The sequence below is a fragment of the Actinosynnema sp. NPDC002837 genome, assembly GCF_040295345.1.
Classification (GTDB): Bacteria; Actinomycetota; Actinomycetes; order Mycobacteriales; family Pseudonocardiaceae; genus Actinosynnema.
In genome coordinates this window covers 1-55,969 of the sequence record NZ_JBEOVG010000028.1, presented here as the reverse complement: position 1 = coordinate 55,969, position 55,969 = coordinate 1, and the positions used below count along the sequence as shown (strand labels likewise).

Here is a 55,969-nt window from a genome sequence, read left to right as displayed (position 1 = left end):
GCGATGGGAGCAAGCGTGTCGAGGTCGGTTCTGGTCACCGGGGGCAACCGGGGCATCGGTCTGGCGATCGCGCGGGCGTTCGCGGCGCAGGGCGACAAGGTCGCGGTGACCCACCGCGGCTCCGGCGCGCCCGAGGGCCTGCTCGGCGTCAAGTGCGACGTGACCAGCTCCACCGAGGTGGACGCGGCGTTCGCCGAGGTCGAGGCCGCGCACGGGCCGGTCGAGGTGGTCGTGGCCAACGCGGGCATCACCGACGACACCCTCCTGCTGCGGATGACCGACGAGCAGTTCACCCGCGTCCTCGACGCCAACCTGACCGGCGCGTTCCGGGTCGCGCAGCGCGCGTCCAAGGGCATGCTGCGCAAGCGCTACGGCCGCATCGTGTTCATCTCGTCCGTGGTCGGCCTCGCGGGCGGCGCGGGCCAGGTCAACTACGCGGCCAGCAAGGCGGGCCTGGTGGGCGTCGCCCGGTCGATCGCCCGCGAGCTCGGCACGCGCAACATCACCGCGAACGTCGTCGCGCCCGGCTTCATCACCACGGACATGACCGACGCGCTGCCGGAGGACCGCAAGAAGCAGATCCTCGCCCAGGTGCCGTCGGGCCGCTACGGCACGACCGACGAGATCGCCGCCGCCGTCACCTTCCTGGCCTCCGACGCCGCCGCCTACATCACCGGCGCGGTGCTGCCGGTCGACGGCGGCCTCGGCATGGGCCACTGAACCGCCGACCCACTGTGCCGCCGAACCACTGGGCGGGCACCACTACCAAGCACAACACCTCGGAGGACGGGTTTCAGTGACGGGACTGCTCGAAGGCAAGCGGCTGCTGATCACCGGTGTGATCACGGACGCGTCGATCGCCTTCCACGTGGCCAAGGTCGCCCAGGAGCAGGGCGCCCAGGTCGTGCTCACCGGCTTCGGCCGGATGAGCCTCGTGGAGCGGATCGCCAAGCGCCTGCCGCAGGCCGCGCCGGTGGTCGAGCTCGACGTGCAGAACCAGGAGCACCTGGACACGTTGGCGGACCGGCTGCGCGAGCACGTGGACGGCCTGGACGGCGTGGTGCACGCGATCGGCTACGCCCCGCCGTCGTGCCTGGGCGCGCCCTTCATGGACGCGCCCTGGGAGGACGTGGCCACGGCCATGCACGTCTCGGCGTACTCCTACAAGTCGCTGGTGACCGCCACCCTGCCGCTGCTGGGCAGCGGCGCGTCGGTGGTCGGCCTCGACTTCGACGCCCGCCAGGTGTGGCCCGCCTACAACTGGATGGGCCCGACGAAGGCGGCGTTCGAGTCGATCAACCGCTACCTGGCCCGCGAGCTCGGCCCGAAGGGCATCCGGATCAACCTGGTCTCGGCGGGCCCCGTGCGCACCATGGCCGCCAAGTCGATCCCCGGCTTCCCGGCCCTGGAGGCCATGTGGGGCGAGAAGGCCCCGCTGGGCTGGAACGTGGACGACCCGGAGCCGGTCGCCAAGTCGGTGTGCGGGCTGCTGTCGGACTGGTTCCCGGCCACCACCGGCTCGATGGTGTTCGTCGACGGCGGCGTGCACTTCCTGGGGCTCTAGCGCACCACCGGGTCGGCGTGCGTTCGATCACGCCGACCCGGTTGTGCGGCCGCCGGGCGGCGGCGCGAGGATGTCGGGGTGAGTTACGACGCGCTGCTCTGGCTGTCCTTCGGCGGACCGGAAGGACCCGACGACGTCCGCCCCTTCCTCGAGAACGTGACCCGGGGCCGGGGCGTGCCGCCCGAGCGGTTGGACGAGGTCGAGCAGCACTACCAGCACTTCGGCGGCGTGTCGCCGATCAACGCGCTCAACCGCGCCGCGATCGAGGCCGTGCGCGGCCTGGTCGACCTGCCGATCTACTTCGGCAACCGCAACTGGCACCCGATGGTCGAGGACACGCTGGCCGAGATGAAGGCCGCCGGCGTCCGCCGCGCCCTCGTCTTCCCGACCAGCGCCTACGGCGGCTACTCGGCGTGCCGGCAGTACGACGAGGACATCCTGCGCGCGCGGGCGGCGGTCGAGGACGCGCCCGAGCTGGTCAAGCTGCGCCAGTTCTTCGACCACCCGCTGTTCGTGGCGTCGTTCGCGGACGCCGTGCGCGCCGCCGCGGCCCAGCTGCCCGGTGACGACTACCGGGTGGTGTTCACCGCGCACTCGGTGCCGGTGTCGGCCGACAAGGCCGCCGGACCGCCCGAGGACGGCGGCCACCTCTACTCCAGGCAGGTCGCCGAGGCGTCACGCCTGGTCGCCGAGGCCGTGGGGGCGGCCGACCACGACGTGGTGTGGCAGTCCCGGTCCGGCCCGCCGCAGGTCCCGTGGCTGGAACCGGACATCGTGGACCACCTGGACACCCTCTACGACAAGGGCGTGCGCAACGTGGTGGTGTGCCCGATCGGGTTCGTCAGCGATCACCTGGAAGTGGTGTGGGACCTCGACACCGAGGCCCGTGAGCGGGCGCAGGAGCTGGGCATGGGCTTCGCCCGCGCCGCCACGCCCAACGACGACCCCCGGTTCGCCGAACTGGTGGCGGAACTCGTCGCCGAGCACGTGGCGGACGCCCCGGCCCGCAAGCTCTCGGAGTTCCCGGCGCTGGGCTGCACGGTCGACGGCGCGTTCTGCGCCACGCGGTGCTGCGAGCCCGTGAAACGGCCGGGAGCGGGCCGGTGAGCGTGGACTTCAGCTGGTCGCCGCGGCCCGCCGACTGGCGTGACGCGCTGCGCACCTCCGTGCCGCTGTACCGGTGGGCGCCGTGGTTCGCCGCGGTGCTCGCCGTGCTGGGCGTCGTCGTGCTGGTGATGGGCATGACGTGGGCGGGCGTGTTCGGGCTCGTGCTCGCTGTGATCATCATCGCACTCGTCCCGGTGGGCACCGCGGTGAACTTTCACAACCACCCGCTGGCGGCCAAGGCGGTGACCGGCACGGCGGACGCGCACTCGTTGCGGATGTCCGTCGGCGAGGCCGCGCGCAGCGAGCTGAGCTGGGCCGAACTGCCCGGCTGGGTGGAGACGGCGCGGGGGTTCGTGCTGCGGACCGGCACGACCGCCGTGTACGCCGTGCCGCACCGCGCGTTCGCCGACGCCGAGGCGGTCGAGAAGTTCCGCTCCCTGCTGGTGGAACACGTCGGCCCGGCGGCCTGAGCCGGCGCAGGGCCCGCGTACCCTCGGTAGGCGTGTCTTGTGCGAGTGCGACGCTGGTCGTCTGGACGTCAGCCTGGCTGCATGGTGCGGCCGCGGCCGACGACGTCCTCGACGCCTTGGGGTTCTGGGCCGGTCTGCACGAAGTGGTGGCCGACGACGACGGCACCGCGACGGCGCTGGACCTGCCCGGCCCCGACGAGGCCCCGGTGGGCCCCGCGCTGCTGCTGGCGTCGTTGCGCCGCGCGTCCGCGACCACGGCCCGGCTGGTCATCCCCGTGCCCGGTGACGTGCGCGGGCTCGGCGCCAACGGTCCGCTCGGGAAGTCCGCGTTGCGCGCGGGCGAGGCCGCCGTGCTGCCCGAGGTCGGCGTGGGGCTGGTGCCGAAGCTGGTGGCCGACGGTGTCGTGCGGTGGACGGTGTTCGACCTGCCCGGCGCGCCGACCGGCGAGCACGTGCCGATCGGCGAGGCCGAGCACGGGCTGGCGTCGGCGATGCGCGAGGCGGCCACCGCGCTGGTGACGCTGGACGTGGCGCGGCACCGCCCGAACGTGCGGGCCGAGATCGCCGCGCTGTCCGCGGAGCACACGGCGCTGGAGTGGCCCGCCGGGATGCCGCCCCGCGCCCTGCGCGTGCTCCAGCGCGCCTCCGAGGTCGCCGCGATCCTCACCGTGGCGGCGTCGGACGCGCCGGGCGGAGCCGTGTCCGCGACCGCGACGAGGGCGCGGGACGAGGCGCTGCGGCCGTTGTCCGAGGCCGTGCGGCTGGCCCGGCTCGCCGCCGTGGACGAAGCCGTCCGGGTCCTTTCGGATCAGGGTGCCGGCCGCCATTAGGCGGCAGTCGTCGTCGAATATTCGACAGCTATTCGGTGACCATCGAAATGGATGAATGTCCGATCGTGGCACGGTGAATCGAATATTCGACGGCGAACGTACTCCCGAACCTCGCCGACTATCGGCCGAACAGGTGATCCGGGTGACGGCCATTCGCGCTCCGAATCGATTCCGGCCGAACGTGCGCGGCGAATCCTGACGGCGGTCGAAGCGCCATAAGGCCAGCTCAACAGGCCTGCGACAGGGTACGTGCCCGGGTATAGCGACGGATTATGTCCAGGTCAACCCCTCGTCAACACGAGGTGTCGTGCGTTACGGTACGTCTGGGAGCGCTCCCAGGAAGCTGTTTCGGTCTCGCGTCGAATCCCGATTCGGCGAATCGCTGGGAGCGCTCCCAGATGGCGGGTTGCTCGCAAGGAGGCGATGCATGAGTCTGCGCACATTCGTACGCTCCCGGAAACTGACCGGGGCATTGGCGGTGACCTCGGTGGCGGCACTGTCCGTTGCCGGGGTGGTGGCTTCGACCGCCACCGCCAACGCCGCACCCGGTTGTCGGGTGGCGTACCAGATCACGAACCAGTGGCAAGGCGGATTCGGCGCCAACGTCACGGTCACCAACCTGGGTGACGCCATTTCCGGCGGTTGGACGCTGGAGTGGGACTTCGCCGCCGGCCAGCGGGTCCAGCAGGGTTGGAACGGCACGTTCTCCCAGTCCGGGACGCGCGTGACGGTCCGCAACCCCTCTTGGGCCGGCAACCTCGGCACCGGCGCGTCGGTGACGCCCGGCTTCAACGGCTCGTGGACCGGGTCCAACCCGGTGCCCACGCAGTTCCGGCTGAACGGCACGGTGTGCACGGGGTCGATCGACACGACGACGACGACCACCACCACCACCAGCACGACCACGAGCACGACGACCAGCACCACGACCACGACCACCACCACGGGCAACAACCCGGGCGGTCCGAGGGTGGACAACCCGTACGTGGGCGCGGGCGTGTACGTCAACCCGCAGTGGTCGGCTCGCGCCGCCGCCGAGGCGGGTGGCTCGCGGATCGCGAACCAGCCCACCGCGGTGTGGCTGGACCGGACCAGCGCGATCGAGGGCAACGGCTCGCCCACGACCGGCAGCATGGGCCTGGCCGCCCACCTCGACGAGGCCGAGAAGCAGCGCGCCGCGCGTTCGGACGGCGAGCTGGTCTTCCAGTTCGTCGTCTACAACCTGCCCGGTCGCGACTGCGCCGCGCTGGCCTCCGCCGGTGAGCTGGGCCCGACAGAGATCGGTCGCTACAAGACCGAGTACATCGACAAGATCACGAGCATCGTCAGCAACCCGAAGTACTCGAAGCTGCGCATCGTCGCGGTCATCGAGATCGACTCGCTGCCGAACCTCGTCACCAACGTGTCCCCGCGTGCCACGGCCGTGCCGGCCTGCGACACGATGAAGGCGAACGGCAACTACGTCGAGGGCGTCTCGTACGCCGTCGGCAAGCTGGGTGACATCCCGAACGTCTACAACTACCTCGACTCCGGCCACCACGGCTGGATCGGGTGGGGCGACACGGTTCCCGAGTACGACAACTTCTACGCTTCGGCGAAGCAGTTCGCGGCGATCCTGGGCAAGAACGGCGCCACCAAGGAGAAGGTCCACGGCTTCGCCACCAACACGGCGAACTACTCCGCGCTGGAGGAGCCGTACTGGACGGTCGACGACCTGGTCGGCGGTCGCCCGGTGAAGGAGAACGCCAAGTGGGTCGACTGGAACGACTTCAACGGTGAGCTGGGCTTCGCCACGGCGATGCGCGCCGAGCTCGTCAAGCAGGGCTTCGACAGCAGCATCGGCATGCTGATCGACACCTCGCGCAACGGTTGGGGCGGCCCGAACCGGCCCACCGCGAAGTCGACCGCGACCACCGCGGACGCCTACGTGAACGAGTCGCGCATCGACCGCCGCTACCAGAAGGGCAACTGGTGCAACCAGGCCGGCGCCGGTCTGGGCGAGCGGCCCAAGGCCGCGCCGAAGCCGAGCATCGACGCCTACGTCTGGATCAAGCCGCCGGGCGAGTCCGACGGTGCGTCCAGCGAGATCCCGAACGACGAGGGCAAGCGCCTCGACCGGATGTGCGACCCGACCTACGGTGGCAACATCCGCAACGGCAACAACCCGTCGGGTGCTCTCGCCGACGCGCCGCTCTCGGGCCACTGGTTCTCGGCCCAGTTCCAGCAGCTCATGGCCAACGCCTACCCGGCGCTGTGACCACAGGCTGACCGGCACGACAACTGAACAGCTCTGCACACCGTAGGCGGCGCCCACCCCGGGCGTCGCCTACGGGCGTTGATCCGGTTGTGCCCGCCCCTACCGTGGCACGGGTGGACGTCGAGGAGATCACCGAGCGGTTGACCCTGAGGTTCGGCCCTTCGGTGGCCGAGTGGTGCGCGCGCGTGCCGGAGCAGGCGGCCGAGGCCGCCGCCCGCTGGGACCTCACCTTGGGCGAGGTGATGCCGCCGGGTGCTTCGTCGGTCGTGGTGGCGTGCGCGCGGGGGGACGCGCCGCTGGTGCTGAAGCTGAGCCCGGACCCGGTGTTCCTGGCCGAGCAGGCGTCGGTGCTGCGGCACTTCGCCCCGTCCGGCCGCGTGCCGGCGGTACTGGCCGAGGCGGACGGAACGGTGCTGATGGAGGAGGTCCGACCCGGGACCCCGGCCGACGAACTGCCGGCCCCGCCGGCACCGCGGGAGTGGGCCGACCTGGTGGCCGCGCTGCACACCGCGCCGACCGGGGGACGGCGGTGGCTGACCCTGCGCGCCCGCTGCGAGGAGGCCTACACCCGCATCGGCCGCCGCCTGGCCGACCCCGCGGTGGCCGCCCACATCCCGCAGCAGACGTGGACCCGGGCCCTGGACCGCTGCCGGGCACTGCTCGACACCCAGCCGCACGTGCTGCTGCACGGTGATCTCCACCTGGGCAACGTCCTGAGCGGCGGAGACCTCCTGATGGCCATCGACCCGCGGCCGTGCGTGGGCGACCCGTGCTTCGACGTCGTGGACTACGCCCTGGCCGGCGCGGGCCACGAGGGCGTGGCCGAACGCGCGACCGCCGTGGCCGAGGAGGCCGCCCTGGACCCCGACCGGCTGCACGAGTGGTGCCGAGCCCTGGCCCCGATGGCCGCCATCGCCTACCTGGACGACGAGGCGACCCGAACGGACCTGCTCACCCTGGCCCGCTGAACCGTCCGACTCGGCTGAACCCGCCGATGCTTCGCAGGAGTCCCCGCCCAGGGGACCCCTGTTCTCATTCTCCCAGAAGGGTCCGACAATTCGCGGGGCCGAAGCGTCCACCAGGGGCGAAACCCGAGGTGGAGTGGGTTCACGTCGACCGACGGCCCGCCAGTGCGTAACTTCGGTGGAGTGACCTCTGACCTTCCCACCACCGCAGGCGCCCTCCGCGCGGCCGGTCATCTGCCGCGCGGGGTCAAGGCCGAGATCCGGGAGAACCTCCTGGCCGCCCTCCGCGACGGCCGCGACCCGTGGCCCGGCATCGTCGGCTTCGACCGCACCGTCCTGCCGCAGCTGGAGCGCGCCCTCCTCGCGGGGCACGACGTGGTGCTCCTCGGCGAACGGGGACAGGGCAAGACGCGGCTCCTGCGCACCATCGTCGGCCTGCTCGACGAGTGGACCCCGGTGATCGAGGGCGCCGAGCTGAACGAGCACCCGCTCGACCCCATCACCCCCGAGTCGAAGCGCCGCGCGGAGGAACTCGGCGACGAGCTCCCCGTCACCTGGAAGCACCGGGACGAGAGGTTCGCCGAGAAGCTCGCCACCCCGGACACGAGCGTCGGCGACCTGGTCGGCGACGTCGACCCGGTCAAGGTCGCCCAGGGCCGCAGCCTCGGCGACCCGGAGACCATCCACTACGGCCTGCTGCCCCGCTCCCACCGCGGCGTCATCGCCGTCAACGAGCTGCCCGACCTGGCCGAACGCATCCAGGTCGCGCTGCTGAACGTGATGGAGGAACGCGACATCCAGATCCGCGGCTACACGCTGCGGCTCCCGCTGGACGTCCTGCTCGTCGCCACCGCCAACCCCGAGGACTACACCAACCGCGGCCGGATCATCACGCCGCTCAAGGACCGCTTCGGCGCGGAGATCCGCACCCACTACCCGCTGGAGATCGGCGCCGAGGTCGAGCTGGTCCGCCAGGAGGCCCACCTGGTCGCCGAGGTCGGCGACCACCTGCTGGAGGTCATCGCCCGGTTCGTGCGGCACCTGCGCGAGTCGTCCGCGATCGACCAGCGCTCCGGCGTGTCGGCCAGGTTCGCGGTCGCGGCGGCGGAGACGGTGGCCGCCAGCGCCCTGCGCCGCAGCGCGCTGATCGGCGAGAACCCGCCCATCGCCCGCCCGGTCGACCTGGAGTCGGTCACGGAGGTGCTGCGCGGCAAGCTGGAGTTCGAGGCCGGCGAGGAGGGCCGCGAGCAGGAGGTGCTGGTCCACCTGCTGCGCCGGGCGACCGCGGACGCGGCGCGGTCCACGTTCGCGGGGATCGACCTGCGGCCGCTGGCCGAGCTGGTGTCCGACGGCCACCCCGTGGCCACCGGTGAACGCGTGCACCCCGGCGACATGCTGGCCGCGCTGCCCGAACTGCCCTTGCTGCACGACGTGGCGCAGCGGGTCGGCGCCGGGCCCAAGGACCCGGCGGGACGCATCGCGTCGGCCGTCGAGCTGGCGTTGGAATCGCTCTACCTCACCCGTCAGCTGTCCAAGGACAGCGACGACGACCGGACGGTGTACGGATGAGCGCCTACCGGTACGGCCGGTACGTCGACGGGCCCGACCCGCTCGCCCCGCCGACCGACCTGCGCGCGGCCATGGACGAGCTCGGCCGCGAGGTCATGGAGGGCTCCTCACCCGCCTCGGCGCTGCGCGAGCTGCTGCGCCGGGGCCTGCCCGGCACCCGCGGCCTGGACGACCTGACCGCCCGGCTGTGGCAGAAGCGCGCCGCGCTGACCCGGCGTCACCGGCTCGACGGCACGTTGCAGGAGATCCAGCGGCTGCTGGAGGAGGCGTTGGCCGCCGAACGGGCCGCGCTGTTCCCCGACCCGGACGACGAGGCGCGGTTCCGCGAGGCCCGGCTGGACGCGTTGCCGCAGTCGACCGCGGCGGCCGTGAGCGAGCTGGCCGAGTACGACTGGCGCTCCCCACAGGCCCGTGAGTCCTACGAGCAGATCCGCAACCTGCTCGGCCGCGAGCTGATGGACCAGCGTTTCCAGGGCATGAAGCAGGCCATGGAGAACGTCCGGCCCGAGGACGTGCAGCGCATCCAGTCCATGCTGGACGACCTCAACGGCCTGCTCGCCGCGCACGCCGCCGGCGAGGACACGGGCGAGCGGTTCGAGCGGTTCATGCGCGAGCACGGCGAGTTCTTCCCGGAGAACCCGGAGTCGGTCGACGAGCTGATCGACGCGCTGGCCGCCCGGTCCGCCGCCGCCCAGCGCATGATGAACTCGATGTCCGAGGAGCAGCGCCAGGAGCTGTCGTCGTTGTCGCAGCAGGCGTTCGGCAACTCGGGCGTCGGCTCGCAACTGTCCCGGTTGGACGCCCTGCTGCAAGGGCTGCGGCCGGGGGAGGACTGGGACGGCTCGGCGCGGTTCCGCGGCAACAACCCGCTGGGCCTGGGCGAGGGCGCGCAGGCGATGGCGGACCTGGCCGAGCTGGACGCGTTGGCCGAGCAGCTCTCGCAGGGCTACCCCGGCGCGCGGCTGGAGGACATCGACTTGGAGGCGCTGGTCCGGCAGCTCGGCGCGGAGGCGGGCGTCGACGCGCGGCGGCTGGCCGAGCTGGAACGCGAGCTGCGGTCGCAGAACCTGCTGGAACGCGCGCCGGACGGCTCGCTGCGGCTGACGCCGAAGGCGTTGCGGCGGTTGGGCGAGACGGCGTTGCGCGGCGTGCTCGACAGCGCCCGCGAGCAGGGTCAGCGGGACAACTCGTCCGCCGGCGCGGCCGGTGAGCTGATCGGGTCGACCCGGCCGTGGCGGTTCGGGGACACCGAGCCGTGGAACGTGCCGCGGACCGTCACCAACGCCGTGCTGCGGTCTGCGGGCGGCCCGGTCGAGCTCGACGTGGTCGACGTCGAGGTGAGCGAGACCGAGCAGCGGTCACGAGCGGCGGTCGCGCTGTGCGTGGACACGTCCTGGTCGATGGTGCAGGACGGCCGGTGGGTGCCGATGAAGCGCACCGCGCTGGCGTTGCACCACCTGGTGCGGACCAGGTTCCGCACCGACGCGCTGGAGCTGATCACGTTCGGCCGGCACGCCGAGACCGTCGACATCGGCCGGCTCACCGCCCTGGAAGGGGTGTGGGAGCAGGGCACGAACCTGCACCACGCGCTGCTGCTGGCGGGGCGGCACGTCCGCAAGCACCCCGACGCGCAGCCGGTGGTCCTGGTGGTCACCGACGGCGAGCCGACCGCGCACCTGGAGGCGACCGGCGACGCCGAGTTCCAGTACCCGCCGCTGCCGCGGACCATCGGCAAGACCCTGGTCGAGGTCGACAACCTGGCCCGGCTCGGCGCGTCGATCACGGTGTTCCGGCTCGGCGACGACCCGAGGCTGACCAGGTTCGTCGACACGGTGGCCCGGCGGTCCGGCGGCCGGGTCGTCGCACCCGGCGAGGACGGCCTGGGCGCGGCCGTGGTCAGCGACTACCTGCGGTCCCGCAAGCGCCGCTGACGGGAGGGTGGCGCGTCCCCGGCCGGGTCCGCGCCACCCCCGGAGGTCACATCACGTGCGGGAACGCGCCCCAACCGTGTCCGAGCTGCTTCGGTGACGAGAGCGCCAGGCCGTTGTTCGGGTAGTAGTGCAGGTCGCCTGCGGCGTCGACGCCGAGCACGTCGGCGTGCCCGTCACCGCTGAAGTCGGACGCGAAGACCTGCTTGAACGCGCCCCAGCCGTGGCCGATCTGCTTGGGCGTGGAGAGGGCCAGGCCGTTGTTCGGGTAGTAGAGGAGGTCGCCGGCGGCGTTGACGCCGAGCACGTCGGCGTGTCCGTCGCCGCTGAAGTCGGCTGCCATGACGTGGCTGAACGAGCCCCAGCCGTGGCCGATCTGCTTGGGCGTGGAGAGTGCGAGGCCGTTGTTGGGGTAGTAGAGCAGGTCGCCGGCGGCGTTGACGCCGAGCACGTCGGCGTGGCCATCGCCGCTGAAGTCGGCTGCCATGACGTGGGAGAACGAGCCCCAGCCGTGCCCGATCTGCTTCGGTGACGAGAGCGCCAGGCCGTTGTTCGGGTAGTAGAGGAGGTCGCCCGCGGCGCTGACGCCGAGCACGTCCGCGTTCCCGTCGCCGCTGAAGTCCGCGGCCGTGACCTGGGAGAACGAGCCCCAGCCGTGGCCGATCTGCTTGGGCGTGGAGAGTGCGAGGCCGTTGTTGGGGTAGTAGAGCAGGTCGCCTGCGGCGTTGACGCCCAGCACGTCGGAGTGGCCGTCGCCGCTGAAGTCCGACACCCGTTCGAGGTCGGGCTCCTCCTGGCAGTTGCGGCTCGTGACGTCACGCCAGGTCCGCGAGGCCCCGGTGTAGGTGACCCCGTCGAACGTCGCCGCCACGCGCTCCGCGCCGGCGAAGCCCCAGGTGGCGCTGCCGTCGCCGTTCGCGTCGAAGCCCTGCTCGTAGTGCAGGTGCGGGTGGCCGTTGGAGGTGGGGCCGCTCTTGCCGACCCGCCCGATCAGCTGACCCCGGGCGACTCGCGCGCCGACCCCGACCGCGCGCGAGTCGAGGTGGATGTAGGTGGTGAAGTGGCCGCCGCCGTGGTTGATCTGGATCAGGTGGCCGGCGTTGTCGTGGTAGGTGGACTTGTTCACCGTGCCGGCCGCCGGCGCCAGCAGCGCCGCGCCCAGCGTGCCGACCTGGTCCGGCTCGCGCACCATGTCGAGCGCGGGGCTGTGCGCCCAGGTGTCCAGCCGCCACTCCTGCCCGCACGCGAACGGCAACTGGAACGACGGCGCGGCCTGCGCCGGTGACGCGAACACCACCAGCCCGGCCGCGGCGGCCAGGCAAGCGCTCACGGCGGCACGCAGCCGTGCCGTTCTGCCTCGTGACATCCGAGGTCCTCCCCAACGGTCGTCCGGAAACCCCGTCCCGACTGGGACACATCACCGTAGGGAAGCAACCAGGTGCCCGACTATCAGGCGAACGCCCGACAATGCGGCCGGCTCAGTCCTGCCGGTCCTCCTTGACCTCGTCCTTCGTCCCGCGCTCCCGCTCGGTCGAGGCGAGGGCCTTCTCGGTCGTGGCGTCGGGTTCGACCCGGTGCTTGCCGGGCCGCAGCGAGAAGTGGGACTCGTCGCGCATCCGCTCCACCATGTGCGGGTAGTGCAGCTCGAACGCGGGCCGCTCGGACCGGATCCGCGGCAGCTCGGTGAAGTTGTGCCGCGGCGGCGGGCACGTCGTCGCCCATTCGAGGGAGTTGCCGAAGCCCCACGGGTCGTCGCGCTCGGCCGGGTCGCCGAACCGGTAGCTGCGCAGCACGTTCCACACGAACGGCAGCACGGACGCGCCCAGCAGGAATGCCCCGATCGTGGAGATCGTGTTCATCAGGGTGAAGCCGTCGCCGGGCAGGTAGTCGGCGTACCGGCGGGGCATGCCGATGTTGCCGAGCCAGTGCTGGATCAGGAACGTGCCGTGGAAGCCCAGGAACGTGGTCCAGAAGTGCAGCTTGCCCAGCGGCTCGTTGAGCATCCGCCCGGTCATCTTGGGGAACCAGAAGTACAGGCCCGCGTAGGTGGCGAACACGATCGTGCCGAACAGCACGTAGTGGAAGTGGGCCACCACGAAGTACGTGTCGGTGACGTGGAAGTCCAGCGGCGGCGACGCCAGGATGATGCCGGTCAGCCCGCCGAGCAGGAACGTGATGAGGAACCCGATGCTGAACAGCATCGGCGTCTCCAGGGTGATCGACCCCTTCCACATGGTGCCGATCCAGTTGAAGAACTTGATGCCGGTGGGCACCGCGATTAGGAACGTCATCAGCGAGAAGAACGGCAGCAGCACCGCTCCGGTGGCGAACATGTGGTGCGCCCACACCGCCACCGACAGCGCGGCGATGGCGAACGTGGCGAAGACCAGTCCTTTGTAGCCGAACAGCGGTTTGCGGCTGAACACCGGGAAGATCTCCGACACGATGCCGAAGAACGGCAGCGCGACGATGTAGACCTCGGGGTGGCCGAAGAACCAGAACAGGTGCTGCCACAGGATCACGCCGCCGTTGGCGGGGTCGAACACGTGCGCGCCGAGGTGCCGGTCGGCGGCCAGGCCCATCAGCGCGGCGGTGAGGATCGGGAACGCCAGCAGGATCAGGATGCTGGTGACGAAGATGTTCCAGGTGAAGATCGGCATCCGGAACATGGTCATGCCGGGCGCGCGCAGGCAGCACACCGTCGTGACCATGTTGACCCCGCCGAGGATCGTGCCGAGGCCGGACACCGCCAGCCCCATGATCCACAGGTCCGGCCCGATGCCCGGGCTGTGGATGGCGCTGGTCAACGGCGTGTAGGCGGTCCAGCCGAAGTCCGCCGCCCCGCCGGGGGTGAGGAAACCGGCCATCACGGTCAGCCCGCCGAACAGGAACAACCAGTAGGAGAACGCGTTGAGCCGGGGGAACGCCACGTCCGGCGCGCCGATCTGCAGCGGCAGGATGTAGTTGGCGAAGCCGAACAGGATGGGCGTCGCGTACAGCAGCAGCATGATCGTGCCGTGCATCGTGAACAGCTGGTTGTACTGCTCGTTGGACAGGAACTGGAGCCCCGGCCGGGCCAGCTCGCCGCGGATGAGCAGGGCCATCACGCCACCGACCATGAAGAACATGAACGACGTGACCAGGTAGAGGATCCCGATCTGCTTCGGGTCGGTCGTGCGGAGCAGCCCCAGCAGCACCGAGCCCTTGGACCGTCGTCGGGCCGCACCCGGGTGGGTGATCACCGGTTCCGGCTTGAGCGCGGTCATGCCGCCTCCCTCGTCCTGACGACGTGAGCCAGACCACATCGTCCCCCCGTCCGTCGCACGGGGCAAACGCTCAGCCCTGCTTGGGCACCGTGACCTGCTGTTCTATCGCGCCCGACGCCCGTTCGAGGAAGCGGAGCAACTCGACCGGGAACGGCAGCACCAGGGTCGAGTTCTTCTCCGCCGCCACCTCGACGATGGTCTGCAGCAGCCTGAGCTGCAGCGCGGCTGGCGTGGCGGACATGGCCGCGGCGGCCTCGGACAGCTTCTTCGACGCCTGCAGCTCGCCGTCGGCGGTGATGATGCGCGCCCGCCGCTCCCGCTCCGCCTCGGCCTGCCGCGACATGGACCGCTTCATGCTCTCCGGCAGCGCCACGTCCTTGATCTCGACCCGGTCGATCTCGATGCCCCAGGACACCGCCGGGTTGTCGATCATCAGCTCCAGGCCCTGGTTGAGGCGTTCCCGGTTGGACAGCAGGTCGTCCAGCTCGCTCTTGCCGATGATCGAGCGCAACGACGTCTGCGCGACCTGGAGCATGGCGAACCGGTAGTCCTCGACCGTGACGACGGCGCGCACCGCGTCGACCACCTTGAAGTACACGACGGCGTCCACGCGCACGGTGACGTTGTCGCGGGTGATGCCGTCCTGAGCCGGGATGGGCTGGGTGACGATCTGGAGGTTCACCTTCCGCAGCCGGTCGATGCCCGGCACGACCATGGTCAGCCCCGGCCCGCGCAGCGCCGGTCGCACCCTGCCGAAGCGGAACACCAGGCCCTGCTCGTACTGCTTGACGATGCGCGCGCTGCTCGCGAGGCCGACGGCGAACAGGCCCAGCGCGCCGATGACGATGTCCAGGATCATCGCGACCATCTCCCAGGTCCCCTGGTCAGAGGGTACGCCCGCGTCCCGCGGTGCGGACGCTTCGTGGCCCGTCCGACCGGCGAGTTAGGGTCGTTCACATGCAGACCTGGTCATCCACTCCTGTCCCGCGGGTAGCGGGGGAGCCGCGCCCGTTGCGGCTGTTCGACACCGCCACCGGTGAGGTGCGCCCGACCGCCCCCGGCGCCACCGCCAGGCTGTACGTCTGCGGCATCACCCCGTACGACGCCACGCACCTCGGGCACGCGGCCACCTACCTGGCGTTCGACCTGGTCCACCGGGTGTGGCTGGACAACGGCCACGACGTGCACTACGTGCAGAACGTGACCGACATCGACGACCCGCTGCTGGAGCGGGCCGAGCGCGACCAGGACGACTGGGTGGTCCTGGGCATGCGGGAGACCGCGCTGTTCCGCGAGGACATGGTGAGCCTGCGGGTGCTGCCGCCGCGCGACTACGTGGGCGCGGTCGACGCGATCCCCGAGGTGGTCGAGGTCATCGGGAAGCTGCTGGCCGGCGGCGCGGCGTACCGGGTCGACGACCCCGAGCACCCGGACGTCTACTTCGACCACACGGCGACCGGGCGGTTCGGCTACGAGTCGAACTACGACCTGGAGACGATGGCCAAGTACTTCGCCGAGCGCGGCGGCGACCCGGACCGGCCCGGCAAGCGCCACCCGCTGGACGCGCTGCTGTGGCGCGCCGCCCGGGCGGGCGAGCCGTCGTGGCCGTCGGAGCTGGGCCCCGGCCGCCCCGGCTGGCACATCGAGTGCAGCGCCATCGCGCTCAACCGGCTCGGCACGTCGTTCGACGTGCAGGGCGGCGGGTCGGACCTGATCTTCCCGCACCACGAGTTCTCCGCCGCGCACGCCGAGGCGGCGACCGGCGAGCACCCGTTCGCCCGGCACTACGTGCACGCGGGCATGATCGGGCTGGACGGCGAGAAGATGTCCAAGTCGCGCGGCAACCTGGTCTTCGTGTCCAAGCTGCGGGCGCAGAAGGTCGACCCGAACGCGGTGCGGCTGGCGTTGTTCGCGGGCCACTACCGCACCGACCGGACGTGGAGCGACCGCCTGCTGGCCGAGGCCGAGGCGAGGCTCGCGAAGTGGCGGCTCGCGGCGGCCCTGTCGACGGGGCCGAGCGCGGTCGCCACCGTCGCCCGCCTGCGCGACCACCTCGGCGACGACCTCGACACGCCCAAGGCGCTGGCCGCGCTGGACGCGTGGGCGGCCGAGGCCCTCTCGACCGGCGGCTCGGACCACGCGGGCCCGACCCTGTTCCGCGCCGCGGCCGACTCGCTGCTCGGCGTGGAGCTCTAAAGCCCCGCGGAAGGGGCTTGACCGGACCCGCCCGCACCTCCTGCCGCGCGTAGTGGCGACACGCGAACGGGGCCGTCCCGAAGTGGGGCGGCCCCGCCGGTCACGTCACGCTCAGACGTCGAGCGTCCAGCTGTTGATGTAGCCCGTGTCCAGGTACGCCTGGTCGCGGACGCGCAGCTTCCAGGTGCCCGCGGCGGCCTCGGAGGAGGCGTTCACGGTGAAGGTGCGGTTGATGTTGTCGGTGCCGCCGCCGCTGCGGTTGTGCAGGTTGTACACCGTGCCGTCCGGCGCGACCAGGTCGACGACGAGGTCACCGATGTAGGTGTGCACGATGTCGACCTGCACGCTCGTGGTCGCCGAGGCGTTCGTGGCGCAGGTCAGCGCGATCGGGCTGCTCACGTCGGAGTTGTCGCCGATCGTCACGTCGGTGCCGTTGGTGACCGCGTCGCAGGACCCGCCGGTGGACGTGACCGTCCACGTGAACGTGGTGCTGCCGGTGCGCGACGCCGAGTCGGTCGCCGTCACCGTCACCGAGGACGTGCCGGTGGCCGTCGGCGTGCCGCTGACCAGGCCCGAGGAGCTGATCGACAGGCCGGCCGGCAGGCCGGTGGCCGAGAACGTGTACGGCACGGTGCCGCCGCTCGCGGACAACTGCAGGCTGACCGCCGTGCCGACGACGGTCGACTGGTTGCCCGGGTTGGTCACGGCCGGGCCGCCGGGGGTCGACGTGCCGGTGAACAGCAGCTTGTTCGGCGAGCCGGTGCCCGGGCTGGTGACCTTGTCGGAGGTGGCGGCGGCGACGATCGCCGCGTTCACCGTCGGCGGGGTCGCGGTCGGGTTGTCCGCCAGGTACAGCGCGGCGGCGCCGGCCACGTGCGGCGAGGCCATCGACGTTCCGCTGATCGTGTTCGTGGAGGTGTCGTTGGTCATCCACGCCGAGGTGATGTTCTGGCCGGGCGCGAACAGGTCGGTGCAGGTGCCGTAGTTCGAGAACGAGGCGCGCGCGTCGGTGTTGGTGGACGCGTTCACGCTCAGCGCCTCGGCGACCCGCGCCGGGGAGTAGTTGCACGCGTTGGCGTTGGAGTTGCCCGACGCGACCGCGTAGGTGATGCCCGCGGCGATGGAGTTGCGCACCGCGGTGTCCAGGGCGGTGTCGACGCCGCCGCCGAGCGACATGTTGGCGACCGCGGGCTTGACGGCGTTCTGGGTGACCCAGTTGACGCCGTTCACCACGCCCGCCGTGGTGCCGGAGCCGGCGCAGTTGAGCACCTTGACCGCGATCAGCCGCACGCCCTTGGCGACGCCGTGCGCGGTGCCGCCGACGGTGCCGGCGACGTGGGTGCCGTGGCCGTTGCAGTCGGTGTTGTTCGTGTCGACCGTGTTGGTGCCCCAGGTCGCCCGGCCGCCGAAGTCGGAGTGGGTCGTCCGGATGCCCGTGTCGATGATGTACGCCCGCACGTTGCTCGCGGTCGTGGCGTAGTTGTAGGCGCTGTCCAGCGGCAGGTTGCGCTGGTCGATGCGGTCCAGGCCCCACGACGGCGGGTTCGGCTGGACCGCGTCGATCGAGATCGGCAGGTCGGCCTGCACGAACGCGACCCGCGGGTCGGCGGCCAGGCGCCTGGCCTGCGCCGCGGACATGGTGGCGTGGAAGCCGTTGAGCGCGTGCTGCCAGGCCACGCGGACCTGGCCGCCGTACTTGTCGACCAGCGAGGACGCGGTCGAGGCGGAGGCGGATCTCGGCGACGACGCGTCGTTGAGGGCCACGATGTAGGAGCCGGGGACGGCGTCGGCGCGCTCGGCGCCGAGCACGTCGCCCTCGGCCGCCGCCACGCCGACGTTCGCGAAGGCCAGCGCGGCGGCCGACACGGCGGCCAGGCCGAGCACGGCCAGTCTTCTGGTGGTTCGGGCGTCTCCCATGGAGGGTTCTCCCTTTGGGCAGGGCTGCGCGGCCGTGCCGGGCGGGTGCGCCGGTCGGCCGTGCGATGCAGGGGATGGGAACGTCCGCGCGAACGGGTGGAGCGACCTGGTCACATGCATGGTCGGGACAAAACCGGTCGCCCGTTAGCGCCGATAGTCGTAACTACGTCGAATCAGGTTCGATCCAGCACGATCACGAGGGTTCGGAGGGCCGGTCGGGTGAACCCGGCGCGCCCAGTCGCTCGTCCCGGTACGTCCGCCAGTGCTTGAGCATGTTCGGCAGCTCGGCGTGGAAGAACTCGAAGAACATGAGGGTCTCGGTGATCCGCCTGCCCGCGGGCGTGTCGGCGCCGAGCGCGCTGATGCCCTCCTTGAGCGGCCCGGTCATCCGGCGGAGCATCTCGTCGCGGCGGAACAGCGCCTCGTACCAGAGGTCGTCGAGCACGCGGTAGATGTCGCGGCGCGTGCCCGTCTCCCGCTCCCGGCTCACCAGGCCGACCTGGGTGAGGTACCGGACCGCGCCGGAGATGGCGGCGGGGGAGACGCGCAGCAGGTCGGCCAGCTCGGCGGAGGTCATCTCGCCGGAGTCGGCGGCGAGCAGCGCGACGAACACCCTGGCGGGCATCCTCGCCATGCCGGACTCGGTGAACACCGAGGAGAAGCGCTCGATGAAGCGCAGCACGGCCTGGTCGTCCCGCTCGTCCACCTGTGTCACCGCCGGATCATCCCTTCGAGGTCCGCTGACCGGGTGGCAGTTTATACGCTTCCTTAACTTCACGACTTTGTGAAATGACTGTAACTTACCGTCCATGACTGCTGCCATATCCGTGTCGGGCCTGGTCAAGACCTTCGGCCCGACGCGTGCGCTCGACGGTCTCGACCTGACCGTCCGCGAGGGGGAGGTGCACGGCTTCCTCGGCCCCAACGGGTCGGGCAAGTCAACCACCATCCGCGTCCTGCTGGGCCTGCTGCGCGCCGACGCGGGCTCCGCGTCGCTGCTGGGCGGCGACCCGTGGCGCGACACGGCCGAGCTGCACCGCAGGCTCGCCTACGTGCCCGGCGACGTGAGCCTGTGGCCGAACCTGACCGGCGGCGAGGTGATCGACCTGCTGGGCAGGCTGCGCGGCGGGCTGAACGAGAAGCGCCGCGCCGAGCTGCTGGAGCGCTTCGAGCTGGACCCGCGCAAGAAGGGCCGCGCCTACTCCAAGGGCAACCGGCAGAAGGTGGCCCTGGTCGCGGCGCTGGCCTCGGACGTGGAGCTGCTGATCCTGGACGAGCCGACCTCCGGGCTCGACCCGCTGATGGAGGCCGTGTTCCAGGAGGCGGTGAACGAGCTGCGCGGCGAGCGGACCGTGCTGCTGTCCAGCCACATCCTGGCCGAGGTCGAGGCGCTGTGCGACCGGGTCAGCATCATCCGCAACGGCCGCACCGTCGAGACCGGCACGTTGGCCGACCTGCGCCACCTCACCCGCACCAGCGTCTCCGCCGAGCTGGTCGGCGAGCCGTCCGGGCTGGCCGGGCTGACCGGCGTGCACGACCTGGTGGTCGAGGGGAACCGGGTGCGGTTCGAGGTCGACACCGACCACCTGGACGCGGCGCTGCGCGCGTTGGTCGCCAGCGGGGTCCGCACGCTGACCAGCCAGCCGCCCACGCTGGAGGAGCTGTTCCTGCGCCACTACGAGGACGAGCTGCCCGCCGGGCAGGCCGAAGGGGCGATGTCGTCGTGACCGGCCTCGGCTCGCTGGTGCGCCTGGCGCTGCGCCGCGACCGGCTGCTGCTGGCCGTCTGGACCCTCGGCCTGGTCGGCATCACGCTGTCGACCGCGTCGACCGTGGGCGAGCTGTACGGCTCGCCCGAGTCGCGGCAGCAGCTGGGCGCGACGGCGGGCAGCAACCCGGCGTTCCTGGCCATGCTGGGCCCGCTCTACGACGCGTCGACGACCGGCGGCGTGCTGGCCTGGCGGTGGGGCGTGTTCGGCGCGCTGCTCGTCGGCCTGATGTGCCTGTTCCTGGTCACCCGGCACACCAGGGCGGAGGAGGAGTCGGGCCGGCTGGAGCTGATCGGCTCGGCCGTCGTCTCCCGGCACGCGCCGCTGGCCGCCGCCGTGGTGGTGGCGCTGCTGGCGAGCACCGTGATCGGCCTGCTCGTCGCGCTCGGCCTGACCGGTCTCGGCGAGTCGGCGTCCGGGTCGTTCGCGCTCGGCCTCGCGTTCGCGTCCGTCGGCTGGGTGTTCACCGGCGTCGGCGCGGTCAGCGCGCAGCTGTCCGAGAGCGCGCGCACGGCCAACTCGATCTCCGGCGCCGTGCTCGGTGCCGCCTACCTGCTGCGGGCCGTCGGCGACGCGGCGGGCGACGAGGGGCCGACGTGGCTGACCTGGCTGTCGCCGCTGGGGTGGCTGGAGCTGACGAGGGCGTTCGCGGGCGACCGGTACTGGGTGCTGCTGCTGCCGGTGGCGTTGTTCGCGGTGCTGATCGCGGTCGCGTCGACGTTGGTGACCAAGCGCGACCTCGGCGGCGGCCTGCTGCCCACCCGGCTCGGCCCGGCCCGCGCGCCCGGCTCGCTGGGCAGCGCGTTCGGCCTGGCCTGGCGGTTGCAGCGGGGCATGCTGATCGGCTGGACGCTGAGCCTGTTCGTGCTCGGCGCCGTCTACGGGTCGGTCGCGCGCGGCGTCGAGCAGATGCTGGAGGCCAACCCGGCGTTGCAGAAGATCATCGCGCAGCTGGGCGGCGCCGGCGCGATCGTCGACGTCTACCTGGCGTCGATCATCGGCATCATCGCCCTGTTCAGCGCGATCTACGTGGTGCAGTCGACGTTGCGGCTGCGCACCGAGGAGACCGAGTTCCGGGCCGAGCCGGTGCTGGCCACGCCGGTCAGCCGGTTCGCGTGGGTCGGCGGCCACCTGCTGTTCGCGACCGTCGGCACGGCCGTCGTGCTGGCCGCCGCGGGCCTGGGCGCGGGGCTGGTGCACGGCGCGCGCGTCGGGGACGTCGGCGGCCAGGTCGTGCGGTTGGTCGGCGCGGCGTTGACGCACGTCCCGGCGGTCTGGGTGGTCGCGGGCCTCGCGCTGGCGCTGTTCGCGCTGGCGCCGAAGCTGGCGTCGGCGAGCTGGGCGGTGATCGTGGTGTTCCTGGTGCTCGGCCAGCTCGGGCCGCTGCTCCAGCTCGACCAGTGGGCCATGGACCTCTCGCCGTTCACGCACATCCCCAAGGTTCCGGGCGCGGACGTGACCGCGACGCCGCTGCTGTGGTTGACGCTGGTCGCGGCGGCGCTGGTGGCGGTCGGCTTTGTCGGGTTCCGGCGGCGGGACGTCGGCTGAGGATCTGAAAGGACTCTTTCGAAAGAACTCTTTCAGGTATACCGTCGGGGCCATGGATCTCCCAGGGCCCCGACGGGTCACCGATGCCGACGCGCTGAAGGCGATGGCGCACCCGCTGCGCGTGTCGCTGCTGAACCACCTGCTGGCGGTCGGTCCCCGCACGGCGAGCGAGTGCGCCGAGGCGGTCGGGTCGACCGCCTCCAACTGCAGCTGGCACCTGCGGCAGCTGGCGAAGTCCGGTTTCGTCGAACGGGTCGAGGCGGGCGACGGGCGGGAACGGCCGTGGCGGGCCACCTCGGTCGGCTACGACGTCGGCGCGTTCGACGACGACCCGGAGGTGCGCACCCAGCAGGACGCGCTGATCGCGTTGGGCCTCAACGAGGACAACCGGCTGGTCCAGCGCTTCCTGGACCGGCAGCACGAGCTGCCGCGCGAGTGGCTGGAAGCCTCCGCGATGCACGGCTACACGGTCAACGTGACCGCCGAGGAGCTCTCCGGCCTGGTCGGCATGATCGACGACATCCTGCGGCCGTACCTGGTGCCGGTGCGCCGGGACGTGCCCGAGGGGGCGCTGCCCGCGCACGTCGGGATCCGGGCGTTCCCGCGGTGAACGGGCCGCTGGGTGTGCCCGCGTTCCGCCGGCTGTGGGTCGCCGGGTTCGTCTCCGAGATCGGCGACTGGGTGCTGCTGGTCGCGCTCCCGGTCTACGTGTACCAGCGCACCGGCTCGGCGGCGGCGACCGCGACGACGTTCGTGGTGGCGCTGCTGCCGAGCCTGGCGCTGTCGCCGCTGGCCGGCGTGCTGGCCGACCGGTGGGACCGGCGGAAGCTGATGCTGCTGGTGAGCCTCGCGCAGGCGGTCGCCCTGCTGCCGCTGCTGACCGGCGACCTGGTGCTGGTGAACGTGGTCACGGCGGTGCAGGCCGCGTTGGCGGCGTTGTTCGAACCGGCCAAGAACGCGTTGCTGCCGACGCTGGTGCCGCGGGACCAGGTGCCGGCGGCCAACGGGCTGGTGGGCCTGAACGCCAACCTGGCGCGGCTGGTCGGCGCCTCGCTCGGCGGCCTGCTCCTGGGGTACACCGGGCTGGCGGGCGTGGTGCTGGCGGACGTGGCGTCGTTCCTGCTCGCGGCGGCCCTGCTGGCGACCCTCGGCACGGAGGACCCCGTCCGTGCGGCGGGGAAACCCGCGTGGCGGGCCTGGCTGGACGGCCTGCGGGAGATCCGCGGCCCGTTGCGGCCGATGGTCGCCGTGGTCGTGTTGATGGCGACCGGCCAGGGCCTGTTCGTGGTGCTGTTCGTGGTGTTCGTGACCGAACGGCTCGGCGGCGGGGCGGCCGAGGTGGGGTTGCTGCGCGGCGTGCAGGCGGTGGGCGGGTTGCTCGGCGGCCTGCTGGTCGGCGCGCTGGCCCGCCGGCTCGAGCCCGGCAGGCTCCTGGGCGTGTCGCTGGTCGGCTTCGCCGCGGTCGCCGCGCTCGGCTGGAACGGGCCGCACGTGACCACCGCGCTGGTGTTCTACCTGGCCGCGTTCGTGGTGGTGGGCGTGCCGGGCGTGATCGCGGGCGCCGGGATGATGTCGGTGCTCCAGTTGCACGCCTCCGACGAGGTGCGCGGCCGGGTGATGGCGACGTTCGTCAGCCTCTACGACGGCGGTCAGGCGCTCGGCATGGTGCTCGCCGGCGCCCTCACGCCCGTGCTCGGCCTGTCCGCGCTGCTCAACGGCCAGGCCGCGCTCTACCTGGCGGCCGGCGTGCTGGCGCTGCTCACCCTCGGCACCCGGGTTCCGGCCAGGGGCGTGACCGGCGGCTGAGCAGCAGGACGGGCGGGACGGCCAGCACCAGCCCGGCGGGCACGAGGAACGCGCTCACCGGGTCGAGGGCGTACAGCGGCACGAACGCCACCGGCGACACCGCGCCACCCAGGAACCGCAACGACTGCACCACCGACACCGACCCGCCCCGGTTCGCCTCGTCCGAGGACAGCACCAGCGCGTTCAGCCCGACGACCACCGCCTGGCTGAACGCGCCCGCCGCCGCCCACGACAGCCCGACCGCGACCACCGACGGCAGCACGCCGACGCCGACCAGCAGCACCCCGCCGACCGCCGCGCCGACCACCGCCCACCGCCGCGCGCCGAACCGGTCGATCGACCACCCCGTCAGCCGTGCGGTGAAGATCCCGACCAGCCCGAACCCGGTCAGCACCAGCCCTCGTTGCCCCGCGCTCAACCCGAACGAGTCACCCAACCGCAGTGCCACCAGGAACGACAGCCCGCCCAGGCAACCCCAGGCCACGAACCCGACCGCGGCCGGCCGCAACGTCCGGGCCCGCCAGGCGCTGCGCAGCCGGGGACGTGCGGCGTCGCGCGGCAGGTCGGCGGGCAACCCGACCACCGCCAACGCGCCCGCCACCACCGCCGCGCCGACGAACGCCCACCGCCACGACGCCTCGGCCGCGAGCCCGCCCAGCAACGGCGCGGAGGTCTGCCCGGCGGCCTGCGTGGACGCGAACACGCCCAGCGCCCGCCCCAACCGGGCCTTCGGCGTCACCGCCGCGATCGCCGCCAGCAGCAGGGGAGTGGTGAACGCGTTGGCCGCACCCTGCACGGCCCGCCCGCCCATCAACACGGGGAACGACCACGACACCGCGCACAACGCGGAGGCCAGCACGTAGACGGCGTACGCGACGCGGACGGTCCGTCGTGCGCCCCACCGTTCACCCAACGTGCCGGAGACCAGCATGAGCAGCGCGAACGGCACGAGGTACCCGGTCAGCGTGGCCGCCGCCGCACCGGCGGAGATGCCGAAGTCCCCGCCGACCTCGGGCAGCACGGACGTGGTCATCGCGCCACCGAAGGGCCCGAGGAACCCACCGGCGTACAACGCCGCCACCCGGACCCGGGACTTGTCCACAGGAGCCGGTTTCACCGGCGACATCGTCGGTCCTGCGCGGCAGGGTAAAAGCAGGGGTCCCCTCGGCGAGTACCTCCGCGAAGCCGCGCGGTTCGGCAGGTCCGGGTCGTCGGGTCGGGCGGAGTCACATCCCGGTCGGCCCGCGGCCCGGCCCGCGGCCACGCCGCCGCAGGTACCGCTCGAACTCGGCCGCGATCGCGTCACCGCTCGCCTCGGTGATCTGGAGCTCCGCGTCCCCGCGCTCCTCCAACGCCCGCACGTAGTTGCGCACGTCCTCGTCCTCGTCGGCCATCTCGCTGACCGTGCGCTCCCACTCCTCGGCCTGCTCGGGCAGCGCGCCGAGCGGCACCTCGACGTCCAGCACCTCCTCGACCCGGTGCAGCAGCGCCAGCGTCGCTTTCGGCGAGGGCGGCTGGGACACGTAGTGCGGCACGGCCGCCCAGAACGAGATCGCGGGCACGCCCGCCTGCACGCACAGGTCCTGGAACACGCCGACGATCCCGGTCGGCCCCTCGTACCGCGACCGCTCCAGCCCGTACTTCGCCGCCGCCGCCTCGTCGTACGCCGTCCCCGTCACGGGCACCGGCCGGGTGTGCGGGGTGTCCATCAGCAGCGCACCCAGCGTGACCACGGTGGTCACGCCCAGGTCCTCGATGTGGCCGAGCAGCTCGGCGGCGAACTTCCGCCACCGCATGTTCGGTTCGATCCCGTGCACGAGCACCACGTCGGTGGACGACCCGGGCGGGCGGCAGACCGACAGGCGGGTCGTCGGGAATTCAACCCGTCGGGTGACACCGTCCACCAGTCGGACGGTGGGTCGGGTCACCTGGAAGTCGTAGTAGTCGTCCGGATCGATCTCCGCCAACGGCGTCGCGTCCCACGTGAGTTGCAGGTGTTCGATCGCCGTGCTGGCGGCGTCGCCAGCATCGTTCCACCCCTCGAACGCCGCCACCATGATCGGGTTGGTGAGCGGTTTGCTGGGGTCGAAGGGGGTCTGGGCGGCCTGGTCCGGATCGGTCACGCGGCCAGACTACGACCCCTGCCGCACACCCGACGCCGTAGGCTTGGCGCATGTCGGTTCGTGTCCCGCCGCCTTCCCCGGGCGCGCCCGCCGACCGCGTCCACCTCACGGCGGGCGTCACGGGCCCCGAGCCCCGGCCCGCCTGTCCGAACCACGATGATTTCGCAGGTCACGAGGGTGCGACGAGATCGTGGACGTGATCACGTCCGAGGTCGCGCGCCAAGCCCGCCGCGGCCACCACGAAGCCGGCGCGGACGTCGTGAAGACCAACACCTTCGGGGCCGATCCCGTCGAGCGGGACGTCACGGAGAAGATCGTCGGATTGTCACGTCGGGGTGCCGAACTCGCACGTGAGGCCGTGCCGGGCACGGCGGCGGGTTCGTCCTCGACCCGGCCGGACCGGGCGCCGACCCTCCCACCCTCGGTCACGCTCCGTGCGTAACAGTCCGGGATACTTGCGTCGAACAGGTGAAGGACACGACCACGCGTGATCAACGAAGGACGTACATGACGGTCGAGGCTGTGCTGTGGGACATGGACGGCACGCTGCTGGACTCCGAGAAGCTGTGGGACATCCCGCTCTACGAGTTCGTCGAGAAGCTGGGCGGCACGCTGTCGCTCGCGACCAGGCAGGCGATGGTCGGGTCGAGCGTGCCCCGGACGATGTCGATGCTGTTCGCGGAAGTGGGCGTCGAGCGGCCGTCCGAGGAGGACGTCGCCGACGGCGCGGCGTGGATCATGCGGCGCACCGAGGAGGTGTTCCGCGCCGGGCTGCCCTGGCGGCCGGGCGCGCGTGAGGCGTTGCGCGCGGTCCGCGACTCGGGCGTGCCGATGGCGCTGGTGACGTCGACCGAGCGGCAGTTGACCGAGGTCGCGCTGGACACCATCGGGCGCGACCTGTTCGACGTCACGGTGTGCGGCGACGAGGTGGACCGCCGCAACAAGCCGCTGCCCGAGCCGTACCTGAAGGCCGCCCGGCTGCTCGGCGTCGACCCGACCCGGTGCGTCGCGATCGAGGACTCGCCGACCGGCGTCGCCTCCGCCGTGGCCGCCGGCTGCACGGTCCTGGTCGTGCCGTGCGACGTGCCGGTCGAGCCGGGCGAGCGCCGCGTGTTCCGGGAGTCCCTGGTGGGGGTGGACCTGGAGGCGCTCGCCCGGCTGCTGGACGGCTGAGACCGACCAGCCTGCTAGACGGCCGACCTGGCCCGTCTCGTGGCCGGGTCGACCAGCAGGCCGAACACGACGCCGAGGCCGAGCCACAGCGTGGCCGTCTCGGCGAGGGAGGCCAGCCGGAACTCCCACAGCACGCTGCCCGGCAGGTCGGACGGCACGGCGTCCGGCGTCGCCGGGAACGCGACCAGCAGCACGACCACCGCCGCCACCACGGCCGAGGCCACGGCGGTGGCCCGGACCGGCGTGCCGAGGCGGCCCAGCCGGGAAGCCAGGTAGCTCGCACCGACCGCGACCAGCAGCCCGGCCGCGATCAGCCCCAGGTAGAGCACCGTGCGGTACTCGACCGTGTCCGGGTCGCCCACCGCCGGCGGGTTGGCCGGGTACTTCACCGCGGGCAGCAGCGCCGCCGCCCCGAACGCCGCCGCCGACAGCGCCACCGCCCGGACGAACGGCGCCTTCGAGGCGAACCAGCGCCGCGACCCCGCGTAGGCGGTGGCGAACAGCGCGCCGACGGCGACGCCCACCACGACCGCGGCGAGCACACCGCCGACCACCTGCGTGCCGCGGCTGAACAGCTCGCCGTGCCCGTGACCCGCGTCGGGCGCCGCGGGCCGGGCCTGCTCGACGGCCAGCGCCGCCCGGATCGGCGCCTCGACCACCAGCACGCCGACCAGGCCCGCGAGCAGCCCGGCCACCGCGCCCGCGCCGAGACCGCGCAGCAACAGGCCCTTGTAGGTGTTCGTCGACATGGCGCCCGCGCCTAGTGGCACGGGACGCCGAGCGCGTGGCGCCCGTCGTGGAAGAACTCGTGCACGGTCTCGGCGGCGTGGCCGAGCGCGATGCCGTTCTCCTGCAGGACCAGCCAGGTCACGGTCAACGCGACCAGCGCGACGGCGTAGGCCCACTTGGGGACGGGAGTGGAAAGGGGGTGCGCGGGGCTCGTCATGACGGCCTCCTCCATACCTCGTGGAAGGTCAACAACAACTCGTGCCGCAGCCGGTCTCCTGACTCCCGGATCGACGCCGTCCCCGCGTCTTCCCAGCCGCTGAGCGCGGCCAGTGACGTTCTCGGCGGGTTGGCTCCCCGGTCACAGTGGCGAGGACCGCGCCGGATTCACACCGGCTTCCCGTCCACTGCGGCGCTGCGACCGTAGAGGTGGATCGAGGGCCGGCACAACCGACCAGACGAGTTGTCGTCGCTCACCTCCGACGAGCCGGCAACGGGCAGTCACCGCACGTGCCGCCGCCGTCGAGCCGGTAGTACAGGCAGCAGCTGCGCCGCCGGAACGCGATCTCGCCGGGGAACGGGATGAACTCGCCGGTGTCCTTGAGCGGTGGGTCGGCGAACAGCTCGGCGGCCAGCGCGTCGCAGTCGACGCCGCTGCGGCTGATCGTGCGCAGCGCGCCCGCCATAGACGACCCCGCGTTGCCCCACAGCAGGCCGCGGGCCACCGGCGTGACCGCGTGCACCGCCTCGACCACCGGCTCCAGCGACTCGGCGATGCCGACGCCGGTGACGGGGTCCTTGAGCCGGACCTGGAGCCCTTCGGGGGTGTAGCGCCACCACAGGTTGGCCGGGCGGATGTCGGGCACGTCGCCGCCGACCGCGCGTGCGGCGACGACCGGGCTCAGCAGCCGCGCGGTGTAGCCGAGGAAGAACAACGACGCGGCGACCCGCCGTTCCCCGGTGCGGTACCGGGCGGAGATCCGGTCGAGGGCGTCGGGCAGGGCGGGGCCGTGCGACAGGGCCGCGCCGTCGTGCCAGCTGTCGTCGGGCCGGCCGACGTCCAGGGCGAAGAACGGGCTGAGGCCGCGGATCTGCCGCAGGGTGGCCAGGACTCGGGCGAACTCGGACACGTGACCTAGTCTGCCGCCGTGGACGCACTGGGGTTGGGACTGGCCCTCGGCCTGGCCGCGAGCATCAGCCCCGGTCCGCTGTTGGTGCTGGTGGTGTCGTCGGCGCTGCGGTCGGGCTGGAGGGCCGGCGCCCTGACCGCCTGCGCGCCGCTGCTGTCGGACGCCGCCGTGGTCGCCGTGACCCTGCTCCTGCTGGACCGCCTGCCGGAGCGGGCGCTGGGCGTGCTCGGCGTCGTCGGCGCGGTGTTCGTCGTGTGGACCGGCGTGCAGACCGTCCGCGACGCCCGCTCGGCCTCACTGACCGCCCAGCCCTCGCCCGACCAACCTCCGCCGGATGCCGCGGCCCTGCGCCGAGCGGTGCTGGTGAACCTGCTCAGCCCGCACCCGTGGATCGCGTGGGCGACCGCGCTCGGCCCGCTCACCATCACCACTTGGCGCACGTCAGCGATCGCGGGCGTGGCGTTGCTGACCGGGTTCTACCTCACCCTGGTCGGCGGCAAGGTCGTGATCGCCCTGCTCGTCGCACGTGGACGCCGCAGGCTCGGCGACACCGGCTACCGTCGCACGCTCGCCGCCACCGGCGTGCTGCTCGTGCTCGCGGGCGTGGCGATGGGAGTCGAGTTCGCGACCCTCTGACGGAGAATTCGGCTGACGCGGCCCCCGGCCGGCGGCTATGCATGTCGCCGTGCCCATGACCGACGAAACGTTCCTCGACCACGTCGCCGACCGGCTCGCGGCCCTGCCCGCCGTGCACGCCGTCACCCTCGGCGGATCGCGTGCCCAAGGCACCGGCACCCCGGACAGCGACTGGGACCTCGCCGTCTACTACCGGGGCGCCTTCGACCCCGCCGACCTGCGCGCGGTCGGGTGGGAGGGGCAGGTCTCGGAGATCGGCGAGTGGGGCGGCGGCGTCTTCAACGGCGGAGCCTGGCTCACCGTGGACGGCCGGCGCGTCGACGTCCACTACCGCGACCTCGACGTGGTCGAGCGCGAACTCGCCGAGGCCGAGCAGGGCCGCTTCCACTGGGAGCCGCTGCTGTTCCACCTCGCCGGCATCCCCAGCTACCTGGTCGTCGGCGAGCTCGCGCGGCACCGGGTGCTGCGCGGCGACCTGCCCCGCCCGACCTACCCGGAGGCGCTGCGCGCGGCGGCGCCCGCGGTCTGGCGCGAGAAGGCGGCCTTGACGCTGGACTACGCCCTCTCCGCGCACGCGCCGAGCGGCCGGCTGGCCGAGGTCGCGGCCACGCTGGTCACCGCCGCGCTCCAGACCGCGCACGCCGTGCTCGCCGCACGCGGTCAGTGGACGACGAACGAGAAGCGGCTGTTGCAGGAGGCCGGACTGCGCGGTGTCGACGAGATCGTCGCGGGACTGCGGCCGGAACCCGAGGCGTTGACCCGGGCGATCACCGAGGCGCGCGAGCTGTTCCGGGCCGCCACCTGACCTGGCCGCCGCCTGACCTACGGCAGGTAGAACGTCATCAGGTCGCCGCGCACCGGCGGGAACAGGGCGTGCATCAGCTCGGCGTTCGGGCCCGGGTACACGTCCGGCTCCCGCGCGGTCAGGCCGCGCAGACCGTGCGGGCCGAACAGCAGCGACGCCAGCAGGTCCGGCGCCACGCCGCCGCCACCCGCCGCGCCCGGCGCCTGCATCCGCCCGCCGGCCACCACGGGACCGACCTCGCCCGCCTTGAACGGCAGCCGCACGTGCGACCCGTAGAACGAGACCACCGCCTTGCCCTCCCGGTCGCCGAGCCCGGCCTCCCGCAACCGCCGCCCGAACACCGGCCGCAGGTGCTCCAGCACCGCCACCGGGTCGCCGATCCGCACGTAGTACGAGGCCGCGTCCGGCTCCGCGAGCCCGAGGAACGGCTCCAGCGCCTCACCCGCCACCGACCCCGGCCGCTCGGTCACCTCCTCGGCACCGGTCAACGCGAGCAGCGCGTGCGCCGCCGCCTCGTCGACGGCCGCCACCTCGCACAGCCGCGCGCCTTCGTCCGGCGGGGTGGTGCGACCCGTGGCGACCGGCACGCCGTCCCGCTCCACCAGCCACTGCGTGCTGCCGTCGCGGGCCACCAACCACCGCCACAGGCCGGGGGAGTGCGGCATCCGCAGGTCGGCCCGCGCCTGCTCGGCGTCCTGGAGCCGGGCCATCGCCGGGATGTCCTCGGCACCCGCTTCGCGCAACGCGTGCCCACCGCCGTCGGGACGGCCCGTCACCGGCCGGGTGGCCGAGATCGGGATCGCGTACGTGTAGCCGAACCGGCGGTAGAAGTACGGGATGCCGAGCATCACGTTCACCAGCTGGCCGCGCGCGGCGGACCGCTCGTGCGCCCACCCCATCAGCGCGCGCACCAGCCCGCGGCCCTCGTAGGCGCGGTCGGTGGCGACCAGCTCGACCTGGCCCGCCGGGATCTCCAGCCCGTCGAGCACCAGCGTCTCGTCCAGCAGGGTCGCGGTGGACACGACCTTGTCGCCGTCCACGACGACCGCGCACGCCTCCCAGCCCGCGTCCGGGTCCTGGACCACCAGGCGGTGGTCGACGGCGTCGGCCGGTTCGCCGCGGTCGACGAGCAGCGCGCCGATCTGCTCGAGGTCTTCGGGGCGCGCGGTCCGCAGCACCAGCCCATCGGTCATCGGTGCAGTGTGTGGGGTGTGTCGGAAATCGCGCCATCGGTTTTTCGGTGGCGGTCGCGCCCCGGCCGACGCAGAATCCGCGCCATGCCGTGGCTGCCCGCTGACTTCGCCCACCCGACGCACGTCCCGCTCGACGCCGAACACCACTTGCGGCCCATCCGCGAGTCCGATGTGGACGTCGACTACCCCGCCGTGATGGGCTCCCAGGAGCGGTTGTGGTCGCGGTACGGCGAGAAGTGGGGCTGGCCGCCCGCCGACATGACCTACGAGCACGACCGCGTCGACCTCGCCCGGCACGAACGGGAGCAGGACGCGCACGAGTCGTTCAACTACGCCCTCTTCAACGCCGACGAGACCGAGCTGTACGGCTGCGTCTACATCGACCCGGTCGAGGACCCCGGGCGCAGCGCCGACGCGCGGATCTCGTGGTGGGTGGTGGACGACCGCGTGGGCACCGACCTGGAGCGCGCGCTGGACGCGTTCGTGCCGAAGTGGATCGCGCAGGTGTGGCCCTTCACCGACCCGCACTACGGGATCTAGCGCCCGCGCCCGCCGGACCGGGGTCCTGGGTGCCTGCGACCGTTCGGGGGATGGGAGGATCAGACCCCGTGAAGACCTTCGACGAGCTGTTCGCCGAGCTGAGCGAACGCGCACGCACCCGCCCTGAGGGCTCCGCCACCGCCGCGGCTCTGGAGGCCGGGGTGCATGCGCAGGGCAAGAAGGTGCTGGAGGAGGCCGGCGAGGTCTGGATCGCCGCGGAGCACGAGTCCGACGAGCGCCTGGCCGAAGAGGTCTCCCAGCTGCTGTACCGGGTGCAGGTGCTGATGCTCGGGCGCGGTCTCACCCTCGAAGACGTCTACAAGCACCTGTGATCCTGGAAGTCGCCACCCTCGACGTCCGCCCCGGTCTGGAGGCGGACTTCGAGCAGGCGTTCGACCAGGCTCGCGAGGTCATCGCGCAGTCGCCCGGGTTCGTCTCGGTCGACCTGCGGCGGTCGGTCGAGCACCCGTCCCGGTACCTGCTGCTCGTGCGGTGGGAACGGCTCGAGGACCACACGGTCGGCTTCCGGCAGGGGCCGCTGTACCCGCGGTGGAAGGCGCTGCTGCACCACTTCTACGACCCGTTCCCGACCGTCGAGCACTACCGCGCCCTCTGACGGCGCAGCAGTTCCACCACCTGGTCGTCGGTGGTCTGGTCGAAGTGACCGTAGAACCGGCCGACCGCCCGGAAATCCGTCCGCGGGTGCGGGCAGACCACCAGGTCGGCGTCCGCGCGCAGGGCGCGCACCGAGTCCGCCGCGCCCACCGGCACCGCGAGCACCAGGCGTCGCGGGTCCTGCCCGCGGGCTTCGCGCAGCGCGGCACGGGCCGTGACGCCGGTGGCCAGGCCGTCGTCCACGACCAGCACGTCCCGGCCTTCGAGCCGCACCGGGCCGTCCCGGTACAGCTCCAGCCGCCGCCGGGCCTCCCGTTGTTCGGCCTCGCACGTCTCGGCCAGGTCCTCGCGGGTGAGGCCGAGCATGCGCAGCGCGTCCTCGTCGAAGATCGGCTCGCCGTTCGCGGTGACCGCCCCGATGCCGTACTCGGGGTGGCCGGGCGCGCCGATCTTGCGGGCGACGGCCACGTCCAGCTCACCGCCCAGCGCGGAGGCGACCTCGAACGCCACCGGCACGCCGCCGCGGGCCAGGCCGAGCACCAGGGGATCGGTCCACGACTCGCCGGCCAGCGCCCGGGCGAGCACCCGTCCGGCGTCGAAGCGGTCCGCGAACCTCATGACCCCATGGTGCGCGCGCCGCGTGCCGGTTGCGACCGTGGGCCTAGCGCTCCCGCACGAACAGCGACTGCGCGCCGTGCCCCACGGGGCCGTGCTCGTCGTGCAGGACGCTGCTCGCCACGCCGACGCCCGACGGTCCGATCACCGTGCGCGCGTCCAGGGCGAACCACTCGCCGACCGGCTCGCGGTGCAGGTGCACGGTCAGGTCGGTGTTGATCGCGTACCACGTGCGGATGTCCAGCCGGCTGGACACGCCGCTCGCCGAGTCGGCCACGGTGAACAGGCGTTGCGCCGCGGTCGGCTCCTCGCCGGCCACCACGCGCACCTGCGGCCGCGCCCACACCACCGCGTCACCGGGCGCGAAGATGCCGCCGCTGACCGAACGCCACTCCATCGCGGCCAGGTAGCCGCCCCGCCAGTGCTCCGGGACGGCCATCGGCTCGCACGTCGACGGCGCGACGAGCGGCTCACCCGCGCCGGCCGCCACCGCCGCCGTGTCGCCCGCCACGATCCGCCACGCGTTCGCCCGCAGCACCGGGCGGCCCCCGTGCGCCAGCTCGGCCGACAACAGCTCCACCGAACGCCCCGGCCGCACCACCGAGGCCGTCACGGTCAGCTCCGCGACCGGCACCGGGCCGAGCACCTCGAACGCCACCCGGGACAGCACCGCCTCCGGCCGCGGCGCGCACCGCTCCAACGCCCGCACCAGCAGCGCGGACGGCGGCCCCAGGTGCTGGCTGTCGTTGCCCCACGGACCGGTGGTGTGCCCGGTGGCGGCGAACCGGTCGGAGTCCAGCTGTTCGTAGAACGCGTCCATCAGCACGATCCCCTCAGCACGACCCCCTCGACACGACCCTTCGACGACGAACCGCTCGGCCCGGACACCGCGTGTCAGTCGGCCCGGTCCAGCGCGGTCTCCACCCCGGCGTCCGGCTCCGGCCAGCCCGGGTACGGCGGCGGCGTGCCGTCGAACGCCGGGCACAGCGCCTTGTGGTCGCAGTAGTCGCACAGCCTGCCCGGGTTCGGCCGGAAGTCGCCGGACTTCGCCGCGCGCAGGATGGCGTCCCAGATCGCCTCCAGCGTGCGCTCGAACCGGGTCAGCTCCGCCTCGTCCGGCTGGTAGGCCAACGCCTGCCGGTCGGCCAGGTACATCAGCCGCAGCTGGCGCGGCACCACGCCGCGCAGCCGCCACAGCACCAGCGCGTAGAACTTCATCTGGAACAACGCCTTGGCCTCGCCGACCTCGCGCGGCGCGGCGCCCGTCTTGTAGTCGACCACCCGGATCTCGCCGGTCGGCGCCACGTCCACGCGGTCGATGTACCCGCGCAGCAGCACGCCCGAGGGCAGTTCCCACTCCACCAGCAGCTCACGGGCGTCGGCGTCGAACCGGCGCGGGTCCTCCAGGCCGAAGTAGCCGTCCAGCAGCTCCTCCGCCGACGCCAGCCACCGCTCCTGCTCCGGATCGCCCTCGGCGAACAGCTCGGCGAACTCCGGCCGCTCGGCCCGCACCCGCTCCCACGCCGGGCCGACCAGCGCCCGCGCCGTCTCCGGCAGCCGTTCGTCGGCGGGCAGGCCGAACAGGTCCTCCAGCACCGCGTGCACCACCGTGCCGCGCACCTGCGCCCTGGTCGGCTTCTCGGGCAGCCGGTCGACGGCGCGGAAGCGGTAGAGCAGCGGGCACTGCTTGAAGTCGCCCGCTCGCGAGGGCGACAGCGCTGGCCTGCGAACAGGGCGCTCGGTGATCGTCGGCACTGCCATGGCCCAGAACCATAGGCCAACCCCCCGACAAGATCGGGTCCGAACCGCGCGAGGCGCTACGCGGCGGCGCGCGCGTAGTCCGGCAGGTCGATCTTGTTCGTGATGTCCTTGCCTGCCTTCAGCATCAGGTCGAGCAGGAACTTGGTGCCCAGGAGCCCGTTGCGCGCGCGCAGGGCGAACCGGCTCGCCGGCGCCAGGAACTTCCCCGTCCGGTCACCGCCCTTCTGGCACCGCCGGGCGTAGTCGCGCATCCGGTCCTCATAACGCCGGAACGCCGTCTCGTGGTCGCCGTCCGCCGTGGCCAGCTCGCCCGCGAGCACGTACGCGCCGACGACGGCGGTGCCCGCGCCCATGCCGCCGATGGTGGCGCCGCAGGCCGCGTCACCGACCAGCGCGACCCGCCCCCGTGACCAGGGTCGGACGTCCACCCGGCTGATCGAGTCGAAGTACAGCTCCGTCGTGTGCTCCAAGGTCGCCAGCAACCGGGGCGTCCGCCACCTCACCCCGCGGAACGCGTCGTGGAGCAGCCGGCGCTGCCCGGCCACGTCGTGCCGGTCGTACGCCAGCCGTGGCGACTTGAACACCACGAACGCGCCCGGCCGGTCCGGGCCGCCGCCGGTGGACACGAGCCGTCCCGGCGCGTTGTAGCTCACCGGCTCGGCGGGCGCGTCGAAGTCGGCGGGCAGGTCCCAGCTCGCGACGTAGTAACCGAGGTGGCTGACGAACCGCTCCTCCGGCCCGAAGGCCAGCGCGCGGACCCGGGAGTGGATGCCGTCGGCGCCGATGACCAGGTCGAAAGTGCGCTGATCGCCGGAGGCAAACGTCACGTCGACGCCGTCGGGCGTTTCGGCCAACGCGGCGATCGAGTCGCCGAAGACGTAGTCCGCCCGAGCCCTGCCGTGCTCGTAGAGCACCCGCGAGAGGTCCGAGCGCAGCACCTCGACGTCGCCGCCCGCGAACTCCGCCGGCAGGTGGAGCACGGTGCGGTCGCGCTCGTCCACGAACGTCATCGGGCTGCCGCCGGTCCGGACCTCGCGCAGCCGGTCCAGCACGCCCATCCGCTCCAGCACGGCGAGGTGCGTCTCGCCGCGGAAGTCGACCGCCGCCCCGCCGCCGCGCAGCGCGGGCGCGATCTCCACGACGGTCGGCTCGAAGCCGTAGTGCGCGAGCCAGTAGGCCAGCGCCGGTCCGGCGACGCTCGCGCCGGAGATCAGGACCTGCTTGTCGGCCATGTCCGCCCCTAACTGTGTCCATCGGAAGCAGTTCTATTTGTGTATCGTAGACACAGTTTTTTCGCGACGGCAACACCGGAGGTGGCGATGGACCTGACGGGCAGCCTCGAACTGCTGTGGGGCGACCGCCCCGGCCCTCGCCGCGGCCCCAAGCCCGCGCTCACCCACGAGCTCATCGCCCGCACCGGCATCGCGATCGCCGACGCCGAGGGGCTCGCCGCCGTCTCCATGCAGCGGGTCGCCGCGGACCTCGGCTTCACCAAGATGTCGCTGTACCGCTACGTGCCCGGCAAGTCCGAGCTGGTCGCGCTCATGGCCGACCTGGCGATGGGCACGCCGCCCGCCGACCTCGGCGAGGGCGACCGGTTCGCACGGCTGCGCGCGTGGGCGCTGGGGCTGCTGCCCGGCTTCGTGCGCCACCCGTGGGTCCTGGAGGCCACCACGGGCCCGCGCGTGATCGGCCCGAACGAGCTGGCCTGGATGGAGGCCGCGCTGGCCGTGCTCGACGGCGCGGGCCTGGGCGGCGCCGAGCGGATGGACGTGCTGGCGGTGCTCGCCGGGCACGTCCGCAACATCGCCCAGCAAGCGGCGACGGCGCCGGGCGGCGACGCGGGCACGCAGTTCGGCGCGATCGTGGCCGAGGTGGTGCGCGAGCGCGGCGACCGGTACCCGGCGGTGCGGGCCGCGTTGGCGGAGGCGGCCGGGGGAGGCGAGGACGAGGCCCTGGGCTTCGGCCTCGACCTCATCCTCGACGGCCTGCGCGCCCGGATCGGCGACGCGAGCCCGACGCGGGCCCGACCCGGCGCTGATCCAACACAGTCCTGATACACCCGGCCGCCTAGGCTCGTCCCGTGGCGACGACGAGTGGTTGGCGACGGCAGGTCGGCCGGGACGGCGGGCTGCCGCTGTTCCGCGTGGCCGGCATCCCGGTGCTGCTCGCGCCGTCCTGGTGGCTGGGCTCGGCGGCCATCGTGGTGCTCTACGCGCCGCTGGTCGGCCGCATCGCGCCCGGCACGGGCGGCCTCACCGGCGTGCTGCTCGCCGCCACGTTCGCGGTCTTCCTCGGCCTGTCCGTGCTGGCGCACGAACTCGGCCACAGCCTGGTCGCGCTCCGCCTCGGCCTGCCGGTGCGCCGGCTGCGCCTGTTCCTGCTCGGCGGCGTGTCCGAGGTGATGCGCACCCCGACCCGCCCCGGCCACGAGGGCGCCATCGCCGCCGCGGGCCCGATCGTCTCCATCGTCCTGGCGGGCGCGTTCGCGGTGGCCGCCTCCACCATCCCGCAGCCCGACGCGGTCTGGCTGCTGATCGCCCAGACCGCGTTCGCCAACGCCGCCGTCGCGGTGTTCAACCTGCTGCCCGGCCTGCCGCTGGACGGCGGCCGGATCCTGCGCGCGGGCGTGTGGGCCGTCACCGGCCGGCGTGCGACGGGCACGAAGGCCGCCGTGATCGGCGGCGGCGTGGTGGCCGCGCTGCTCGTCGTCTGGGCGGTCTGGGGCGTGCTCGACGGCGCCGAGGACCGCTGGCTCCGCTTCGGCGTGTGCCTGCTGACCGCGTGGTTCGTGCTGGCCGGCGCGCGCGGCGAGTTCACCGCCGAGCGCCGCAGCACCTGGCCGGACGGCCTCACGCTGGGCGAGCTCGTCCGACCGGTGCTCCAACTGCCCGCCGAGAGCCCGGTGTCGGGCGCGCTCACCGCGTCCGCCGGCCGGGGCGTGGTCCTGGTCCGCGCGGACGGTGTCGCCGCCGGCCTGCTCGACCGCGAGATGGCACGTCGCCTGGCCAGCACCTCGCCGCACGCCCCGGCCGAGCAGGCCGCCGTGCCGATCCGGCCGGAGACCGTGCTGCTGGAGAACGAGACGGGCGCCGAGGTGGTCGAGCGCGTGCACGGCACCGCCGCCTGGGAGTACCTGGTCGTCGACCTCGAAGGACGGCCCGCGGGCGTGCTGCGCCGCGAGGACCTCAAGGCCGCGCTGAACCGCCGCTGACCTGGTCGTCCTCGCCCGGCCCGCCGACCAACCCGGCCTCCTGCGCCAGGATCGCCGCCTGCACCCGCGACCGCAGGTCGAGCTTCGTCAGCACGCGCGACACGTGCGTCTTCACCGTCGTCTCACCGATGTGCAGCTTTCGCCCGATCTGGTGATTCGACAGCCCTTCGCCGAGGCAGTGCAGCACCTCCACCTCGCGGTCGGTCAACGCGTCCAGCGCGGCCGGGCGCGCTCGCGGCGCGGCCGAGGCGAACTCCCGCATCACCCGCCGCGTCACGCTCGGCGCCAGCACGCCGTCACCGGCCGCGACCTGCCGCACCGCGTCCACCAGCGCGGACGCCTCCACCGACTTGAGCAGGAACCCCGCCGCGCCCGCCCGCAGCGCGCCGCGCACGTACTCGTCCAGGTCGAACGTCGTCAGCACGAGCACGTCGCACACGCCGCTGAGCCGCCGGGTCGCCTCGATGCCGTCCACGCCGGGCATCCGGATGTCCATCAGCACCACGTCGGGCTCGAGCCGCTTGGCCAGCCGCACGGCCGTCGCGCCGTCCTCGGCCTCGCCGACCACCTCGATGCCCTCCGCGTCGCCGAGGATCATCACCAGCCCCGCCCGGATCGCCGCGTGGTCGTCGGCCACGACCACCCGGATCACAGCGGGAACTCCGCCCGCACGACCCAGCCGCCTGCCCCGTCGAGACCCGCGGCGAACACCCCGCCGACCAGGTGGGCGCGTTCCGCCATGCTCACCAACCCCGTTCCCGTCCCCGTGCCGCGCGCACCGTCCACCACGTCGTTCCGCACGACCACCACCAACCGCATGACCTGCCGTTCCAGCACCACCGACGTGCGCGCGCCCGGCGCGTGCTTCACCGCGTTGGTCAACGCCTCCTGCACGATCCGGTACGCCGCGACGTCCACGCCCACGGGCAGCTCGCCCAGGTCCGCGCCGCGCAGCTCCACGTCCAGCCCGGCCGCGGCGGCCGACTCGACCAGCGCGCCCACGTCCGCCAGCCGCACCGCCACCGGCTCGTCCGCCGGCTCGTCGGCCCGCAGCACGTCGATCATCGTCCGCATCTCGGCCAACGCGCGCACGCTGTTCTCCCGGACCGACTTCAACACCGTGCGCGCGGTCTCCGGGTCGCCCGAGCGCAGCGACAGCACGGCCTCGGACTGGATCGCGATCGCGGACATGTGCCCGGCCACCACGTCGTGCAGGTCGCGGGCCATCCGGTTGCGCTCGGCGTTCACCGCGGCCCGCCGGTCCAGCTCGGCGATGCGGGCGACCTGCTCGGCGCTCTCCCGGTGCCGCCGCACGTTCGTCGCCCACCACACGGGCACGACGAGCAGCGAGAACAGCAGCAACCCGGTGTAGAACGACTGCCGCCAGTCGCCCGTCGCGGCGGACGTCGCCGTGATGCCGACCGTCGCCGCGGCCACCACGGCGACGAGCACCCGGTGCAGCGCGCGCGGCCCGTGCAGCGTGGCCACGAACAGCACGTCGATGCACACCATCATCACCGGCATGCTCAGGCCGAAGTGCAGGTCCACCGCCGTGGCCGCGCCCGCCACGCCCAGCGCCACCACGGGCGCCCGGTGGCGGAACACCTGACCGGCGCACGCCACCGCGAGGATCGCCACCCGCACCCCGAGCGGCGTCGACCCGCCGCGGTCGCCCGTCACCTGGTCCAGGCCGAGCCGGTGGATCAGCAGCCCCAAGGCGAAGAAGGCCACCGCGGTCAGCACGTCGCGGTGTTTCGGGCGGAGCTCCACCACGTCATCACAGCACAGGGCAAGGCCCGAAGCGTCCTACGAACTGATGACCCGGGATCGGTCGGCCCGCCGACGCGCGCGAGGTCCGCGGGCGGCAGCATTGAGGACGTGGTCGAACCGTTGGTGTTCCTCATCGTGGCGTGCGAGATCGGGTTCTGGGTGGTGCTGGGCGCGGGGCTGCTGGCCCGGTACGTGCTGCGGATGCGCAGACTCGGCGCGGTGCTGCTGGCCTGTACCCCGTTGGTGGACGTGGTGCTGCTCGTGGCGACCGTGTTCGACCTGAGGTCCGGGGGCGAGGCGACGAGCGTGCACGGGCTCGCCGCGATCTACCTGGGGGTGAGCGTGGCGTTCGGGCACAGCATGATGCGGTGGGCCGACCAGCGCGTCGCCCACCGGTTCGCCGGTGGGCCGCCGCCGGTGAAGCCGCCGAAGCACGGCCTGGCGAAGGTGCGCCACGAGTGGCGCGAGTGGGGCAAGTTCGCGGTGGCGTGGGCGATCGCGTGCTCGGTGATGCTGCTTCTCATGTTCGTCGTCGGCACGCCGGAGCGCACGCAGGCGCTGTGGGGGCAGATGGCGACCATGACGCTCATCGGCGCGATCTGGCTGGTGGGCTGGCCCGTGTACCACACGGTCACCGAGCTGGCGAAGGGCCGGTTCACCGAGAAGGTCACCGACAAGGGCGAGTGAACGCGGGTCGGACGGCTGGTAGGCCGCTACGGGCCGTGCGCGGCCTCCGTGCGACCATCGTGCGCTGTTGACGCGCGTTTAAGCAGGAGGTTCGCCGCGGTGAGCACCGCCAGTGGTCCGTTCCAGCCGGGAGACCGGGTGCAGTTGACCGACCCGAAGGGACGGCACTACACGATCGTGCTCGAACCGGGCAAGGAGTACCACACGCACCGCGGCGCGTTGTCGCACGACAAGCTGATCGGGCAGCCCGAGGGGTCCGTGGTCGTCTCGGTGGGCGGCACGTCGTTCCTGGCGCTGCGCCCGCTGCTGCCGGACTACGTGCTGTCCATGCCGCGCGGCGCCCAGGTGATCTACCCCAAGGACGCCGCCCAGATCGTCATGTACGGCGACGTGTTCCCCGGCGCGCGGGTGCTGGAGGCAGGCGCCGGGTCGGGCGCGCTGACCTGCTCGTTGCTGCGCGCGGTCGGCGAGAAGGGCAGCGTGACGTCGTACGAGGTCCGCCAGGACCACGCCGACCACGCGATCCGCAACGTCGAGCAGTTCTTCGGCGAGCGGCCGGGCAACTGGTCGCTGACCGTCGCCGACGTGAACGAGCACGAGGGCGAGGTCGACCGGGTCGTCCTGGACATGCTCGCGCCGTGGGACGTGCTGCCCGCCGTGTCGCGCAGCCTCATCCCGGGCGGCGTGCTGGTGGTGTACGTGGCGACCACGACGCAGCTGTCGAAGGTGACCGAGGCGATCCGGGAGCAGCAGCACTGGACCGAGCCGCACGCGTGGGAGACCCTCGTGCGGCCGTGGCACGTGGTGGGCCTGGCCGTGCGGCCGGAGCACCGGATGATCGGGCACACCGCGTTCCTGCTGACCACCCGCAGGCTGGCCGACGGCGTCACGCCGCCCCGGCCGCAGCGCCGCCCGTCCAAGGGCTGATCGAGCGCCTGACCAGCTGAAACGGCCCCGCACGTGGTGTGCGGGGCCGTTGTCCACCGGTCGTGCGGGTCAGCTCTTCGGGCAGGCGACCCAGCCGTCGTCGGTCTTCTTGAACGGCAGCGTGTCGGTGTCGTCCTTGACGAACTCCTTCATGCTGTCGGGCACGCCGTCGAACTTGACCGAGATGGTGGCCGTGGCCTCCGTGTCGCTCTTCTCCTCGACCTTGTCGACGGTCAGGTTGACCTTGATGCTCTTCGCCGCCTCCTGGGCCGCCTTGATCTGCTCCTGGAACTCCGGGGGCAGGTCCTTCAGCTCCTTCTCGAGCTCGGCGGCGAAGGCGCCCGGGTCGGTGGCCTTCTTGATGTCGTCAATCGATTTCTTGCTCGTGTCGCAGGTCAGCGCGGTGAGCTTGTCGAAGTCGCGGGAGTTGACGGCCGCGACGTAGCTGTCGGCGGCGTCCTTGGCGGTGCCGTTGCTGCCGCCTCCCAGCGTCATGACCAGCGTGACCACGACGCCGATCACGACCAGGGCGCCGACCCCGCCCAAGATCCACGGCAGGGGGCTCTTCTTCGGCGGCGTGCCGTAGGGATCGCCGAAACCACCCGGTTGGCCGTAACCGGGCTGGTTGAACTGGCCGGGTTGGCCGTACGGCTGCTGGCCGGGGCCGGGCTGGCCCTGCTGCGGGTAACCGCCGGGTGGCGTGCCGTAGCCGGGCTGCTGCCCACCCTGTGGGAACCCCTGGGCAGGCGGCGGGTACCCGCCGGGCTGCTGGCCGTATCCCGGCTGCTGGCCGAATTGGCCTGGTTGCTGGCCAAATTGACCCGGCTGCTGACCGTACGGACCCGGCTGCTGCGGCGGGACGGACATCACGTTCTCCTAGAACTTTCCGCTGGTGGCAGTGGACACTGCCCGGACCACTCACGTGGGACTAGTACTGGACGCACGGTAGCGGGTGGGAGGTTCCGGCTGACACCGGTATGGAGCAGTTGACCCCGCCGAGCGGGCGGTTTGTGTCATCACACGACGCCTCCGAACCCGCTGGGTGGCCGCTTTTGTCGGTGATCGCCGGTACCGTTGTCGTACGAACACGGGAGGAGGGTGCCGACATGCAGCACGGTCATCCCGGCAGCCAGCCCGATGAGGGTGGCGAGCTGAACAAGGGCAATAACTCTGGTGAGCTGACAGCGCAGATCAGGTTCCTGGAGGACGAGATCGCGTTGCTGCGCCGCAAGTTGACGGAATCCCCACGACACGTCCGCCTGCTGGAGCAGCGGTTGGCGGAGGCGACGGAGCGCGTCAGCCAACTGACCGAGCGCAACACGAAGCTCATCGACACCCTTCGAGAAGCGCGGAGCCAGCTGCTCGCGCTGCGCGAGGAAGTGGACCGCCTCGCGCAGCCGCCCAGCGGCTACGGCGTGTTCCTGGCCAGGTTCGACGACGGCACGGTGGACGTGTTCACCTCCGGCCGCCGCATGCGGGTCTCGGTATCGCCCGCGGTCGAGACGCCGTCGCTGGTCCTCGGCCAGTCGGTGCGCCTGAACGAGGCGTTGACCGTGGTCGAGGGCGGCGACTTCGAGCGAACCGGCGAGGTCTGCACGCTGCGCGAGGTGTTGGCGTCGGAAACCGCCGACAGCTCGATCGGCCGTGCCCTGGTCGTCGGCCACGCCGACGAGGAGCGGGTCGTCTGGCTCGCCCAGCCGCTGATGGATTCGCCGCTGAAGGCGGGCGACTCCCTGCTGGTCGACTCCAAGGCGGGTTTCGCCTACGAGCGCGTGCCGAAGGCCGAGGTCGAGGACCTGGTGCTGGAGGAGGTGCCCGACGTCCGGTACGAGGACATCGGTGGCCTCTACCGGCAGATCGAGCAGATCCGCGACGCCGTGGAGCTGCCGTTCCTGCACGCCGACCTGTTCCGCGAGTACAAGCTGCGCCCGCCCAAGGGCGTGCTGTTGTACGGCCCTCCCGGCTGCGGCAAGACGCTCATCGCGAAAGCGGTGGCGAACTCCCTGGCCAAGCAGGTCCACGCCGCCAGGGGCGAGGACCACCGCGAAGCCAAGAGCTACTTCCTCAACATCAAGGGCCCCGAGCTGCTCAACAAGTTCGTGGGCGAGACCGAGCGGCACATCCGGCTGATCTTCCAGCGCGCCCGGGAGAAGGCCTCCGAGGGCACGCCGGTGATCGTGTTCTTCGACGAGATGGACTCGATCTTCCGCACCCGCGGCAGCGGCGTGTCGTCCGACGTCGAGACCACGATCGTGCCCCAGCTCCTCAGCGAGATCGACGGCGTCGAGGGCCTGGAGAACGTGATCGTGATCGGCGCCTCCAACCGCGAGGACATGATCGACCCGGCGATCCTGCGGCCGGGCCGGCTCGACGTCAAGATCAAGATCGAGCGTCCGGACGCCGAAGGCGCGAAGGACATCTTCAACAAGTACCTCACGCCCGACCTGCCGATCCACGCCGACGACCTGGCCGAGTTCGGCGGCGACCCGGTGGCCTGCATCGACGGCATGGTGCAGCACACGGTCGAGCGGATGTACGAGGAGTCGGAGGAGAACCGCTTCCTCGAGGTCACCTACGCCAACGGTGACAAGGAGGTCCTGTACTTCCGGGACTTCAACTCGGGCGCGATGATCCAGAACATCGTCGACCGCGCGAAGAAGGCGGCCATCAAGAGCCTGCTGGACACCAAGCAGCCGGGCTTGTCGGTGCGCCACCTGCTGGACGCGATCGTGGACGAGTTCGCCGAGAACGAGGACCTGCCCAACACGACCAACCCGGACGACTGGGCCAGGATCTCGGGCAAGAAGGGCGAGCGGATCGTGTACATCCGCACGCTGGTGACCGGCAAGAACCAGGAGTCGGGTCGGGCCATCGACACGGCCACGAACACCGGTCAGTACCTGTAGGACCGCACTGCCATCCATCAACCCGCCTGGAGAACCCGTCCGGCCACCGCGCCGGGCGGGTTTTCCGCGTTCAGGGCGGGAGCGGACACCCTCACCCACCCGGCGCACCTCGCGCGGCCACCGCTCGCGACCTGGGCGTGAATCGGTTCAGAAGGTCCAGTCTCGTCCTGCGCAGGTCGGACCGGCCGCACGGGAGCCGTTCGGCCGGCGGCAGGTCCCCGGGCCACGACCGGATCGCGGGCCGGCGGAAGACCCGCGCCGAACCGGGCCACAACGGGATCGCGTGGCCGGCGAGCACCTGCCCTCGCCCGGCCCCTCATGGCTTCGACACCACCGGACGACTTGGCCGAGCCGGGCGGGCCACGATCGGGGCCGGTCGTCAGGAGCGGGCGCTGACCAGGCCGGATTCGTAGGCGGCGATGACGAGCTGTGCCCGGTCCCTCGCCTGGAGCTTGTGCAGCAGGCGGCCGATGTGGGTCTTCACCGTGCCGGCCGACAGGTGCAGCTCGGCCATGATCTCGGCGTTGGAGAACCCGCGGGCGATCAGCAGCAGCACCTCCTGCTCACGTTCCGTGATCCCGTCGAGGCGGATCGTGCGGGGCGCGGGCGTGCGGGAGAACTCGGCGACCAGGCGACGGGTCACCGAGGGTGACAGCAGGGCGTCGCCGGCGGCCACCACGCGGATCGCGGCCAGCAGGTCGGCCGGGGGAGTGTCCTTGAGCAGGAACCCGCTCGCACCCGCCCGCAACGCCGAGTACACGTACTCGTCCAGGTCGAACGTGGTCAGGATCAGCACCCGGGCCGCGCTGAACGAGCCGATCTCGCGGGTGGCCGCGATCCCGTCCACCCCCGGCATCCGGACGTCCATGAGCACCACGTCCGGGGACGTCGACCGCACCACCGACACGGCCTCGGCGCCGTCGCCCGCCTCGCCGACCACCCGCAGGTCGTCCGCCGAGTCCACCAGCACCCGGAAGCTGCCGCGCAGCAGCGCCTGGTCGTCCACGACCACCACGTCGATCACGACAGCGGCACCTCGGCGCGCACCGCGAACCCGCCGCCGGCCAGCGGACCGGCCGAGAAGGTCCCGTCGTAGACCGCCACCCGTTCCCGCATCCCGATCAACCCGTGCCCCCCTCCGCCACCGGCCAACACCCGTTCGCCGGGCCCGTCGTCGACCACCCGCACCTCGACCGAAGCGTCCCCCACGACGATCGACACCTCGCAGGCGGCCGGCGCCGCGTGCTTGACCACGTTGGTGACGGACTCCTGCACGATCCGGTACACGGTCAGCCCCAGCCCTTCGGGCAGCGAGCCCGTCACCGACAGCGACACGTCCACCCCGGCGAGGGACGCCCGCGTCACCAGTTCGGGCAAGTCGGCCAGGCCGGGCATGGGCGCCAGTTCGGCCTCCGAGTCCTCCGACCGCAGCACGCCCATCAGCCGCCGCATCTCGACCAGGGTGCCGCGCGAGGCCCTCTCGATGACCTGGAGCGCCTCTTGGGCCTCCTCGGGCCGCGACGGCGCCACGTGGGCCGCGACCCCGGCCTTGACCGTGATCAGGCTCAGGCTGTGCGCGACCACGTCGTGCAGCTCGCGGGCGATGCGCAGGCGTTCCTCGGCGACCGCCTTGGACGACGCCTCGGCGGCCTGGCGGGCCTCGTAGGACCGGCGGATCCGCGTGGCGCGCCCCAACGCCCACGCGGCGCACACCACCAGCGTGAGGAAGATCGACAGCCCGGCGGACTCCGGCCACGCCTCGCCGATGAACACCGCCACCCAGGCCGAGCCGAGCGTGGCCGCCAGCGCGCCCACGGCCACCCGCGACGAGCAGGCCGAAGCCACCAGGTAGATCGCGAACGCGGTGGCGCTGTAGGGCTCCAGCGTGATGTGGGCGATGGTGGCCACGTTCTGCGCCGTGAGCACGATGCCGAGCGTGAGCAGTGGCCGCTTGCGGCGCAGCGCCAGGGGCGCCCCGACCAGGACCGCCACCGGGTAGCCCAGCCACGCCGGCACGTCGGACAGCCGGGCGAAGTCCAGGTACACCATGACCAGCACCACGGCGGCGGCCACGTCCAGCGCGTACAGGTAGGCGGTGGGCAGCATCCGCAGGACTCGCGACATCACGGACGGCACGGTAACCGGCGTGGCCGCCGGTGGCGTCGGACCACGGTCCGACCCCGAATTGAGGACCTCGGTCCGATCCGCCCGCGCCCCCGCCCCGGCAGGCTCCTCCCCATGATCGAAGTACGGCAACTGACCAAGAGCTACCGCGCCACCCGGGCGGTGGACGGCCTCTCGTTCGAGGTGAAACCCGGCTACGTCGCGGGCTTCCTCGGCCCCAACGGCGCGGGCAAGTCCACCACCATGCGGGCGATCCTCGGCCTCGACCGGCCGACCAGCGGCGAGGCGCTCGTCGACGGTCGCCGGTACGCCGGGATCCGCCGGCCCATGCACCACGTCGGCGCGCTGCTCGACGCGGGCGCGGTGCACGGCGGCCGGTCCGCCTACGACCACCTCCGCGTGCTGGCCCGCAGCAACGGCATCAAGGACAGCCGGGCCGTCGCCACCCTGGAGCAGGTCGGCCTGGCGGGTGTGGCGAAGAGGCGCGTGAGCTCGCTGTCGCTCGGCATGAAGCAGCGCCTCGGGGTGGCGGCGGCCCTGCTCGGCGACCCCGGCGTGCTGCTGTTCGACGAGCCGGTGAACGGCCTCGACCCGGAGGGCATCCGCTGGATCAGGCACCTGATGCGCGACCTGGCCCGCGAGGGCCGCACCGTGCTCGTGTCCAGCCACCTGATGAGCGAGATGGCCCTGACCGCCGACCGGGTGATCGTGATCGGCCGCGGCAAGCTGATCCTGGAGGCGTCCATGCAGGACCTCCAGGAGAAGTTCAAGAGGGACGTCCTGGTGCGCACCCCCGCGCCGGACGCCCTGGTGACCGCCCTGTCCGCCGCAGGCGCGAGAACCCGGTCCGACGCCGGCGCCCTGCTCGTCCAGGGCCTGGACGCCCCGGACATCGCCGACCTCGCCGCGCGCGACGGCATCCCCATCCACGAACTGACCCCGCGCAGCGCGTCCCTGGAGGACGCCTACCTCGAGCTGACCGAGGACAGCGTGGAGTACCGCACCCGGGAGACCGCCCGATGACCGACGTGCTGAACTCGGAGTGGCTGAAGCTCCGCTCGGTCCGCTCGACCACCTACGTCCTGACGACCATCGCGGTGTGCCTGCTCGGCGGCGCGCTGGTGTCGTACCTGATGACGGCCGACTGGGACACCTCGCCGCCGGAGCTCCAGCAGAAGTTCGGCGCCGCCGACCCGAGCGTGATGGTGGTCCCGTTCACCCAGTTCTGCCTCGGCGTGCTGGGCGCCCTGGCGGTCACCTCGGAGTACGGCAGCGGGATGATCCGCACCGCCCTCGTCTCCGTGCCGCGGCGCGGGGCCTACCTGCTGGCGAAGACGGTCGTGGTGGCCGGCGCGTCGCTGCTGATCGGCCTGGCGACCGTCCTGCTCGCCTACCAGACCGGAGAACTGATCACCGGCGACCGCCCCGAACCGATCTCGGCGTACAGCTCGTTCACCGACGCCCTGCCGACCCTCCTGGCGAACACCGCGTCGCTGGTCCTGCTGGCCCTGCTCGGCCTGGGCCTGGGCTTCCTGCTCCGCTCCACGGCGGGCGCCCTGGTCTCCCTGTGCGCCCTGCTGTTCGTGCTGCCGTCCCTGACCCTGATCCTGCCGGATCCCTGGAACGAACGCGTGTACTCCGTGATGCTGCCGGTCCTGGCACCCCAACTGGCAGCCGAGTCACCGGACGCACCCCTGTCGCCACTGGGCGCGGGCCTGGTCATGCTCGCCTACCTGGCCCTGGCGCTGGGAGCGGGCGCCCTCGCCCTCCTCCGCCGCGACGCCTGACACGTCGACCACCTTCTGCGGCACCGGTCTCCCGCATCAGCGATGCGGGGGCGTGGGAACCCGCGGCCACCGGGTTCGGAGGCGGACCCGGTGGCATCGGCGGTTCGGCGACACCGACACGGCAGCACCCCACCACGGCGTCCGGCGGCTCGGAAGGCCGCCCGTTACCGTGTCGGACGTGCCCGACTTCGCCCTCGGCCTGGCCGCGCTCGGCCGCCCCGCCTACATCAACCTCGGCCGCGAGCACGCGCTGCCCGAACACCGCGACGTGGACGCCATGCGCGCCCAGTGCCACGCCGTCCTGGACGCCGCCTACGCGGCGGGCGTGCGGCGGGTCGACGCGGCCCGCTCCTACGGCCGCGCGGAGGAGTTCCTGGCCCAGTGGCTGGCCGCACGCGGCCACCAGGACGTGCAGGTGTCGAGCAAGTGGGGCTACGCCTACGTCGCCGACTGGCGGCGGGACGCGGACACGCACGAGGTCAAGGAGCACTCGGTCGAGCGGTTCACCCGGCAGTGGCGGGAGACCGAGGACCTGCTCGGCGCGCACGTCGGCCTCTACGACGTGCACTCGCTGACCTCCGACAGCCCGCTGTTCGGCGACCTCGACCTGCTCCTCGCCCTGGGCGGCCTGCGCGACTCGGGCGTCCGCGTCGGCTTCTCCACCTCCGGCCCGCACCAGGGCGAGACGATCCGCCGCGCGCTGGAGCTCACCGTCGAGGGGCGGCGGCTGTTCGACAGCGTCCAATCCACCTGGAACGTCCTGGAGACCTCGGCGGGACCGGCGCTGGCGTTCGCCAAGGAGTCCGGCGCGGAGGTGTTCGTCAAGGAGGGCCTGGCCAACGGCAGGCTGGCCGTCGACCCGCCGCCCCGCGTGCGCGACCTGGCCGACGAGCACGGCGTCGGCCCGGACGCCGTCGCGCTGGCCGCCGTGCTCGCCCAACCGTGGGCCGACGTGGTGCTCTCGGGCGCGGCGAGCCCGGAGCAGCTGCGGGCCAACCTCGCGGCACGGGACGTCGACCTGGCGTCGGACGAGCTCGCCGACTGCGCGGAGCCCGCCGAGCGGTACTGGGCTACTCGGGCGTCGCTGGCCTGGGAATGAGCCTGACGGCGCCCGAGTCGAGGTCCACCGGCCCGCGCGGCGGCGCGCCCGACTCCTCGTCCTCGCCCAGCATCAGCGTCACCTGGCGCTGTTCCAGCTCGATGTGCTTGCTGCCGTGGAACAGGGTGGTGAACTCGTCCATCGCGGTCGCGGACACGACCGGGTGACCCTGGCGCCGGCGGACCCACTTCCACAGCCGCTCGCCCGAAGCGAGCGCGAGCAGCAGCAGGGCGAGGCCGGGGATCGACATCGCGAACATCATGCCCATCTGAACCACTCCCGGATCAGGGCCCGACCGTCCGGCACGACCGGCCACCCGGGGTCTTCCGCCAACGCCCGCACCTCGTCCGCCCCCAGCCAGCCGCCCCACGCCACTTCTTCCGGCTGGTGCACGAACGGTCCATCGCTGCGCACCTCGTAAACGTGCGCGACATAGCGGATGGTTCCGTCCACGAAGGGCGTGCTGAACCGGAACTCCGGCGCCGCCGAGACCCCCAGCTCCTCCGCCAACTCCCGCACCGCGCACTCGTCGGGCGTCTCACCCGCCGCGACGACACCGCCGCACGTCGGGTCGTACAGCCCGGGGTAGACGTCCTTGGTGTCGGTGCGCCGGTGCACGTACAGCCGGGTCCCGTCGAGCGAGCGCACGACGATCACGGCGCAGAGGTGCCACAGGCCTTCCGCGCGCATCCGGGCGCGCGTCGCCGTGCCGATGGGCGTGCCGTCGGTGTCCACCACTACCACGTGCTCCACGCCAAGATCCTCCCCTGGTAGCACCGGGCCGTGCTACCTCGGGCCGACGCCTGCCGACGCCCCCGGTTCCTAACGTCGTGGCGTTCGCGTCACGAGGAGGAGTTGTGCCCACATCCCTGCGGCTCGCGGTCGCCGAGTTCCGCAACCGGCCCGGTCGCGCCGCGCTGCCCGGCGTCGCCCTGGTGGTCGGCGTCGCCTGCCTGCTGGCCGCCCTGATGCTCAGCGACGCGATGGTGCGCGCCGCGAACGAGGGCGCGCCCACCGTGCCCGCCGGCGTCGACCTCGTGGTCCGCCCGCCGCTCTACTCGGACGCGGTTCTCGACCAGGCGACCGCCGATCGGGTGGCGCAGGTCGCCGGGGTGACGGTGGCGCAACCGATCCGCGAGGTCCGCGCCGACCTGCTGATCGAGGGCGGGCGCGCGGGCGACCGGCGCGCCACCGCCGACATCGAGCCCGACCGCGCCGACCTGCACCGCGTGCCGATCCTGGAGGGCCGCTCGCCCGGCCCCGACGGCGAGATCGCGCTCGACCGGGTCACCGCCTACGAGCACGGCCTCAAGCCGGGCTCCTCCGTGCGGGTGGCCGACGCGGCGGGCAAGCCGGTGGACGTGGTCGTCCGGGGCATCACCAAGCGCGGCTCGTTCGGCGAGGAGCCGGTGATCGTGGTCGGCGAGCGCCTGGCCGCCAAGCTCGGCGGCGAGCCCCGGGTCGAGGCGATCTACGTGGTCGGCGGCGATCGCGACGCCGTCGCCCGGGCCGTGGGGGAGGGCTTCCCGGTGGACACCAGGGCGGCGATCGCGGCGGAGCCGCCCGACAACGACCTGGCGGCCGTGCTGCTGCCGTTCAGCATCCTGGCGCTGGCCACGTCCGTCTTCGTCGCCTCCGCCACCTACCGCGCCGTCTACGCGCAACGCCAGCGGCACACCGCGCTGCTGCGCTGCCTCGGCGCGCACCGGGGCCCGCTGGTCTGGGCGAACCTCTTCGAGGCGCTGCTCACCGGCGCGGTCGCGGGCGTCCTCGGCGCGGTGCTCGGCGGGTCGGTGGCGTGGCTGCTGGCCAGGCTGTTCGACACCACCGGCCTGTCCTCGCTGCTCGGCGCGGTCGAGCTGAGCCCGCCGCTGCTGCCCTCGACCGGCCAGCTGGTGATCGGCGTCGTCACGGCGGCCACGCTCAGCGCGTTCGCCGCGGTCCGGCCCGCGCTGGCCGCCGCGCGCATCTCGCCGCTCGCGGCGCTGCGGACGTCCGAAGGGCAGACGCCCGACCGGGCCGTGGTGCGCCGCCGGCGGTTCTTCGGCATCGGCCTGGTGGTCACCGCGACGGTCATGGCGGCGCTCGCGGTCCTCGCCGCCGGCTCGCTCGCCGCGATCTTCCTGGTCCTGTTCTCCGGCATCACCGCCGTGTTCGGCCTGTTCGGCGTGCTCGGGCCGGTGGTCGTGCCCGCGCTCGGCCGGATCTTCGGCACGGTCGCGAGCCGCTTCGGCGGCGCGCAGTGGAAGCTGGCCGCCGCCGAGGTGCGGCGGGTGCCGCAGCGGTCCGCGTCGGTGGCGATGCCGCTGCTCCTGGCCGCCGCCATGGTCACGTTCTTCGCCGTCACGGTGGGTTCGGCGCAGCGCATGGAGGACGAGTTCAGCAACGAGCCGCGGCCCGACGCCGTGGTCGCCGACTCCGGCGGACGCGCGCTCGCCGGCGGTGTCGGCGCGGCGGCCAACCGGCCGGAAGCGGCGAGCACGGTCGTGCTGCACGGTGTCGTCACCGAGCAGCGGGACGCCGAGGGCCGCACGTTCCCGACCCAGCTCGCCGGCGCCGACCCCGAACGCCTGCGCGAGTGGCTGACCAGGCAGGACGTCAACGCCAAGGACTTCGCGCCCGGCGCCGTCCTGCTGGACGAGTGGTACGCCGAGCGGTTCGGCGCGCAGGTCGGCCGGCCGTTCACGGTCGAGGGACTGCCCGGCGGGCCGCGCACGGCCACGGTCGTCGGCACGTTCGCCGGCTCCCTGCTCGACGGCGCCGACGTGGTGCTGGCCGAACCGGACCTGGCGCCCGCCTCCAAGGTGCTGGTGGCGTTCGAACCGGGCGCGGACCCCGCCGCCTACGAGGCGGGCGTGCGGGCGGCGCTGGCCGACTCGCCCACCGTTCTGGTGAAGACCAGGGCCGAGGCGAACGCGGAGAACCAGCGCTACCTCGACCTGGGGATCGTGCTGCTGATGGTGCTGCTGGGGCTGTCCGTCGCGGTCGCGGTGACCGGCATCGGGACCGCGTTGACGATCTCCGTGCAGGAGCGCCGCAAGGAGCTGGCGCTGCGCCGCGCGCTCGGCGTGACCAAGGGCGGCCTGCAAGGTGGCGTGGTGGCCGAAGCGGTGCTGTTGGCGCTGGTGGGAGTGCTGGGAGGGGGTGTGTTCGGCCTCGTCTACGCGGAGCTGACGCTGGCCGCCGTCGGCGTGTTCGTGTGGCCCACGGCGGCGGTGCTCCCGCTGCTGGTCGGGGGCGCGGGCGTGGTGGTCCTGGCGGTGCTCGCGGCGTTCGGGCCGGCCCGCGGCGCGTCCCGGATCAGGCCCGCCGCGGGACTCGCGGCCGGCTGAAACGTGACCTGGGTCCGGGCGGTGTGTCGGTGGAACGTCGTAGTCTGCGTACATGCGGCGGATCATGGGAACCGAAGTCGAGTACGGCATCTCGGTGCCGGGTGACGCGACGGCGAACCCGGTGCTCACCTCGACACAGGTCGTGCTGGCCTACGCGGCGGCCGCCGACATACCGCGGGCGCGCCGGGCGCGCTGGGACTACGAGGTCGAATCGCCGCTGCGCGACGCGCGCGGCTTCGACCTCGGCACGCCCGGCGGCCACCCCGGCGACAGCGACGTCGAGGACCTGGGCGCGGCCAACGTGATCCTCACCAACGGCGCGCGCCTCTACGTCGACCACGCGCACCCGGAGTACTCCGCGCCCGAGGTCACCAACGCGCGCGACGCGGTGATCTGGGACAAGGCGGGGGAGCGGGTGATGGAGGAGGCCGCGATGCGCGCGGCCACCGTCCCCGGCCAGCCCCGGTTGCAGCTCTACAAGAACAACGTGGACGGCAAGGGCGCCAGCTACGGCACCCACGAGAACTACCTGATGCAGCGCAGCACGCCGTTCACCGCGGTGATCGCCGGGCTCACGCCGTTCTTCGCGTCCCGCCAGGTCGTGGTCGGCTCCGGCCGCGTCGGCATCGGCGCGGCGGGCGAGGAGGCGGGCTACCAGCTGTCCCAGCGCTCCGACTACATCGAGGTCGAGGTCGGCCTGGAGACCACGCTCAAGCGCGGCATCATCAACACCCGCGACGAGCCGCACGCCGACGCGGACAAGTACCGCCGGCTGCACGTCATCATCGGCGACGCGAACCTCGCCGAGTACTCCACCTACATCAAGTGCGGCTCCACGTCGCTCGTGCTCGACATGATCGAGGCCGGCCGCCGGTTCGACGACCTGCGGTTGCAGGAGCCGGTCCGGGCGGTGCACCAGATCAGCCACGACCCGACCCTCAAGGTGAAGGTCGAGCTGGCGAGCGGGCGCAAGTTCACCGGGTTGGACCTGCAGTTCGCCTACTACGAGCGCGCCGCCGCGTTCGTCGAGCAGGAGGGCTACGGCGACCGGGACGTGCTGCGCGTGTGGGGCGAGGTGCTCGACGCGCTGGCCCGCGACCCGCAGGAGTGCGCCGACCGCCTCGACTGGGTGGCGAAGCTGCGGTTGCTCGAAGGCTATCGCGCCCGGGACGGCCTGGCCTGGGGCTCGCCCCGGCTGTCGCTGGTCGACCTGCAGTACTCCGACGTGCGGCTGGACAAGGGCCTGTACAACCGGCTGGTGGCCCGCGGCTCGATGAAACGCCTGGTCAGCGAGGAGGAGGTGCGGGCGGCCATCCTGTCGCCGCCGGAGGACACCCGCGCCTACTTCCGCGGTCGCTGCCTGGAGCGCTACCCCACCTCGGTGGCCGCCGCGTCGTGGGATTCGGTGATCTTCGACCTCGGTCGGGAATCACTCGTCCGGATCCCCACCCTGGAACCGCTGCGCGGCACGAAAGCGCACGTCGGAGCCCTGCTGGAGGCCTCGGACACGGCCGAGCAGCTGGTGGAGGCGCTCACCCGGGGCTGATCAACAAACCCGAGTGGCAGGCGCAGGATGGCGTACCTGGTGGGTAGTGTTTAACTCGCAGGACCCGAAGACCGGGAGGTCGACATGGCCCAGGAACAGGTTCAGCGCCAAGGCGGCGGTGACGGCGACGAGAACGGCGACGGCGCGGCCGGCGCCGGCCAGGAACGCCGGGAGAAGCTCGGCGAGGACGTCGACGCCATCCTCGACGAGATCGACGACGTGCTCGAGGAGAACGCCGAGGACTTCGTCCGCGCGTACGTGCAAAAGGGCGGCGAGTAAGAAGCCGCCGGCGGGACAGGAGAGAAACTCACACATGGACCACAGCTCGACCGGGCACTACCCGGCCGCGTCGTTGCCCCCGGCCTACCTCAGGCCGGGGTCGTCGTCGTTCACCGATTTCCTCCGCGCCCAGGCCCCCGAACTGCTGCCGTCGAGCCGCACCCTGCCCGAGGGCAGCGCGGTGCAGGCCCCGCACGGCACGACCATCGTCGCCCTCACGTTCAAGGGCGGCGTGGTGATCGCGGGCGACCGGCGCGCCACGATGGGCAACGTGATCGCCCAGCGCGACATGAAGAAGGTGTTCATCACCGACGACCACTCGGCGGTGGGGATCGCGGGCACGGCGGGCATCGCGGTCGAGATCGTCCGGCTCTACGCGGTCGAGCTCCGGCACTACGAGAAGATCGAGGGCGTCTCGCTGTCGTTGGACGGCAAGGCGAACCGGCTCTCCGCGATGATCAAGGGCAACCTCGACGCCGCGCTCGCGGGCCTGGCGGTCGTGCCGCTGTTCGCGGGTTTCGACGTCGACGCGCCGGACCCGGACCGCGCGGGCCGCATCATCTCCTACGACGTGACCGGCGGGCGGTACGAGGAGTCGCAGGGCTACCAGGCCGTCGGCTCCGGTTCGCTGTTCGCGAAGTCGGCGATGAAGAAGCTGTACGACCCGGACGCGGACGCCGAGGCCGCCACCAGGACCGCGATCGAGGCGCTGTACGACGCGGCCGACGACGACTCGGGCACCGGCGGCCCGGACGTGATCCGCAAGATCTACCCGGTCGTCGTGACGATCACCGCCGACGGCGCGGCCCACCTGCCCGACGCGGACACCGCGACGTTGGCCGAGTCGGTCGTCGAGGGCCGCAAGGCCAGGCCGGCGGGCTGAGCGCCGTGTCGACCCCCATCCCCACCCGCATCCGCCGAGCCCGGGAGCCGCAGCAGTGACGATGCCGTTGTACGCCTCACCCGAGCAGATCCTCCGCGATCGCGCGGAGTACGCCCGGAAGGGCATCGCCCGAGGCCGGAGCGTCGTCGTGCTCCGGTACGCCGACGGCGTGCTGTTCGTGGCGGAGAACCCGTCCGCGACGCTGCACAAGGTGTCCGAGATCTACGACCGCATCGCGTTCGCCGCGGTCGGCCGCTACAGCGAGTTCGAGAACCTGCGCCAGGCGGGCATCCGGTTCGCCGACATCCGCGGGTACCAGAACGACCCGCGCGACGTGACGGGCCGCTCGCTGGCGAACGTCTACGCCCAGACCCTGGGCTCGATCTTCGCCGAGCAGATCAAGCCGCTGGAGGTGGAGATCTGCGTGGCCGAGGTCGGCGTCGACCCCGAGCAGGACACGCTGTACCGGCTGACCTACGACGGCTCGATCGTGGAAGAGCCGCAGTACGTCGTGATGGGCGGCCAGGCCGAGGCCACGGGCACCGCCCTCAAGGACGCCTACACCGAGGCGCAGCCGCTGGCCGACGCCGTGCGCACCGCGGTGAAGGCGCTCAGCGCCGGCAGCACCACCACCGGCAACGGCAAGCCCGACCTCCTCGACCGCGGCAAGCTGGAGGTCGCGGTCCTGGAACGCTCCCGGCCGCGTCGCGCGTTCCGCCGCATCACGGGCGCCGCTCTCGCCGCCCTCCTCCCGGGCGACGACGCGGCACCCGCCGACGAGGCCAAGGCCGCCGAACCACCCGCCAAGGGCACCAAGCGCAAGCCCGTGACGGACGTGAACCTGCCGCCGAACGACGACAAGCCGTAGGTTCCGCCACTGACGGCGAAGGCCCCCGACACCGCGTCG

Annotated in this window: 56 protein-coding genes and 1 riboswitch; of the genes, 34 read left to right on the top strand and 22 right to left on the bottom strand. The window is 72.5% G+C overall.

Annotated features, from left to right (window positions below):
- Window positions 1–15: 15 nt before the first annotated feature.
- From fabG to ABTZ99_RS20685, 9 genes are all read left to right on the top strand, one after another.
- Window positions 16–720 (top strand): 3-oxoacyl-ACP reductase FabG, encoded by a 705-nt coding sequence (fabG, locus tag ABTZ99_RS20725; protein ID WP_498775752.1) that lies wholly within the window; start codon window positions 16–18, stop codon window positions 718–720.
- A gap of 76 nt (window positions 721–796) precedes the next feature.
- Window positions 797–1,564: an enoyl-ACP reductase FabI gene (gene fabI / locus ABTZ99_RS20720; RefSeq protein WP_498775754.1), complete on the top strand. Its 768-nt coding sequence runs from the start codon at window positions 797–799 to the stop codon at window positions 1,562–1,564.
- Between the two features lie 78 nt (window positions 1,565–1,642).
- The gene (locus ABTZ99_RS20715; protein WP_499613047.1) at window positions 1,643–2,671 is read left to right on the top strand and encodes a ferrochelatase; all 1,029 of its coding nucleotides are present in this window, start codon (window positions 1,643–1,645) and stop codon (window positions 2,669–2,671) included.
- A complete protein-coding gene (locus ABTZ99_RS20710; protein WP_498775758.1) occupies window positions 2,668–3,141 on the top strand; it encodes a YcxB family protein in 474 nt (157 codons plus the stop codon). The genes ABTZ99_RS20715 and ABTZ99_RS20710 overlap by 4 nt, the downstream gene beginning before the upstream one ends.
- A gap of 32 nt (window positions 3,142–3,173) precedes the next feature.
- Window positions 3,174–3,971: an Rv1486c family protein gene (locus ABTZ99_RS20705; RefSeq protein ID WP_498775760.1), complete on the top strand. Its 798-nt coding sequence runs from the start codon at window positions 3,174–3,176 to the stop codon at window positions 3,969–3,971.
- 427 nt (window positions 3,972–4,398) lie between these two features.
- Entirely contained in the window at window positions 4,399–6,228 is a 1,830-nt protein-coding gene (locus ABTZ99_RS20700) for a glycoside hydrolase family 6 protein (protein WP_499613043.1), read from the top strand.
- A 113-nt stretch (window positions 6,229–6,341) separates the two neighbouring features.
- On the top strand, window positions 6,342–7,196 hold the full coding sequence (locus ABTZ99_RS20695; protein WP_499613040.1) for a phosphotransferase: 855 nt from the start codon (window positions 6,342–6,344) through the stop codon (window positions 7,194–7,196).
- A gap of 180 nt (window positions 7,197–7,376) precedes the next feature.
- Window positions 7,377–8,762 carry a sigma 54-interacting transcriptional regulator gene (locus tag ABTZ99_RS20690; RefSeq protein WP_498775766.1) on the top strand — a complete coding sequence of 462 codons (1,386 nt, stop codon included), beginning with the start codon at window positions 7,377–7,379 and terminating at the stop codon, window positions 8,760–8,762.
- The gene (locus tag ABTZ99_RS20685; protein ID WP_499613037.1) at window positions 8,759–10,693 is read left to right on the top strand and encodes a vWA domain-containing protein; all 1,935 of its coding nucleotides are present in this window, start codon (window positions 8,759–8,761) and stop codon (window positions 10,691–10,693) included. Before ABTZ99_RS20690 ends, ABTZ99_RS20685 begins: the two co-directional genes overlap by 4 nt.
- Before the next feature lie 46 nt (window positions 10,694–10,739).
- Here the strand turns inward: ABTZ99_RS20685 and ABTZ99_RS20680 are convergent, their stop codons facing one another.
- From ABTZ99_RS20680 to ABTZ99_RS20670, 3 genes are all read right to left on the bottom strand, one after another.
- Window positions 10,740–12,056 (bottom strand): FG-GAP-like repeat-containing protein, encoded by a 1,317-nt coding sequence (locus ABTZ99_RS20680; RefSeq protein WP_499613034.1) that lies wholly within the window; start codon window positions 12,054–12,056, stop codon window positions 10,740–10,742.
- Window positions 12,057–12,168: 112 nt separating this feature from the next.
- Entirely contained in the window at window positions 12,169–13,956 is a 1,788-nt protein-coding gene (ctaD, locus tag ABTZ99_RS20675; RefSeq protein ID WP_499613032.1) for an aa3-type cytochrome oxidase subunit I, read from the bottom strand.
- 70 nt (window positions 13,957–14,026) lie between these two features.
- The gene (locus ABTZ99_RS20670; protein WP_498776124.1) at window positions 14,027–14,815 is read right to left on the bottom strand and encodes an SPFH domain-containing protein; all 789 of its coding nucleotides are present in this window, start codon (window positions 14,813–14,815) and stop codon (window positions 14,027–14,029) included.
- A 98-nt stretch (window positions 14,816–14,913) separates the two neighbouring features.
- Between ABTZ99_RS20670 and mshC the strand changes: the two genes are divergently transcribed.
- Window positions 14,914–16,152: a cysteine--1-D-myo-inosityl 2-amino-2-deoxy-alpha-D-glucopyranoside ligase gene (mshC, locus tag ABTZ99_RS20665; RefSeq protein ID WP_499613029.1), complete on the top strand. Its 1,239-nt coding sequence runs from the start codon at window positions 14,914–14,916 to the stop codon at window positions 16,150–16,152.
- A gap of 111 nt (window positions 16,153–16,263) precedes the next feature.
- Here the strand turns inward: mshC and ABTZ99_RS20660 are convergent, their stop codons facing one another.
- Together ABTZ99_RS20660 and ABTZ99_RS20655 are read right to left on the bottom strand one after the other, a co-directional pair.
- On the bottom strand, window positions 16,264–18,069 hold the full coding sequence (locus tag ABTZ99_RS20660; RefSeq protein WP_499613026.1) for a S8 family peptidase: 1,806 nt from the start codon (window positions 18,067–18,069) through the stop codon (window positions 16,264–16,266).
- A 193-nt stretch (window positions 18,070–18,262) separates the two neighbouring features.
- Window positions 18,263–18,784, bottom strand: coding sequence for a GbsR/MarR family transcriptional regulator (locus ABTZ99_RS20655; RefSeq protein ID WP_498775778.1), 522 nt, complete (start codon window positions 18,782–18,784; stop codon window positions 18,263–18,265).
- A gap of 94 nt (window positions 18,785–18,878) precedes the next feature.
- Here ABTZ99_RS20655 and ABTZ99_RS20650 point away from each other — a divergent pair, with 94 nt between their 5' ends.
- The 4 genes from ABTZ99_RS20650 to ABTZ99_RS20635 are packed head-to-tail and all read left to right on the top strand — an operon-like array spanning window position 18,879 to window position 23,191.
- Entirely contained in the window at window positions 18,879–19,796 is a 918-nt protein-coding gene (locus ABTZ99_RS20650; RefSeq protein ID WP_499613023.1) for an ABC transporter ATP-binding protein, read from the top strand.
- Window positions 19,793–21,385 carry an ABC transporter permease gene (locus ABTZ99_RS20645; protein WP_499613020.1) on the top strand — a complete coding sequence of 531 codons (1,593 nt, stop codon included), beginning with the start codon at window positions 19,793–19,795 and terminating at the stop codon, window positions 21,383–21,385. The genes ABTZ99_RS20650 and ABTZ99_RS20645 overlap by 4 nt, the downstream gene beginning before the upstream one ends.
- Before the next feature lie 52 nt (window positions 21,386–21,437).
- Window positions 21,438–21,995 (top strand): ArsR/SmtB family transcription factor, encoded by a 558-nt coding sequence (locus ABTZ99_RS20640; protein ID WP_499613016.1) that lies wholly within the window; start codon window positions 21,438–21,440, stop codon window positions 21,993–21,995.
- Complete coding sequence (locus ABTZ99_RS20635; protein WP_499613013.1) at window positions 21,992–23,191, top strand: MFS transporter; 1,200 nt, start codon at window positions 21,992–21,994, stop codon at window positions 23,189–23,191. Before ABTZ99_RS20640 ends, ABTZ99_RS20635 begins: the two co-directional genes overlap by 4 nt.
- Here the strand turns inward: ABTZ99_RS20635 and ABTZ99_RS20630 are convergent.
- The gene (locus ABTZ99_RS20630; protein WP_499613010.1) at window positions 23,145–24,308 is read right to left on the bottom strand and encodes an MFS transporter; all 1,164 of its coding nucleotides are present in this window, start codon (window positions 24,306–24,308) and stop codon (window positions 23,145–23,147) included. The genes ABTZ99_RS20635 and ABTZ99_RS20630 overlap by 47 nt on opposite strands.
- Window positions 24,309–24,417: 109 nt before the next feature.
- The gene (locus tag ABTZ99_RS20625) at window positions 24,418–25,314 is read right to left on the bottom strand and encodes a PAC2 family protein (protein ID WP_498775791.1); all 897 of its coding nucleotides are present in this window, start codon (window positions 25,312–25,314) and stop codon (window positions 24,418–24,420) included.
- A gap of 190 nt (window positions 25,315–25,504) precedes the next feature.
- Between ABTZ99_RS20625 and ABTZ99_RS20620 the strand changes: the two genes are divergently transcribed.
- Together ABTZ99_RS20620 and ABTZ99_RS20615 are read left to right on the top strand one after the other, a co-directional pair.
- Window positions 25,505–25,756, top strand: a complete 252-nt coding sequence (locus ABTZ99_RS20620) for a homocysteine S-methyltransferase family protein (RefSeq protein WP_499613007.1) — start codon at window positions 25,505–25,507, stop codon at window positions 25,754–25,756.
- Window positions 25,757–25,821: 65 nt separating this feature from the next.
- Window positions 25,822–26,487 (top strand): HAD family hydrolase, encoded by a 666-nt coding sequence (locus ABTZ99_RS20615; RefSeq protein WP_498775795.1) that lies wholly within the window; start codon window positions 25,822–25,824, stop codon window positions 26,485–26,487.
- Window positions 26,488–26,501: 14 nt separating this feature from the next.
- Here ABTZ99_RS20615 and ABTZ99_RS20610 read toward each other — a convergent pair whose 3' ends face one another.
- The 3 genes from ABTZ99_RS20610 to ABTZ99_RS20600 form a co-directional block, all read right to left on the bottom strand.
- Window positions 26,502–27,236 (bottom strand): CbtA family protein, encoded by a 735-nt coding sequence (locus tag ABTZ99_RS20610; RefSeq protein ID WP_498775797.1) that lies wholly within the window; start codon window positions 27,234–27,236, stop codon window positions 26,502–26,504.
- Window positions 27,237–27,247: 11 nt separating this feature from the next.
- Complete coding sequence (locus ABTZ99_RS20605) at window positions 27,248–27,433, bottom strand: CbtB domain-containing protein (protein WP_498775799.1); 186 nt, start codon at window positions 27,431–27,433, stop codon at window positions 27,248–27,250.
- Window positions 27,434–27,464: 31 nt separating this feature from the next.
- Window positions 27,465–27,648: riboswitch (cobalamin riboswitch) on the bottom strand.
- A 38-nt stretch (window positions 27,649–27,686) separates the two neighbouring features.
- Window positions 27,687–28,343, bottom strand: coding sequence for a (2Fe-2S)-binding protein (locus ABTZ99_RS20600; RefSeq protein ID WP_499613003.1), 657 nt, complete (start codon window positions 28,341–28,343; stop codon window positions 27,687–27,689).
- An 18-nt stretch (window positions 28,344–28,361) separates the two neighbouring features.
- On the opposite strand from ABTZ99_RS20600, the gene ABTZ99_RS20595 reads away from it, so the two are divergent.
- Window positions 28,362–28,979, top strand: a complete 618-nt coding sequence (locus tag ABTZ99_RS20595; protein WP_499613000.1) for a LysE family translocator — start codon at window positions 28,362–28,364, stop codon at window positions 28,977–28,979.
- A 55-nt stretch (window positions 28,980–29,034) separates the two neighbouring features.
- Entirely contained in the window at window positions 29,035–29,784 is a 750-nt protein-coding gene (locus ABTZ99_RS20590; RefSeq protein WP_499612998.1) for a nucleotidyltransferase domain-containing protein, read from the top strand.
- A 17-nt stretch (window positions 29,785–29,801) separates the two neighbouring features.
- Here ABTZ99_RS20590 and ABTZ99_RS20585 read toward each other — a convergent pair whose 3' ends face one another.
- Window positions 29,802–30,977, bottom strand: coding sequence for a GNAT family N-acetyltransferase (locus ABTZ99_RS20585; protein ID WP_499612995.1), 1,176 nt, complete (start codon window positions 30,975–30,977; stop codon window positions 29,802–29,804).
- An 84-nt stretch (window positions 30,978–31,061) separates the two neighbouring features.
- Between ABTZ99_RS20585 and ABTZ99_RS20580 the strand changes: the two genes are divergently transcribed.
- From ABTZ99_RS20580 to ABTZ99_RS20570, 3 genes are all read left to right on the top strand, one after another.
- Complete coding sequence (locus tag ABTZ99_RS20580) at window positions 31,062–31,517, top strand: N-acetyltransferase (protein WP_499612992.1); 456 nt, start codon at window positions 31,062–31,064, stop codon at window positions 31,515–31,517.
- Between the two features lie 68 nt (window positions 31,518–31,585).
- A complete protein-coding gene (locus tag ABTZ99_RS20575) occupies window positions 31,586–31,849 on the top strand; it encodes a phosphoribosyl-ATP diphosphatase (RefSeq protein WP_033434999.1) in 264 nt (87 codons plus the stop codon).
- A complete protein-coding gene (locus ABTZ99_RS20570; RefSeq protein ID WP_499612988.1) occupies window positions 31,846–32,133 on the top strand; it encodes an antibiotic biosynthesis monooxygenase family protein in 288 nt (95 codons plus the stop codon). Before ABTZ99_RS20575 ends, ABTZ99_RS20570 begins: the two co-directional genes overlap by 4 nt.
- On the opposite strand, the gene ABTZ99_RS20565 is transcribed toward ABTZ99_RS20570, so the two are convergent.
- From ABTZ99_RS20565 to ABTZ99_RS20550, 4 genes are all read right to left on the bottom strand, one after another.
- Complete coding sequence (locus tag ABTZ99_RS20565; protein ID WP_498775813.1) at window positions 32,118–32,750, bottom strand: phosphoribosyltransferase; 633 nt, start codon at window positions 32,748–32,750, stop codon at window positions 32,118–32,120. The genes ABTZ99_RS20570 and ABTZ99_RS20565 overlap by 16 nt on opposite strands.
- A 43-nt stretch (window positions 32,751–32,793) precedes the next feature.
- Complete coding sequence (locus ABTZ99_RS20560; protein WP_498776126.1) at window positions 32,794–33,570, bottom strand: thioesterase family protein; 777 nt, start codon at window positions 33,568–33,570, stop codon at window positions 32,794–32,796.
- A gap of 71 nt (window positions 33,571–33,641) precedes the next feature.
- Window positions 33,642–34,508, bottom strand: coding sequence for a RecB family exonuclease (locus ABTZ99_RS20555; RefSeq protein ID WP_498775815.1), 867 nt, complete (start codon window positions 34,506–34,508; stop codon window positions 33,642–33,644).
- A gap of 56 nt (window positions 34,509–34,564) precedes the next feature.
- Window positions 34,565–35,740, bottom strand: a complete 1,176-nt coding sequence (locus ABTZ99_RS20550) for an FAD-dependent monooxygenase (RefSeq protein WP_499612984.1) — start codon at window positions 35,738–35,740, stop codon at window positions 34,565–34,567.
- Between the two features lie 87 nt (window positions 35,741–35,827).
- On the opposite strand from ABTZ99_RS20550, the gene ABTZ99_RS20545 reads away from it, so the two are divergent.
- Entirely contained in the window at window positions 35,828–36,565 is a 738-nt protein-coding gene (locus ABTZ99_RS20545; RefSeq protein WP_498775819.1) for a TetR/AcrR family transcriptional regulator, read from the top strand.
- 26 nt (window positions 36,566–36,591) lie between these two features.
- Window positions 36,592–37,722 carry a site-2 protease family protein gene (locus ABTZ99_RS20540; protein ID WP_499612981.1) on the top strand — a complete coding sequence of 377 codons (1,131 nt, stop codon included), beginning with the start codon at window positions 36,592–36,594 and terminating at the stop codon, window positions 37,720–37,722.
- Here the strand turns inward: ABTZ99_RS20540 and ABTZ99_RS20535 are convergent.
- Window positions 37,697–38,320, bottom strand: coding sequence for a response regulator (locus ABTZ99_RS20535; protein ID WP_498776128.1), 624 nt, complete (start codon window positions 38,318–38,320; stop codon window positions 37,697–37,699). The genes ABTZ99_RS20540 and ABTZ99_RS20535 overlap by 26 nt on opposite strands.
- A gap of 50 nt (window positions 38,321–38,370) precedes the next feature.
- Window positions 38,371–39,495: a sensor histidine kinase gene (locus ABTZ99_RS20530; protein WP_499612979.1), complete on the bottom strand. Its 1,125-nt coding sequence runs from the start codon at window positions 39,493–39,495 to the stop codon at window positions 38,371–38,373.
- A gap of 105 nt (window positions 39,496–39,600) precedes the next feature.
- On the opposite strand from ABTZ99_RS20530, the gene ABTZ99_RS20525 reads away from it, so the two are divergent.
- Both ABTZ99_RS20525 and ABTZ99_RS20520 read left to right on the top strand, forming a co-directional pair.
- Complete coding sequence (locus ABTZ99_RS20525) at window positions 39,601–40,179, top strand: hypothetical protein (RefSeq protein WP_498775825.1); 579 nt, start codon at window positions 39,601–39,603, stop codon at window positions 40,177–40,179.
- 99 nt (window positions 40,180–40,278) lie between these two features.
- A complete protein-coding gene (locus ABTZ99_RS20520; protein WP_230565749.1) occupies window positions 40,279–41,106 on the top strand; it encodes a tRNA (adenine-N1)-methyltransferase in 828 nt (275 codons plus the stop codon).
- A 69-nt stretch (window positions 41,107–41,175) separates the two neighbouring features.
- Here the strand turns inward: ABTZ99_RS20520 and ABTZ99_RS20515 are convergent, their stop codons facing one another.
- Entirely contained in the window at window positions 41,176–41,973 is a 798-nt protein-coding gene (locus tag ABTZ99_RS20515) for an Rv0361 family membrane protein (protein WP_498775828.1), read from the bottom strand.
- Between the two features lie 239 nt (window positions 41,974–42,212).
- Between ABTZ99_RS20515 and arc the strand changes: the two genes are divergently transcribed.
- The gene (gene arc / locus ABTZ99_RS20510; protein WP_123742245.1) at window positions 42,213–44,012 is read left to right on the top strand and encodes a proteasome ATPase; all 1,800 of its coding nucleotides are present in this window, start codon (window positions 42,213–42,215) and stop codon (window positions 44,010–44,012) included.
- Window positions 44,013–44,391: 379 nt separating this feature from the next.
- Here arc and ABTZ99_RS20505 read toward each other — a convergent pair whose 3' ends face one another.
- Complete coding sequence (locus tag ABTZ99_RS20505; protein ID WP_499612974.1) at window positions 44,392–45,036, bottom strand: response regulator; 645 nt, start codon at window positions 45,034–45,036, stop codon at window positions 44,392–44,394.
- The gene (locus ABTZ99_RS20500) at window positions 45,033–46,136 is read right to left on the bottom strand and encodes a sensor histidine kinase (protein WP_499613094.1); all 1,104 of its coding nucleotides are present in this window, start codon (window positions 46,134–46,136) and stop codon (window positions 45,033–45,035) included. The genes ABTZ99_RS20505 and ABTZ99_RS20500 overlap by 4 nt, the downstream gene beginning before the upstream one ends.
- Window positions 46,137–46,250: 114 nt before the next feature.
- On the opposite strand from ABTZ99_RS20500, the gene ABTZ99_RS20495 reads away from it, so the two are divergent.
- The 3 genes from ABTZ99_RS20495 to ABTZ99_RS20485 all read left to right on the top strand — a co-directional run bounded on the left by ABTZ99_RS20495 (window position 46,251) and on the right by ABTZ99_RS20485 (window position 49,022).
- Window positions 46,251–47,159: an ABC transporter ATP-binding protein gene (locus ABTZ99_RS20495; RefSeq protein WP_499612971.1), complete on the top strand. Its 909-nt coding sequence runs from the start codon at window positions 46,251–46,253 to the stop codon at window positions 47,157–47,159.
- Window positions 47,156–47,923 carry an ABC transporter permease gene (locus ABTZ99_RS20490; RefSeq protein ID WP_498775836.1) on the top strand — a complete coding sequence of 256 codons (768 nt, stop codon included), beginning with the start codon at window positions 47,156–47,158 and terminating at the stop codon, window positions 47,921–47,923. Before ABTZ99_RS20495 ends, ABTZ99_RS20490 begins: the two co-directional genes overlap by 4 nt.
- 178 nt (window positions 47,924–48,101) lie before the next feature.
- Entirely contained in the window at window positions 48,102–49,022 is a 921-nt protein-coding gene (locus ABTZ99_RS20485) for an aldo/keto reductase (protein WP_499612969.1), read from the top strand.
- Here ABTZ99_RS20485 and ABTZ99_RS20480 read toward each other — a convergent pair.
- Together ABTZ99_RS20480 and ABTZ99_RS20475 are read right to left on the bottom strand one after the other, a co-directional pair.
- The gene (locus ABTZ99_RS20480; RefSeq protein WP_499612967.1) at window positions 48,994–49,272 is read right to left on the bottom strand and encodes a DUF6191 domain-containing protein; all 279 of its coding nucleotides are present in this window, start codon (window positions 49,270–49,272) and stop codon (window positions 48,994–48,996) included. The genes ABTZ99_RS20485 and ABTZ99_RS20480 overlap by 29 nt on opposite strands.
- An 8-nt stretch (window positions 49,273–49,280) precedes the next feature.
- The gene (locus ABTZ99_RS20475) at window positions 49,281–49,775 is read right to left on the bottom strand and encodes an NUDIX hydrolase (RefSeq protein WP_498775843.1); all 495 of its coding nucleotides are present in this window, start codon (window positions 49,773–49,775) and stop codon (window positions 49,281–49,283) included.
- 104 nt (window positions 49,776–49,879) lie between these two features.
- Between ABTZ99_RS20475 and ABTZ99_RS20470 the strand changes: the two genes are divergently transcribed.
- From ABTZ99_RS20470 to prcA, 5 genes are all read left to right on the top strand, one after another.
- A complete protein-coding gene (locus ABTZ99_RS20470) occupies window positions 49,880–52,354 on the top strand; it encodes an FtsX-like permease family protein (RefSeq protein ID WP_499612965.1) in 2,475 nt (824 codons plus the stop codon).
- Window positions 52,355–52,406: 52 nt separating this feature from the next.
- Window positions 52,407–53,900, top strand: coding sequence for a depupylase/deamidase Dop (gene dop, locus ABTZ99_RS20465; protein WP_498775847.1), 1,494 nt, complete (start codon window positions 52,407–52,409; stop codon window positions 53,898–53,900).
- A gap of 84 nt (window positions 53,901–53,984) precedes the next feature.
- Entirely contained in the window at window positions 53,985–54,179 is a 195-nt protein-coding gene (locus ABTZ99_RS20460) for a ubiquitin-like protein Pup (RefSeq protein WP_053716644.1), read from the top strand.
- Window positions 54,180–54,213: 34 nt separating this feature from the next.
- Complete coding sequence (gene prcB, locus ABTZ99_RS20455; protein ID WP_499612962.1) at window positions 54,214–55,062, top strand: proteasome subunit beta; 849 nt, start codon at window positions 54,214–54,216, stop codon at window positions 55,060–55,062.
- Between the two features lie 55 nt (window positions 55,063–55,117).
- The gene (gene prcA / locus ABTZ99_RS20450; RefSeq protein ID WP_498775851.1) at window positions 55,118–55,930 is read left to right on the top strand and encodes a proteasome subunit alpha; all 813 of its coding nucleotides are present in this window, start codon (window positions 55,118–55,120) and stop codon (window positions 55,928–55,930) included.
- Window positions 55,931–55,969: the final 39 nt, after the last annotated feature.

Bases quoted from the DNA above. Each gene is read 5' to 3' on its own strand.
- mshC (WP_499613029.1), top strand. From the start codon at position 14,914: ATGCAGACCTGGTCATCCACTCCTGTCCCGCGGGTAGCGGGGGAGCCG.
- ABTZ99_RS20640 (WP_499613016.1), top strand. From the start codon at position 21,438: ATGGATCTCCCAGGGCCCCGACGGGTCACCGATGCCGACGCGCTGAAG.
- ABTZ99_RS20580 (WP_499612992.1), top strand. From the start codon at position 31,062: ATGCCGTGGCTGCCCGCTGACTTCGCCCACCCGACGCACGTCCCGCTC.
- ABTZ99_RS20550 (WP_499612984.1), bottom strand. From the start codon at position 35,740: ATGGCCGACAAGCAGGTCCTGATCTCCGGCGCGAGCGTCGCCGGACCG.
- ABTZ99_RS20495 (WP_499612971.1), top strand. From the start codon at position 46,251: ATGATCGAAGTACGGCAACTGACCAAGAGCTACCGCGCCACCCGGGCG.
- ABTZ99_RS20615 (WP_498775795.1), top strand. From the start codon at position 25,822: ATGACGGTCGAGGCTGTGCTGTGGGACATGGACGGCACGCTGCTGGAC.
- ABTZ99_RS20490 (WP_498775836.1), top strand. From the start codon at position 47,156: ATGACCGACGTGCTGAACTCGGAGTGGCTGAAGCTCCGCTCGGTCCGC.
- ABTZ99_RS20500 (WP_499613094.1), bottom strand. From the start codon at position 46,136: ATGTCGCGAGTCCTGCGGATGCTGCCCACCGCCTACCTGTACGCGCTG.
- ABTZ99_RS20670 (WP_498776124.1), bottom strand. From the start codon at position 14,815: ATGATCCTGGACATCGTCATCGGCGCGCTGGGCCTGTTCGCCGTCGGC.
- ABTZ99_RS20480 (WP_499612967.1), bottom strand. From the start codon at position 49,272: ATGTCGATCCCCGGCCTCGCCCTGCTGCTGCTCGCGCTCGCTTCGGGC.
- dop (WP_498775847.1), top strand. From the start codon at position 52,407: ATGCGGCGGATCATGGGAACCGAAGTCGAGTACGGCATCTCGGTGCCG.
- arc (WP_123742245.1), top strand. From the start codon at position 42,213: ATGCAGCACGGTCATCCCGGCAGCCAGCCCGATGAGGGTGGCGAGCTG.
- ABTZ99_RS20460 (WP_053716644.1), top strand. From the start codon at position 53,985: ATGGCCCAGGAACAGGTTCAGCGCCAAGGCGGCGGTGACGGCGACGAG.
- ABTZ99_RS20700 (WP_499613043.1), top strand. From the start codon at position 4,399: ATGAGTCTGCGCACATTCGTACGCTCCCGGAAACTGACCGGGGCATTG.
- ABTZ99_RS20680 (WP_499613034.1), bottom strand. From the start codon at position 12,056: ATGTCACGAGGCAGAACGGCACGGCTGCGTGCCGCCGTGAGCGCTTGC.
- ABTZ99_RS20555 (WP_498775815.1), bottom strand. From the start codon at position 34,508: ATGGCAGTGCCGACGATCACCGAGCGCCCTGTTCGCAGGCCAGCGCTG.
- ABTZ99_RS20590 (WP_499612998.1), top strand. From the start codon at position 29,035: ATGACCGACGAAACGTTCCTCGACCACGTCGCCGACCGGCTCGCGGCC.
- ABTZ99_RS20535 (WP_498776128.1), bottom strand. From the start codon at position 38,320: ATGATCCTCGGCGACGCGGAGGGCATCGAGGTGGTCGGCGAGGCCGAG.
- ABTZ99_RS20585 (WP_499612995.1), bottom strand. From the start codon at position 30,977: ATGACCGATGGGCTGGTGCTGCGGACCGCGCGCCCCGAAGACCTCGAG.
- ABTZ99_RS20660 (WP_499613026.1), bottom strand. From the start codon at position 18,069: ATGGGAGACGCCCGAACCACCAGAAGACTGGCCGTGCTCGGCCTGGCC.
- ctaD (WP_499613032.1), bottom strand. From the start codon at position 13,956: ATGACCGCGCTCAAGCCGGAACCGGTGATCACCCACCCGGGTGCGGCC.
- ABTZ99_RS20565 (WP_498775813.1), bottom strand. From the start codon at position 32,750: ATGAGGTTCGCGGACCGCTTCGACGCCGGACGGGTGCTCGCCCGGGCG.
- ABTZ99_RS20650 (WP_499613023.1), top strand. From the start codon at position 18,879: ATGACTGCTGCCATATCCGTGTCGGGCCTGGTCAAGACCTTCGGCCCG.
- ABTZ99_RS20545 (WP_498775819.1), top strand. From the start codon at position 35,828: ATGGACCTGACGGGCAGCCTCGAACTGCTGTGGGGCGACCGCCCCGGC.
- ABTZ99_RS20610 (WP_498775797.1), bottom strand. From the start codon at position 27,236: ATGTCGACGAACACCTACAAGGGCCTGTTGCTGCGCGGTCTCGGCGCG.
- ABTZ99_RS20605 (WP_498775799.1), bottom strand. From the start codon at position 27,433: ATGACGAGCCCCGCGCACCCCCTTTCCACTCCCGTCCCCAAGTGGGCC.
- ABTZ99_RS20515 (WP_498775828.1), bottom strand. From the start codon at position 41,973: ATGTCCGTCCCGCCGCAGCAGCCGGGTCCGTACGGTCAGCAGCCGGGT.
- prcB (WP_499612962.1), top strand. From the start codon at position 54,214: ATGGACCACAGCTCGACCGGGCACTACCCGGCCGCGTCGTTGCCCCCG.
- ABTZ99_RS20685 (WP_499613037.1), top strand. From the start codon at position 8,759: ATGAGCGCCTACCGGTACGGCCGGTACGTCGACGGGCCCGACCCGCTC.